Here is a 57,671-nt window from a genome sequence, read left to right as displayed (position 1 = left end):
ATCAGCACCGACCCGGCCAGCGGGTCGTGCTCTGCCTGGGAGATCAGATCGGCGGCCACGTAGCGCGGCTGAGCGGTCTCATCGGCGATCACGGCGATCTCGGTGGTGCCGGCCTCGGCATCGACGCCCACGACCGAGCGCAGCTGGCGCTTGGCGGTCGCCACGAACAGGTTGCCCGGCCCGGTGATCGTGTGCACGGGCTCCAGGACGTCACGGCGGTCCTCGCCCTCGTCGACCACGCCGTGGGCCATGGCGGCCAGGGCCTGGGCCCCGCCGATCGCCCAGACCTCGTCCACGCCGAGCAGCCCGGCGGCGGCCAGGATCGTGGGATGCGGCAGGCCGCCGAACTCGGCCTGCGGCGGCGTGCACAGCACGACCGACTCGACGCCGGCGGCCTGCGCGGGCACGACGTTCATCACGACCGACGAGGGGTAGACGGCCAGACCGCCCGGCACGTAGAGGCCCACGCGCTGCACCGGGGTCCATCGGTGGACCAGGCGGGCTCCGGGAGCGACCTCGATCTCGGCATCGGCCGGGCGCTGAGCGGCGGCGAAGGCGCGGCAGCGCTCGATGGCCGATTCGAGACCCGCGCGCACGGCCGGATCGAGCTCGCGCACGGCCTGCTGGATCTGCTCGGGATCCACCTTGAGGCGGTCCTGGGCGACCCCGTCGAAGCGCTGGGCGTAGTCCCGCAGGGCCTGCGCGCCGCGCTCGCGAACGTCCGCGATGATCGCCCGGACGGTGTCGTCGGCGTCCTGACGGGCGCCGTCGGTCTGCCGGGGCACGACGGCGCGCAGCTGCGCCCAGGCCAAGTCCTGGCCGCGCAGATCGATCGTGCGCAGGACGGGACCGGCCCCGTTCCCGGCGCGGTCCTGGGACGAGGCCGCAGCAGCGGGGTCGGCGGAGGGCACGGGGTTCTCAGGATTCGCGTTCACGGCACCCATTCTAGGCCCCGGGCGATGACGGCCCCGGGAGCACCGGCCCCCTCTGCGACGGGCTCAGCCCTCCAGGCAGGCGGGGCCCAGCAGGACCTTCAGATCGCCGAAGAACGCCGGTCCGGCCTCGACCCGGTACTGCGGCGGCAGCTGCCAGACCTGCGTGGCCCGCTGGGTCCCAACCCGAAGCCGGACCTCCGAATCGCCGCGGTGGCTGCGCAGCACCGAGGCGAGCTCCCCGACGGTCTGCTCGTTGAGCCGGCGCTCCGGCACCGTGATCGTGACCGGACCGGCGTGGCCCTCCGGGTGGATCTCCGGCAGGGTCAGCTCCATGGCGGACATGGACACGGAGCCGTCGTCGCGCTTCTGCACGCGGCCCTTGATCGAGCAGATCAGGTCCTCGGCCAGCACTCCCGCGATGGGGGCGTAGACCTTGCCGAAGAACATGATCTCGACGGAGCCGGATCGGTCCTCGAGCTCGATCCGGGCATAGGCGTTGCCCGAGGACTTGGCGATCCGGCGCTGAACCGAGGTGATCATGCCGGCGACCGTGACGATCGCCCCGTCCGGCTTGCCGCCGTCCTCGGAGAGCACCTGCTGCACCGAGGTGTCCGAGTGCTCGGCCAGCGCCTGGTCCAGCCCGCGCAGGGGGTGATCCGAGACGTAGAGCCCGAGCATCTCGCGCTCGAAGGAGAGCATGTCCTTGCGCTCCCACTCCGGCAGGTCAGGGACCTCGACCTGCAGCCCCTCGCCCTCCGACTCGGCGGTGTCCCCGCCCATGGCGAAGATGTCGAAGGTGAACTCGCCCTTGGCCTCGTTCTTCTTCTGGGACACGACGTCGTCGATGGCCTGCTCGTGGACGTCCACGAGCGCCCGGCGGGTGTGCCCGAGCTGATCGAAGGCCCCCGACTTCACGAGCGACTCGATCGTTCGCTTATTGCACACCACGAGCTCGACCTTGGAGAGGAAGTCGTTGAAGGACGTGAAGGCCCCCTCCGACGTGCGAGCGCGCACGATCGCCTCCACCACGTTGGCGCCCACGTTACGCACCGCGGCCATGCCGAAGCGGATGTCCTCCCCCACGGGCGTGAAGTTCACGACGGACTCGTTGACGTCCGGTGGCAGCACGGTGATGCCCATGCGGCGGCACTCGTTGAGGTAGAGCGCGAGCTTGTCCTTGTCATCGCCCACCGACGTCAGCAGCGCGGCCATGTACTCGGCCGGGTAGTGCGCCTTGAGGTAGGCCGTCCAGTAGGAGACCAGTCCGTAGGCGGCGGTGTGCGCCTTGTTGAACGCGTAGTCGGAGAACGACTCGAGGACGTGCCACAGGGTGTCGGCGGCCTCCCGGGAGTACCCGTTCTTCTCCATGCCGCCGAAGAAGAAGTCCTTCTGCTTGTCCAGCTCGGACTTCTTCTTCTTGCCCATGGCCCGGCGCAGCAGATCCGCCTGGCCCAGGGTGTAGTCGGCGACCTTCTGCGCCACGGCCATGACCTGCTCCTGATACACGATCAGGCCGTAGGTCAGGTCCAGGATCTCGGCCAGCGGCTCCTCGAGCTCCGGGTGGATCGGGGTGATCTCCTGCTGGCCCGTCTTGCGCAGGGCGTAGTTGATGTGCGAGTTCACGCCCATGGGGCCGGGGCGGTAGAGCGCCAGCACAGCGGAGATGTCCTCGTACTGGTCCGGGCGCATCATCTTCAGCAGCTGGCGCATGGGGCCGCCGTCGAGCTGGAAGACGCCCAGCGTGTCGCCGCGGGCCAGGAGGTCGTAGGAGGCCTTGTCGTCGAGAGCCAGCCCCTCGAGGTCCAGGACGAAGCCGTCGCGGTTGTGGGTGATGTTCTCCAGGGCGTCGGAGATGATCGTGAGGTTTCGCAGCCCCAGGAAGTCCATCTTGATCAGCCCGAGCCCCTCGCACGTGGGGTAGTCGAACTGGGTGATGATCTGCCCGTCCTGCTCGCGGCGCATGAGCGGGATGATGTCGATCAGCGGGTCCGAGGACATGATCACGCCGGCGGCGTGCACGCCCCACTGGCGCTTGAGCCCCTCGAGGCCCTGGGCCGTCTCGAAGACCTTCTGCGACTCGGGGTCCTCCTGCAGGACCTCTCGCAGCTCGGCGGCCTCCTCGTAGCGCTTGGCATCCTCGTTGTAGACATCCGCCAGGGAGATGCCCTTGCCCATGATGTCCGGCGGCATGGCCTTGGTGAGCTTCTCGCCCATGGAGAACGGGTAGCCCAGCACGCGCGAGGAGTCCTTCAGCGCCTGCTTGGCCTTGATGGTGCCGTAGGTGACGATCATGGCCACGCGCTCGTCGCCGTACTTCTCGGTGACGTAGCGGATGACCTCCGGGCGGCGACGATCATCGAAGTCGATGTCGAAGTCCGGCATGGAGACGCGCTCGGGGTTCAGGAAGCGCTCGAAGATCAGCCCGTGCTCCAGGGGGTTCAGCTCCGTGATGCGCATGGCGTAGGCGACCATGGAGCCTGCGCCGGAGCCGCGCCCCGGACCCACGCGGATCCCCTGGGCCTTGGCCCAGGTGATGAAGTCGGCCACCACCAGGAAGTACCCGGGGAAGCCCATCTGCAGAATGATCCCCTTCTCGTACTCGGCCTGATCCCGCACCTCCGAGGGGACGCCGTCCGGGAAGCGGAACTCCAGGCCGCGGTCGACCTCCTTGGCGAACCAGGACTCCTCCGACTCGCCCTCCGGGACCGGGAAGACGGGCATGAACTTGCCGACGGTCTCGTCGAACTCGACGTGGCAGCGCTCGGCGATCTCCAGCGTGTTGTCGCAGGCCTCCGGGTAGTCCCGGAACAGATCCCGCATCTCCGCGGCCGACTTGAGGTAGAACTCGTCGGCATCGAACTTGAAGCGCTTGGGATCGGCCAGCGTGGAGCCGGACTGCACGCACAGCAGGGCGGCGTGCGCCTTGGCGTCCTCGGCATTCGTGTAGTGGAGGTCGTTCGTAGCGACCAGGGGCAGCTGGAGGTCCTTGGCCAGCTTCATGAGGTCCTGGTGGACGTCCTTCTCGATCCCCAGGCCGTGATCCATGATCTCGCAGTAGAAGTTCTCGGGGCCGAAGATGTCCCGGAACTCGGCGGCGGCGTCGATCGCCTCCTTGTACTGACCCAGCCGCAGACGGGTCTGGATCTCCCCGGACGGGCAACCGGTCGTGGCGATCAGGCCCTTGCCGTAGCGGTTGAGCAGATCCCGGTCCATGCGGGGCTTGTAGAGCTGGCCCTCCAGGGAGGCGTAGCTCGAGGCCCGGAACAGGTTCTGCATGCCCTCGGTGGTCTCGGCCAGCAGGGTCATGTGGGTGTAGGAGCCGGCGCCGGAGACGTCGTTGCGGCCGCCGTCGGCGAACTTCACGCGCGTGCGATCGGCGCGTGCCGTGCCGGGGGTCAGGTACGCCTCCACGCCGATGATCGGCTTGATCCCGGCCTTGTTGGCCCGCGACCAGAAGTCGTAGGCGCCGAAGACGAAGCCGTGGTCGGTCGTGGCCAGCGAGTCCATCCCCTGGGCGTGGCAGGCCTCGAACAGATCGTCGAGTCGAGCGGCGCCGTCGAGCATGGAGTACTCGGTGTGCACGTGCAGATGCGTGAATCCCTTGCCCTGAGTCATCGCGAGGATCCTATCCGCAGCCTCCGACGCGACAGGGGCCGACACCGCTGCCGCTGATCACGGACCCCTCGTGCGGCGCCGCCCCGGACGACGACAGCCCCGCCGAGGCAGGAGGCCAGCAGGCCTCAGCGCGGTCCGCCGTCGCGCAGGGTCTCCAGCGCCCAGCTCAGATCCGCGGGAGGCTCGGACGTGAACGTGACCCGCTCCCCCGTCCCCGGGTGCTCGAAGCCCAGACGCTGCGCGTGCAGCCACTGGCGGGTCAGGCCCAGGCCCGCCGACAGGGCGGGATCGGCGCCGTAGGTGAGGTCCCCGGCGCAGGGGTGCTTCAGGGCGCTGAAGTGCACGCGGATCTGGTGCGTGCGCCCCGTCTCCAGGTGGACCTCCAGCAGCGTGGCGCGCCCGAAGGACTCCAGCGTCTCGTAGTGGGTCACGGAATCGCGCCCACCCTCGATCACCGCGAAGCGCCACTCGTAGTCGGGGTGCCGGGCGATCGGCGCCTCGATCGTGCCCCTCATGGGATCGGGCATGCCCTGCACGACCGTGTGGTAGATCTTCTCGACCGTGCGCTCCTTGAACGCCCGCTTCAGCGCCGCGTACGCCCGCTCGGAGCGGGCTACGACCATGAGACCTGAGGTCCCCACGTCCAGGCGATGGACGATGCCCTGGCGCTCTGCCGCCCCGGAGGTGCTCACGGTGATCCCGGCGCCGGCCAGGGCGCTGAGCACTGTGGGGCCGGACCATCCCGGCGACGGATGCGCGGCGACGCCTGCGGGCTTGTCGATCACCACGATGTCGTCGTCCGCGTGGATCACGGAGAAGCCGTCGACGGTCTCCGGCACGATCACCGACAGGTCGATCTCCTCGGGCATGAGGACGTGCACCGCAGCTCCCTGAGCAAGCTTGCGGGACTTGGCGATCGGCGCGCCGTCGACCTCCACCTCCTGGGCCTCGAAGAGCCTGCCGGTCGCGGTGCGCGACAGCCCGCTGAGCTGGGACACGATCGCATCGGCCCTGGCGCCGGCCAGCTCCGCCGGGACCTGCAGCTCACGCGACTCGCGCTTCGGGGACTGGGACGCCGCGCTCATCGGGTAGCCCCCTCACTGGAGGCATCGCCGGCGGAGGAGTCGTGGTCGACGACGCGATCCTGAGCCGAGTCGGTGCGGGGGGCTTCGGCGGATCCCGTGCCCTCGGTCCCGGGGCGATCGCGCCCGGAGCGGGTGCCGTCGGGCTCGCGGCCGAAGAGGATCAGCGTCGCCGTCAGGATGACGCCCACGACCACTCCGGAATCGGCGACGTTGAACACCGCGAAGCCCTGGACGTGGATGAAGTCGACCACGTGCCCGTTGGGGAACCCAGGCCAGCGCAGCAGCCGGTCCGTGAGGTTGCCGGTCGCCCCGCCGAGCACCAGGCCCAGGCTCAGTGCCCAGGCCAGCGATCGCACCCGCGGCAGATAGACCAGGATGCCGACCGAGACGATCGCCATGATCGCTGTGAACACCCAGGTGAAGCCTTCCCCCATGGAGAAGGCCGCACCGGGATTGAGGATGTAGTGCCACTGCAGGAGGCCGTCGATCACCGGGATCTGCTGGCCCAGCGTCATGGTCCGCTCCACGAGAGCCTTGGTCCCCTGATCCAGCCCGTAGACCACGACGGCGCACAGCAGCGCGAGGATCAGCACAGCCCCCCGGCCCCGTCTCCGTGCGGCGGCGCTGCGGGTCTGCTGCTCAGGGGCGGGTGAGGACATGTGGCTGTGCACCGGGCTCTCTCGCGGGAGGCGGATCGAGGGCGGTCCTGTGCGGACCGGACGGGGTCGAGGAAGAGCAGACGCCGCGCACCGACCCGGTGACGGGGAAGGCGCGCGGCGTCAGCTCGGATCAGCGGGCGTCCGAGGAGGACTCGGGAGCCAGCGACGGAGCGGTCTTGATCTCCTCGAGCTGCCCGCCGATGAACTCGGCCAGACGCTCGCGGTAGGACGACTCGAAGCCGCGCAGGTCCGAGACCTTGACCTCGAGATCGCGGCGCTCCTCCTCCAGGGAGGAGAGGACCTGGGACTTGGTGGTCTCGGCCTCCGAGACGAGGTCGTCGGCGCGGGTGCGGCCCTCGTCGATCAGACGATCGCGCTCGGCGCGACCCTCGCTGACGTACTGGTCGTGCAGCTTCTGGGCCATGGCGAGCACGCCGGCCGCGCTCTCGGCCGAGGCGACGTAGGAATCCTCAGCGGGCTGGGCAGGAGCCGGGGCCTCCCCGGCCGGGGCCGCAGCGTCGCCGGGGGCCTCGGGCTGCCCGGCGACCGGAGCGCTGACGGGCTCGACGGTCTCCTGCTCCTGCGCGGAGTCCTGAGCCGAGACGGCGCTCGAGGTCTCAGCCTCCGATGCGGCCGTCGAGGCGTCCGCACCTTCCAGGCGATCGCGCAGCTCGGCGTTCTCCTGATTCAGCCGACGAAGCTCGACGACGATCTCGTCCAGGAAGTCATCGACCTCGTCCTGGTCGTAGCCCTCGCGGAACTTGGTCGGCTGGAAACGCTTGTTGATGACGTCTTCCGGGGTCAGAGCCATGGAATATGCCTCTCCTCATAGCAATGGGGTCGAGTTCCGCCGCACGATCCGGGGAACCCGCTTTCGGACAACGAGATCCGCGGGTCCGGTACCTGCTAGCCCTGCAGGAGATGCCTCCGCGCGACGTGCCCCGACACTGGGGGCCTTCGACGGATCAGACTACATGCTCGGCAGGGCCCGGAGACTGGTGGACCCGTCCACGGTTGTGATTGTGGCCCAACTGTCAGCTGAGCCCGAGCTGCGGCCCATCTGAGCGCACTCGAGCGGCGAGGCGAACCGGATGATCTCAGGCCGACACCAGCAGGGAGATGCAGACGCTCTCGAGGATGACCAGCCCGAAGATGAGGATCATCGACGACAGATCCAGGGCGATCCCGCCGAGGCGCAGCGGCGGGATCAGCCGCCGCAACGGGTTCAGGATCGGATCCGTCACGGCGTAGATGCTCGAGGCCAGCACCAGGGAAGCCCCCTGGGGGCGCCATCCGCGCGCGAAGGACTGGATCATGTCCACGGCGAACCTGCCGAGCACGACCAGGATCAGGACATGCACCAGCAGGTAGAGGATCGCGAAGACGACCGTCATGGCGCTCAGGCCTCTGCGGCGTCGAGGTCCTCGTCAGGGCCGACCGAGGAGTCGACGACCTCGACGTAGGACGGGGTGAGCAGGAACACCGTGGTGGTCACGCGCTCGATCGATCCGTGGAGGGCGTAGACCAGCCCGGCGGCGAAGTCCACGAGGCGCTTGGCCTCGGCCTCGGCCAGATCGCTCAGGTCCATGATGACGGGAGTGCCGTCGCGGAAGGACTCGCCCACCGACTTCGCGTCGTTGTAGGAGCGCGGGTGGACGGTGGTGATGGTGCGCATGTCGTCTGCATCCTCTCGGGATGTCGAGGGGGCACGCTTGATCGGCGTGACGGGGGCTCGGTACTCGGAGTCTCGGCGGGGCTCGCGCGCGGGCCGGGTGCGCGACTGCTCGGCACCGCGGCGCTGCGACGCGGACTCGCCGTCGCGGGGACCGCGATCGGCGGGCTCGCCGCGACCATCGGATCCGCGGTCCTCGGACGCGCGGCGGGGGCCGTCGTCCAGGGAGGGGCGGTCCTCGCGCGGCTGCGCCGGGGCGGAACGGCGCTCGGGCCGCTGCGGGGCGGGCGATCGGTCGTAGTCCTCGTCGTGGCCCTCGGGCTCGGCCAGGCCCAGACGGATCATGGCTCGGCGCATCGACTGGCTCACGCGCGACCCTCCTCGCTCTGATCTGCACCGCGGTGCAGATGATGGTCTTCGACTCCGACCGTCCCGGCGGTCCGCATCGGCAGGGCGCGGTTCGCGTCCTGCGAGGGGCTCGGCCCGATGCCGCCGAACCCGGAAGGATCAGCGGCAGGGAGGTCGACCGCCAGGCTACCCGACTCCCCTGCAGCGCCATGTCAGACGTGCCGGTCGGATGCCCTGAGTGCGACCCAGGACACGGCCAGCGCCGCCCAGCGCGGCGAGGCTGCGTTCAGCCTTGCTCAGGACACGGGGACGACGATGCCGGCGATCCGGCCGCTGGAGGGATCGCGGCGATGGGAGGACAGTCCCTCGTTCTCGAGCGTGCAGCGCGGGCTGTCCTCAGCCACGACCTCGACCTGCACTCCGAGCTGCTCCAGCTGGCGCGCAGCAGCGCCGGGCAGGTCGAGCCCCGGGGTGCCCCAGCGGGTCGTCGTGCGGATGCCGGGAAGGCTCTGCTCCGACTCCTCGGCCATCTGCTCGGGCACCTCATAGCACTGCGCGCACACGCACGGGCCGATCTGCGCGCTGATGCGCTGGGCCCCGCGCGCGCGCAGAGCCTCGACGACCGCCGGAAGGACGCCGTCGAGCAGCCCGCGCCGACCCGCATGGGCGACGGCGGTCAACGGCGCGGCGCCGGCGCGCTCGGGCTCGCCGACCAGCACCACGGGCACGCAGTCGGCGACCATGACGGCGAGCGGGCGTCCTGCGGTGGAGACGGCGGCGTCGCCGGTGCAGACCTCCCCCGGGGCCGCCGCATCGGCATCGACCACGTGGGTGCCGTGCACCTGATCCAGATAGAGCACGGAGGAGGGATCCACGCCGAGATCGATGGCCGCGCGGTCACGACGAGCGCGCACCGCCTGGGGGTCGTCGGGGACATGAAGGCCCAGATTGCCGAGGTCTCTGTCGGTGAACACGGTGCGGACGCCGAGGCGCTGAGACGAATGCCAGTACATGGGCCCGACCCTAGTCGCACGCACCTGACGACACGGTGGACACCGAGCGGCCGCTTCGTCACAGCAGCGAGAGCTCGACCCCGCTGCACCCATGCCGCTCGACGGCAGAGGGAACACCAGCACGCCACTCGACGGGCGGCGGCATCTGCCGGAGAGGTTCGGCGGCTATTTCGCGGAGCCCAAGTGCCACAAGTGGCCGAGCCCCGCCCCCAGGCGGGCTCTCGGGGACTTCAGCGGGCCACGGCGACTCTGCTGACCGTGCGACGGCTTGGGCCGGGACGAGACGAGGGCGGCGCCCCGACCGACCGGTCGGGGCGCCGCCCTCGTGCTCACGACATCGCGGGATCCGCGATGTCAGGACCTCACTTGAGGAAGTCCGGGAAGTCCAGCGAGTCCTTGCGGCCCGAGGACTTGGGAGCGCCGCTCTCCGGCGGGAGGTCGACGTCGAAGCCGGCGTCGTCCGGGACGTCGTCGTTCGACGGGGCAGAAGACGCCGGGCTGGAGCCCCACGAGCCCGACTGCGAGCCGCCGAAGCCCGAGCTCTGACCGCCGCGCTGAGCGGAGGAGCTGGAGGCGGTGGACGGAGCGCCGGCACCTGCGCCGAAGGCGGCGCGGGTCGAGGCGGCCTGCTGCGCGGCCGGCGAGTTCGCGTTGGCGTTGGTCTCCTGCGACAGGGAGTCGAAGCCCGCCGCGATCACGGTGACGCGCGCGCTGTCGCCCAGGGCGTCGTCGATGACCGCGCCGAAGATGATGTTGGCCTCCGGGTGGGCGACCTCCTGGACCAGGCGAGCGGCCTCGTTGATCTCGAACAGGCCGAGGTCCGAGCCGCCCTGGATGGACAGCAATACGCCATGGGCGCCGTCGATCGAGGCCTCGAGCAGCGGCGAGGCGATCGCCAGCTCCGCGGCCTTGACCGCACGGTCCTCGCCCTGCGCCGAGCCGATGCCCATGAGCGCGGAGCCCGCGCCCTGCATGACGGACTTGACGTCCGCGAAGTCGAGGTTGATCAGACCCGGGGTGGTGATCAGGTCGGTGATGCCCTGCACGCCCGACAGCAGCACCTGGTCCGCGGACTTGAACGCATCCAGCATGGACACGTTGCGGTCCGAGATGGACAGCAGGCGGTCGTTCGGGATGACGATGAGCGTGTCGACCTCGTCGCGCATGGTCTCGATGCCGTTCTCGGCCTGGTTCGAGCGGCGACGGCCCTCGAAGGTGAACGGTCGGGTCACGACGCCGATGGTCAGCGCGCCCAGCGAGCGGGCGATGCGCGCGACGACCGGAGCGCCGCCGGTGCCCGTGCCTCCGCCCTCGCCTGCGGTCACGAAGACCATGTCGGCCCCCTTCAGGACCTCCTCGATCTCCTCGTGGTGGTCCTCGGCGGCCTGACGGCCGACATCCGGGTTGGCGCCGGCGCCGAGGCCGCGGGTCAGCTCACGGCCGACATCGAGCTTGACGTCGGCATCCGACATCAGCAGCGCCTGGGCATCCGTGTTGATCGCGATGAACTCCACACCGCGGAGTCCCTCCTCGATCATGCGGTTGACGGCGTTGACGCCGCCGCCGCCGATGCCGACGACCTTGATGACGGCCAGATAGTTCTGGGGCGTGGTGTCCATGATCACCCTGTCTTGATTCGGGGCCGCCGACCTGTATCGACGGTGGGGTCCGCGCTGACCCCTCAGTCTCAACCTTCGATCCAAGGTCGAGATATATGCCTGAGGGCTCATGCTCTGATTTCCGAGTCAGCCTAACAACCGAGGAGGCGTCGCCACGAGTTCGCGGCGCGTGTTGTGCGCATTGAGTCCCCTGATTCGGGGGCACCCCTTCAACACTCACCTGAGGGTCGAAGGAAATCGCTTCGGACGACTACTCCAGCACCGGATGACGGGGAGCGGAGACGTCGTAGACCTCGACCTGGCCGGTGGCCTCCGAGGCGTCCACGAGCGCGGCCAGGACCTCGGCCTTCAGGGCGCTGTCGGTGTCATCGCCCCAGCGCACCGTGACCCCGTCCTGCAGCTCCAGCATCACGACCCCGCCCGATTCGGCGCGGGCCGTCTGGACCTGCTCGAGCAGCGACGAGGGCAGCGAGGCCAGCACCGAGCTGACCGTGTCCCAGTCCTCGCTGTCCAGCACGTCGGTGCCGCCGGCGATCACCGGGACGTGGATCTGCTCGCTGTCGGTGACCTGCTCGAGCTGCGTGCCCTCGCGGTCCACGAGCTGCCAGCCGTCGCCGTCCTCGACCGCAGCGACCGGGATCCGCTCCTGGACCTCGACGCGCAGGGTCCCGCTGCCGCTGGCGCTGGTGTCCACCGAGGCGACTGCCGGGAACTGCGTGAGCAGGGACTCGACCTCCTCGGAGGAGATGCGGGTCATGGACTTGCCCTCCAGCGGCTGCAGCGCCTCCTCGGCGGCCCCCTGGTCGGTCAGGGAGAGGCCCTCGACCTGCAGGGAGCGCACCGAGAACAGCGGGGAGAAGAACACGCCCCACACGATCAGGACCACGATCAGCACGGCCACCGCCAGACGCACCAGGCGGCGCAGCGCCGGGGACAGCCGACGACTGTCATCGCCGTCCTGCCCGTCGCGCGCCGAGCCCCTGGATCCCGAGCCGGACGAGCCCAGCTGCAGCGTGCGCCGCCAGTCGCTGAATCGCCCGCCTCCTGTGGGCACGGGCTCGAACTCGGACTCGCGCTGCTCGTCGAGCGCTGCGACCTTGTCCCGGCTGTTGACGCGCACGCGCGGGGTCTCGGCACCGGCGGACGACGGGGACTCAGCGCCGCCGGCGGTCTCGACCGGCTCCTGCTCGCGTCCGCGCTGCGTGGAGGAGGAGCCGGATGTGCCGCCGAAGCGCGGCTGGCGGGGTCGGGGTCCGCCCGCCATCAGGCCGAGGCCCCGGCCTGCCCGGAGTCCTCCAGTGCGCTGAGCAGGCGGGGGCCGAACGCGGTGACGTCCCCGGCGCCGACCGTGAGCACCAGATCTCCCTCCCGTGCCTGGGCCGCGATCTGAGCGATCGCCTCCTGGGGATCGAAGGCGCTGCGCACCGAGTCCCCGGCGGCATCGGCGATCAGATCCGAGGAGACGCCCTCGACCGGGTCCTCGCGCGCTGCGTAGATCGGCAGGACCCAGGCGTCGTCGGCGATCTCGAGGGCCTGGGCGAACTCGCCCGCGAAGGCCTGCGTGCGGGAGAAGAGGTGGGGCTGGAAGAGCACCAGGACGCGGTCCTCCCCCGCCACGCGCCGTGCGGCCGTCAGCGCGGCGCGCACCTCGGTGGGGTGATGGGCGTAATCGTCGATGACCCGCACGCCGCGGGCCTCTCCCTTGAGCTCGAATCGGCGGTCGGAGCCGTGGAAACCGGCCAGGCCCCGCAGGGCGTCCTCGGCGGGGACCCCGGCGATCTGGGTGACGGCGAAGGCCGCTGCCGCGTTGAGCACGTTGTGCTCGCCGGGGACCTCCAGGCGCATGCGGTGGCTGCGGAGGTCGGCGCCCTCCCCCAGGCTCAGCTCGGCGGTGGCGCCGATGCCCTCGGTGCGGATATCGCTCACGCGGATCTGCGCTGCGGCATCGGTGCCGTAGGTGACCACGCTGCCGCCGCGGCGGCGCACGGCCTCGGCCAGCCGGCGCGAACCGGAATCGTCCTGGCATGCCACCAGGGTGCCGCCGGGGCGGAGGGTGTCCGCGAAGTCCTCGAAGGCCTGGAAGAAGGCCTCCTCGGAGCCGTAGTGATCCAAGTGGTCGGGCTCGATGTTCGTGACCACGGCGATCGTGGGCGCGTAGGAGAGGAACGAGCCGTCGGACTCGTCGGCCTCGGCCACGAACCAGCGGCCGCGGCCCAGGTGGGCGTTGGTGCCCAGATCGGCCACGTGCGCGCCGATGGCCCACGACGGCTCCTGCCCTGACTCCTGCAGCGCCACTGCCGCCATGGACGACGTGGTGGTCTTGCCGTGCGTGCCGGCGACCGCGACCACCTGGGAGCCGTGCATGGCCACCCCGAGGGCCTGGGAGCGGTGCAGCACGCGCAGCCCGGCCTCCCGAGCCGCGGCCAGCTCGGGGTTGGTCTCGCGGATCGCGGTCGAGACGACGACGGTCCGGGCGTCGGCGATGTTCTCGGCCGCCTGACCGATGCTGATGCGGGCCCCGCGCTCGCGCAGCGCGGCGAGCCCGCGGGACTCCTGGGCATCCGATCCGGAGACGCTCACCCCGTGGGCCAGCAGCAGGCGGGCGACGGCGGACATGCCGGCGCCCCCGATGCCGATCAGGTGGGTGGGCCCCAGCCCGGCGGGATCGGTGTCCACGCCCATGGACTCGTTCGGGGACCCGGTTCCGGGATCAGTGCTCACGTCGTGCCTCCTGCAGGATCAGTTCAGCCATGGTCGCGTCCGCATCGCGCACGCCTGCCCCTCGTGCCGCACGGGTCATCTCGGCCAGGCCCTCGGGGGCCGTGAGCAGAGGCAGCACGTTCGCGCGGTACCACTCGGAGGTGAAGTCGGAGTCCTCGACGAGCCGGGCGGCGCCGGCCTCCACGAGGGAGCGGGCGTTGAGCGCCTGCTCGCCGTTGCCGATCGGCAGCGGCACGAAGATCGCGGGCAGTCCGACGGCGGCCACCTCGGAGACGGTCGCGGCCCCGGCGCGGGCGATCAGCAGATCGGCGGCGGCGTAGACGTCCTCCATGCCGTCGACGTACTCCACCTGCCGATAGCCCTCGGCCTCAAGCGGACGCAGGTCCGGGGTGAGCACGGGCTTGTCGCGGCCGGTGATGTGCAGCAGCTGGTAGCCCTGCTCGGCGATCCCCGGCACGATCCCCTGGATCGTGCGGTTGATGGCCACCGCCCCGGAGGAGCCGCCGGTCACGATCACGGTGGTGCGCTCCGGGTCCAGGCCGAGGCGCTGCCGGGCCCCTCGCTGGGCGGCCGCGCGGTCGAGCTGCGAGATCTCCCGGCGCATGGGCATCCCCACCGTGCGGGCGCCCTTCAGCGGCGTGTTCGGGAAGGCGGTGGCCACGACGGCGGCGAAGCGGGCTCCGACGCGATTGGCCAGCCCGGGGCGGGCGTTGGCCTCATGGATCACGACAGGGACGCCGCGACGGCGGGCCGCCAGGTACATGGGGGTGCAGACGTAGCCGCCCACGCCCACCACCACGTCGGCGCGGCTCTCGTCGATGATCCGCCCGGCCTGGCCGATCGCCCCGCGCAGGCGCACGGGCAGCTTGAGCAGATCGACGGAGGGTCGTCGGGGCAGCGGAACGCGGTCGATGGTCTCCAGCGGCAGACCGGCGGCCGGGACCAGGCGGGTCTCCATGCCCGAGGCGGTGCCGACCGCGGTGACCTGCGCTGCGGGCTCGGCGCGGCGCACCGCCGCTGCGATCGCCAGCAACGGCGAGACATGCCCCGCGGTGCCTCCGCCGGCCAGCACCACGTTCACGGGGCGCTGGGACTCGGTCGGGTGGGCGTCGTGGTCGCTCATGCGGCTGCTCCTGCGGTGTACGGGACGTGCGTTCGGGTGTCTGGGGGCTCACGAGTCGCCGCGGCTGCGGAGGACCCTTCCGCGGCGGATGTCGTGGACCTCGGCGATGGGCTCGCGCTCATCGTCCATGAGGTCGTCGTAGCGACCCTCGTGGTCGTAGGCATCGTACGCATCGTCGCCCGGCAGCGGCCGTCGGGCGGCGACGGGGCGCGAGCGCGGCTGCGGGATCGCCTCGACCATCCCGACCGAGGGCTGCCTGGCGAAGGACATCACGACGCCCACAGCGGACAGGCACATCAGCAGCGACGAGCCGCCGTAGCTGATGAACGGCAGCGGCACACCGATCACCGGCAGCACACCGGTGACCATGCCGATGTTCACGAAGGCCTGCCCGATCAGCCAGGCCAGGACGCCGCCGGTCACGATGCGCTCGAAGCCCGAGGTGGAGCGCATCAGGATCCGGGCCATGGCCACGGCCATCACGGCGAACAGCACCAGGATGGTGACGGTGCCGAGCAGTCCGAGCTCCTCGCCGATGATCGCGAAGATGAAGTCGTTGTGGGCCTCGGGGACGTAGTTGTACTTGGAGCGCGACTGCCCCAGCCCGACTCCCCACCAGCCTCCGGTGGCCAGCGCGGAGAGCCCGTGCATGGCCTGGTAGCAGCCCGCGGATGGGTCGCAGTCACCGGTCAGCCAGGAGGTCACGCGCTCCATGCGGTGGGGCGCGGAGATCACGAAGAGCACCGACACCGCGGCACCGGCGGCGAAGGCCGTGAGGATCCAGCGGATGGGCATGCCTGCGAAGAACACGGCGGCCAGGTAGATCAGCAGGAAGATGCCGGCCGTGCCCATGTCGCGGCCGTACATCACGAACAGCACCGGCACGACGACGGCCACGGCCGAGGGCCACAGCGCGTCCTTGAGCGTGCGGATGCGCCCCGCCACGCGGCCGAGCCACACGCCCAGGGCCAGGATGCAGGTCAGCTTGGCGATCTCCGAGGGCTGCAGCGTGAAGCCGCCGACCGACAGCCAGTTCCGGTTGCCGCCGACCTCGACGCCGAACGGCACCACGAGCGCCAGGATGACCGCCGAGACCCAGAACGCCAGGATCGCCAGCCGCCGCATGACCCGGGCCGGGACGCGCGAGAGCGCGAACATGGCGATCAGCCCCAGCGCGCCGAAGATCAGCTGGCGCACGAACAGGCCGTAGGCCGACTGCTCGGCGGAGATCGACTCGACCGCAGAGGAGGAGAGCACCATCATGGCGCCGATCGCGAAGAGCAGCACCGCGCACACGGCCAGCGCGTAGTACGACTGCAGCAGCGGGCCGCTGCGGACCCGGTGCTCGACCCCGCGCAGCGGGCCCGACCGCTCGTCGATCCGGTCCCGCAGCCGGGTGGCCACGGCTGCGGTCCGCGGGCTCACGACAGGCGCTCCACGAGATCGGCCACGCTGCGCGCGAACGCGTCCCCGCGGTGGGCGTAGTCCCGGAACTGGTCCATGGAGGCCGCGGCCGGGGCCATCAGCACGGTGTCCCCGTCCACGGCCACGCGGTGGGCGGCTTCGACGGCGGCGCGCATGACGGCCTCGCCGTCGGAGGCGTCCTCGAGGCCGTCGGCGGCGCGCAGGATCGGCACGTCCGGAGCAGAAGCGGCCAGAGCGGCCTCCAGCCGGTCGTTGTCGGTGCCGATCAGCACCACCGCCCGCAGGCGGCGCGCGTGGGCGGCGACCAGGGCGGAGCTGTCCGTGCCCTTGGCCAGGCCGCCGGCGATCCACACGACCGGGTCGAAGGCCGACAGCGAGGCGGCGGCGGCGTGCGGGTTGGTGGCCTTGGAGTCATCGACCCACACCACCCCGAAGGTCTTGGCCACGGGCTGGATGCGGTGCCCGCCCGGCTCCCATGCGGCGAGACCCTGGGCGATGTCCTCGCCGGAGACGCCTGCGGCTCGGGCCAGGGCGGCGGCCGCCAGCGCATTGGTCACGCCGTGCGGGGTCGGCACGGGCTTGATGGACTCCACCAGCCCGACCTCCAGCGCCTGGTTGCGGCGGTCGTCCAGGAAGGCCCGGTCCACGAGCAGGTCCTCGACCACGCCCAGCATGGAGACGTCCGGGTTGCCCGCGGTGAAGCCGATGGCCCGGCAGCCCTCGACGACGTCCGCCTCCTCGACCATCTGCCGGGTGCGGGGATCGCTGACGTTGTACACAGCGGCGACCTGGCAGTTCTCGTAGATCCGCGACTTGTCCGCCACGTAGTTCTCGAAGCCGCCGTGCCAGTCCACGTGGTCCTCGGCCACGTTGAGGCACACCGCGGCCAGCGGGGATACCGAGTGCGCCCAGTGCAGCTGGAAGCTCGACAGTTCGACGGCCAGGACGTCGTAGTCCACCGGATCGCGCAGGGCGTCGAGGATCGGGGTGCCCACGTTGCCCACGGCCAGGGCCTTGAGCCCGCCGGCCTGGAGCATGGCCTCGGCCATCTGCACGGTGGTGGTCTTGCCGTTGGTGCCGGTGATGCACACCCACGCAGCGGTGGGGCGCCCCGCGCGCTCGCGGATGCGCCAGGCCAGCTCGACGTCGCCCCAGATCTGGATGCCGCGCGCGACGGCCTCGGACAGGACGGGGTCATCGGGGCGGAAGCCCGGAGAGGTCACCACGAGCTGCGGGTCCTGGCCGTCGACCTGCGGCAGCCCGGCCACGGCCTGGGCGCCCAGCAGGACGTCGGCGGAGCCCACGATGCCCAGCGTCTCGGCCTTCTGCCGGTTGGCCTCCGAGTCCCGGCCGTCGATCACGACCACGCGGGCGCCGAGCTCGATCAGCGTGTCCGCGGCGGCGAAGCCCGAGATGCCGATGCCCAGCACGACCACGCGCAGGTCCGCCCAGTCGGCGTCCCAGCTGGTCAGCGACGCCAGCCGGGGATCGTCCAGGATGGGGTTGTCATTGCTGGCATGGATCACAGGAACGCGCCTCCGTTGGAGATGAGCCACTCGCCGTAGAACACCGCGAGCGCGACGGCCGTGAAGAGCCCGGCGATGATCCAGAAGCGCACGACGATCGTGACCTCCTGCCATCCCTTGAGCTCGAAGTGGTGCTGCAGGGGCGCCATCTTGAAGATGCGCTTGCCGCCGGAGAGCTTGAACCAGCCGACCTGGAGGATCACCGAGACGGTGATGAGCACGAACAGCCCGGCGATCAGCACGAGCAGCAGCTCGGTGCGGGTGAGGATGGCGAACGCCGCCAGGGCGCCGCCCAGGCCCAGCGAGCCGGTGTCGCCCATGAAGATCTTGGCGGGGGAGGTGTTCCACCACAGGAAGCCGATCAGCGCGCCCACCAGCGCCGCCGCCAGGACGGTGAGGTCCGAGGGGTCGCGCACGGTGTAGCACAGCCCGGGCCCGCCCTCGCCGCACAGGTGGTCGGACTGCCACAGGGTGATCAGGAGATAGCCGGAGAACACGAGGATCGACGCCCCCGTGGCCAGCCCGTCCAGCCCGTCGGTGAGGTTGACGGCGTTGGTGGTGGCGGTCGCGATGAGGTTGACCCACACGACGTAGAGGATCAGGCCCAGGAGCACGAGGACGATGGTCCGCTCGGAGGTCAGGGCCTCGACGAGCCCGCCTCCCAGCTGCCCGAGGCCCAGGTCGAGCCCGGTGTCGCGGGTGAGCGAGACCTCGGTGGAGCCGGGTGTGCGGCCCCTGGCATCGGGCAGCATCAGCGTGAGCAGCGCGAAGACCGTGCCGATCGTGCCCTGCAGGGCGATCTTCCCGCCCGGGCTCAGGCCCAGGTTCTGCTTCTTGGTGATCTTCTTGGCGTCGTCGATCCCGCCGACGAAGCCCATGCCGAGCATGAGGAACGCGGCCAGCAGCCCGGAGGCGGTGGGACCGGTCCACTCCCCCGTGACCAGGCCCACGACAGCGTGCGAGACCAGGTAGGCGATCACGGCCGAGCCCAGGATGGCCACGCCGCCCATGGTGGGCGTGCCGCGCTTGGTCTGGTGGCTCGAGGGCCCGTCCTCGCGGATGAACTGGCCGTAACCGCGGCTGGCCAGGAAGCGGATGAACAGCGGGGTGCCCAGGATCGAGAGGATCAGGCCCAGTGCAGCGGCGACGATGATCTGGATCATGCTCGACCTCCCTGGCCCGCAGCGGCGACCCGATCGCCGAGCGTCTTGAGCCCCGCGGAGTTCGAGGACTTGAACAGGACGATGTCTCCGGCGCGCAGGTTCTCGGCCAGGAAGGCCTCAGCGGCCTCCAGGTCCTCGACCCAGGCGGCCTCCTCGCCCCAGGAGCCCTCGAGCAGAGCCGTGACGTAGGTGGGGCGGGCCAGCGGACCCACGGCCAGCAGCCGGGAGATGTTGTAGCGCACCACGAGCGAGCCCAGGCGGTTGTGCTCCTCGACCGAGGAGTCCCCGAGCTCGTACATCTCGCCGAGCACGGCCCAGGTGCGGCGATGCCGCGGGGAGTCCTGCGGCCCGCCCATGCGCGCCAGCGTCTGCAGCGCCCCGGCCATGGACTGCGGATTGGCGTTGTAGGCGTCGTTGAGGATCGTCACGCCGTCGGGGCGCTCGGTGCGCTCCATGCGCCAGCGGCTGCCCGGGCCGAGGCCCTGCAGGACATCGGCGATCGTCTCGGACGGGACGCCGGCCATGAAGGCGGCCGAGGCCGCGGCCAGGATGTTGGAGACGTGGTGCTCGCCGATCAGCCCGGAGACCACCCGGTGCACGGTCCCGCCCGGAAAGTGCAGGTCCAGGGACGGGTGGCCGTCGTCGTCGGTGGAGATCCGGTCTGCCCACACGCGGGCGGCCGGGACCTCCGGGAGCGTGCTGGTCTCCCCCGTGCCGAAGAACACGACGGGCGCCTGCGTGCGCGTGTGCATCCGGCGCACGCGGTCGTCGTCGTCGTTGAGGATCGCCACGCCGTCGGCGGACAGCGACTCGACCATCTCCCCCTTGGCGATCGCGATGTTCTCCACGCCGCCGAACTCGCCTGCGTGCGCGGAGCCCACGCACAGCACGGTGCCGACGTCCGGGGAGACCATGCGGCACAGGTACGAGATGTTGCCGATGTGGGTGGCGCCCATCTCGACGACCAGGTACTCGGTGGTCGCATCCGTGCGGAACACGGTCAGCGGCACGCCGACCTCGCCGTTGTAGGAGCCCTGCGGGGCCACGGTGGGGCCCATCTCGGAGAAGATCGCGCGCAGCAGGTCCTTGGTGGTCGTCTTGCCGACCGAGCCGGTGACCGCCACGACCTTGAGGCCGTTGTCCTGGCGCAGCTGCCGCACGACCCAGCTGGCCAGCGTGCCCATGGCCTCCACGACGTCCGGCACGCGCACCGAGGGGTGCACGGAGCCGTCGTCGGCTGCGACCTCGCGCTCCACGAGCGCCAGCGGGGAGCCGGCGGCGAAGGCCGCGGCCACGAAGCGGTGGCCGTCCGTGACCTCACCGGGCTTGGCGACGAAGAGGGTCGCCTCCCCCGCCTCCCGAGAATCGGTCGTCACGTGCTCGATGACGGGGCCGTCCTGCTGCGGATCCAGCCCCAGCAGCTCGCCTCCGACGATCTCGGCGATGCGCCTGGCATTGAGAGGGATCACGAGCGCCCCCACCGTCCTTCCTGCGTGTCGTGGAGCGCGTCGCGCAGCTCCTGCCGATCATCCAGGGGATGGTCGACTCCTGCGATCTCCTGCGTGGTCTCGTGGCCTCGTCCGGCGACCAGGATCGAATCGCGCGGACCGGCCATGGCGGCCGCCGTGCGGATGGCCGTGGCCCTCGGGTGGATCTCCTCGATCTCGGTGGCCCGCGCCGCGCCCTCGTCGCGGGCCTGGCGGGCTCCGGCGATGACCTCGGCCCGGATTCCGGCGGGGTCCTCGTCGTGCGGGTCGTCGTCGGTGACGATCACCACGTCCGCACCCTGTGCAGCGATCCGGCCCATGAGTGGGCGCTTGGTGGTGTCGCGCTGCCCGGTGGCGCCGAAGACCACGATCACGCGGCCGTCGCCCTCGGGCGGATCGACCGCCTCCAGGGCGCGGGTCAGGGCGTCCGGGTTGTGCGCGAAGTCCACGACGGCGGTCGGCTCGCTGGCGATCAGCTGCATGCGCCCGGGGACATCGGTGGTCAGCGGGTCCTGATCGTCCAGCACGTCCTGCAGCACCTGCAGCGGCACGCCGGAGGCCAGCACCATGACGACGGCCAGTGCGGCGTTGGCCACGTTGAACTCTCCGGGCAGCCCGGTCGAGACGCGCAGCCGACGGCCGTCGCGGTGCACCAGCTCGAAGCGGTGCCCCACCCCGCGCCGGGCCAGCGAGCGCAGCGTCCAGTCGGCTCCGTGGCGCTGCGGGCCGGAGTCGCGATCCTCGACGATCCCGCCGCGCAGGGCGATGACCTCGACCTTCTCGGCGCCGAGCTCCTCGCGGGCTCGGCGGGCCATGCGCAGGCCCCACTCGTCCTGGTCATCGGCCACGACGATCACGGCGCGGTCGGCGCGCCGGGCGGTGAACAGCTGGGCCTTGACCTCGAAGTAGGCCTCCATGGACCCGTGCAGGTCCAGGTGGTCCTGAGTCAGGTTGGTGAAGCCGGTGACGTCGTAGTGCACGCCGTCCACGCGGTGGAACTCGAGCGCGTGGGAGGAGACCTCCATGGAGGCTCCGGTCATGCCGGCTTCGCGCATCACGGCCAGCAGGGCGTGCACGGACGGCGCCTCGGGCGTGGTCAGCAGCGACGGGATGCGCTGATCGCCGGCCAGGATCTCGATCGTGCCGATCAGCCCAGTGGTGCGGCCCAGGGCCTTCTGGATCGAGTTGAGGAAGTACGTGGTGGTGGTCTTGCCGTTGGTGCCGGTCACGCCGAACAGCGGCATGCGGGCGCGCTCGTCCTCGCTGCCGCCGTAGAGAGAGGCGGAGATCTGCCCCATGTGCTCGCGCGGCACGGCCGCCACTATCACCGGGACGCTGAGTGGGCCCTGGTCGAGCATGAGCTGCAGTCCAGCCTGGTCGGTGAGCACAGCGGCCGCACCGGAGCCGATCGCGGCAGCGGCGAAGCCCGCGCCGTGGAACCGAGCACCGGGAAGGGCCGCGTAGAGGTCGCCCGGCTGCACGGATCGGGAGTCGATGCTGATGCCGCGCACGGAAGCCGGCTCCTGCGCACCGCGGTGCGCCTCCGGGAGCTCCAGTCGCGCGCCGATCAGCTGCGCCAGCTCGGCGGCCGGCAGCGAGGCAGCGCTGCGGGGCCGCAGACGGGCCGCGTCGAGACCGGGCTCGGGCAGGTTCTGCATGTCATCCTTCCTCGGATCGGCCGGTGGGAGCCGGCCGTTCCCTCGATGCGGGCCACGTTCGGGACCCATCGGTCGCGGAGGCAGCGCTTCCCCTGCCCGCCGAGGACGCCCGACCTCGAGGACGGCGGGGAAGAGCCGTATTCCGGACGTGGCGAGTCTAGTCCGGCAACCGAAGCAGCAGGACGAGATCGACCGCGCGGCGTCCACTCAGGCGATGCCGGTCGGCGTGTCCGGCAGCTTCTCGTTGCGGTCCTCGTCCTTCCCGTAGAACTTGGGCAGACCGACCGCGCCGCCGGTCGAGGGCTGCACGCCGTAGTGGCGCAGCACCTGGCCCATGATCTGCGAGAAGGCCGCCGACGCCCCGATCGCGGCGACGGCGCCCTGCGGCTTGTGGACGGTGGCGGCCACGACGAACTGCGGGTCCTCCATGGGACCGATGCCCGCGAACGAGGTCGTGTAGCCGTCGTAGCCGCCGTCGGCGCTGGCGGCCTCGGCCGTGCCGGACTTGCCGCCCACGCGGTAGCCGTCGGTGGCCGCATCCGGAGCTCCGCCGACGGTGATCACGGACTCCATCATCTCGCGCAGCTGCTCGGCGGTCTGCGCGGAGAAGATCTGACGGCCCTCCGGGCGCTCGATCTCGGTGCGGGTGCCGTCGGGGTCGATGATCGCCTGGAGGAGGCGCGGCTCGATCTGCAGGCCGTCGTTGCCGACCGCCTGGAAGATCGTGGCGGTGCGCAGCGGCGACTGGGAGACTCCCTGCCCGAACAGCACCGTGTACTGCTGCCGGATGTCCCAGTCCTCCCACGCGGGGAGCAGCCCCGGGGACTCACCGGGCAGCTCGATGCCCGTGAGCTCGCCCACGCCGAACTTCTTCATCCAGTCGTAGCGGCCCTGCCGATCCAGGCGCGAGCCCACCAGCACGGTTCCGGTGTTCATGGAGTCGGCGATGACGCCCGCGAAGGTGCGGTCCTCGTCCTCGTGCTCGAAGGCGTCGGTGATCGTCTGCCCGTCGATCTCCAGCTCCGAGGGCACGGCGACCTCGGAGAGCTTGTCGGCGTTGCCCGTGTCGATCGCAGCGGCCGCCGTCAGGATCTTCTGGGTCGAGCCGGGCTCCACAGCCGAGGCCACGCTGCGCGGCTGGAAGTCGCCCTCGTCCTCGGTGCGCCCGGTGTCGTTGGGATCGACCATCGACGAATCCGCGAGCGCCAGCACCGCGCCGTCGGAGATCCGCATCACGATCGCCGTGCCCCACTCGGCGCTGAGCTCCTCCACGCGGCGGGCGATGGCCTGCTGGGCGTAGAACTGGACGTCGCGGTCCAGGGACAGCTCGATCGACGAGCCGTCCTGCGCGGCCGTCTCGTCCTGGGGCGCCACCGGGATGCGGACGCCGTCGGCGCCGATCTCGAAGCTGCGCTCGCCGTCGATGCCCCGCAGGTGCTCGTCCTGGGTCAGCTCGATGCCGCCGAGGGCCTCGCCCTCTCCCCCGACGAACCCGACGACGGAACCGGCCAGGGAGCCGTTGGGGTAGCTGCGCTGGGACACGGGCTCGCCCGTCACGTAGCCCACGCGCAGGTCCTCGATGCGGCTCCACTGCTCGGGGGTCGCGTCCCGGAACAGGTACTCGAAGTTCTTGCGCTCCCCCACCGGGACGTCCGCGTCCCCCTGCAGCTTGTCCTTGACCTCCTGATCCGGCATCCCCAGGATGTCGGCCAGGCTGCGGATCGCCTCCAGGACGGTGAGCTCCTCGGTCGAGCCGTCCGGGTTCTGCACGACCAGGTCCTGCACGATCGTCTGATCCACCGCGATGTCGTAGCGCTGGATGCTGCGCGCGAGCACGGCGCCCGTGCGATCGAGGATCTCGCCGCGCCGGGCCGGGATGACCTGGACGCGCAGACGACTGGCCTCGGCGCTGGCCGCCTGCCCGCGCAGATCCAGTCCCTGGACCCACACGAGGCGCAGCGCCAGCAGCACCAGGGCCAGCAGGCCGATCAGCAGGCCCACGAACTCGCGACGGCCCATGCCGCCTGCGCTGCCGCTGTCATCGCGCGTGCTGCCGCTCACTGATCTGCTCCTTCCTGTGCCGTGCCGCCCTGGGCGGTCCCGTCCTGCGCTGCGTCGTCGGCCGAGCTGTCGCCGCGCTGCTGCGGTGCGGGGATCGTGCCGCCGTGCAGCTCGACGTCCGCCTCCGCCTTGCGAGCACTGTCGAGCTGGTCCTCCGCCTCGGACTCCGAGGAGGGCAGCGCATCGCGACGGGCGCGCTCCTCCTTCTGGGCCTGCTCGGCGGCCGAGGATCCCACCTGGATGGGCACCGGGATGGCCGTGTCGACCTCGTCGTCATCAGCCTTCGGAGCAGGCACGGCCTCCCCCGTCACCTCGCCGGTGCTCAGGTCGACCACGCCCTGCTCGGTCGGTGCGGGCACCAGGCCCTCCTCCTGGGCGCTGCGGGCCAGGTTCTGCGGAGCCTGATGGAACTCGAGGTCCTGGGTCAGCGACTCGTTCTCGAGCTCGAGGGCCTGCTCCTGGTTGCGCAGCTCGACCAGCCGGTACTGCCCGTCGGTGATCCGCACGGTCATCAGCAGGATCACCGCGAAGGTCCCGAGCACCGCCAGCACCGCCGCAGCGACCGGGAGCAGCCGCGACCACATGGCCCGACGGGACGCGCGCTGGCGGTCTGAGACCCTGGGACGACGACGCGGCAGGCGCAGCCGCCCGCCCCGTGCCGTCCTGCCCGCTGATGTGCTCATGAGTGCTTTCCGTGCCTGCTGTCCGATCTGATCCGCTCCGCGGCGCGCAGCCGCGCGGAGGCCGCTCGCGGGTTCGCCTCGATCTCTTCGGCCGTGGGCGTGTGCGTGCCGCGCGTGATCATGCGGAAGGTCGGCTTGTGCTCCTCCAGCTCGACCGGGAGGCCCTTGGGCGCCGAGGAGCGCGAGCGTCCGGCGAGCTCCTGCTTGACCATCTTGTCCTCGAGCGAGTGGTAGCTCATGGCAGCGACTCGCCCTCCGAGCCTGAGAGCATCCAGGGCGTTCGGCACAGCGCGGCTCAGGACCTCGAGCTCCTGGTTGACCTCGATGCGCAGCGCCTGGAAGGTCTGCTTGGCCGGGTGGCCCTTCTTGTGCAGGGCCGCCGCTGGCTTGGCGGCCCGGACGATCTCCACGAGCTCCCCGGTGGTCGTCAGCTCCCGCTGCTCGCGCGCCTGCACGATCCCGCGGGCGACGCGCTGGGCGAAGCGCTCCTCGCCCCAGTCGCGCAGGATCCGCCGCAGGTCCTGCTCCGAGTACTCCATGACGATGTCCCGGGCCGTGAGCTCGGCCGTGGAGTCCATGCGCATGTCCAGCGGAGCGTCATAGGAGTAGGCGAAGCCGCGCTCGCGCTCATCGAGCTGCATGGAGGAGACGCCGAGGTCGAAGAGGATGCCGTCGGCGGCCTCGAAGCCGGCCTGGGCGAGGGCGGGCTCGATCTGGTCGTAGGTGGTGTGGACCGGGAAGAAGCGATCGGCCCATGGCTCCAGGCGCCGCCCGGCCAGGCCCAGGGCCTGGGGGTCGCGGTCGATGCCCACCAGGCGGACGTCCGGGAAGCGGCGCAGGATGGCTTCGCTGTGCCCGCCCATGCCGAGCGTGGCGTCGATGACGACGGGGGCGGGGCCCTCCAGGGCGGGGGCTAGCAGGTCCAGGCAGGCTTCGAGCAGGACGGGGACGTGCCGGTCGCCGGCGGGGCGCTCGAGATCGTCCATGGCTCGTCCTCCTGGTGCTCGGCGATGCGCGCGGGGCGCGCCTCGTCCGGGTGCTCGTGCTGGCATCCCGACGACCGCCCACCCTATCGGGCGCAGCGGCAGGCCCCGACGCGGCGGGGCCGGGGACGGCCATGACCCGCGCCACCACGGTGCGCCCGATCGGCGCACCGTGCGATCGGGCCCGCAACGACGACGAGCACCGCATCTGGCGCTCCAGGGCGAGAACCCCAACCGCTGACCATCCCTCGAATCCGGCCTGGCTCAGGGGAAGGTGAGTCAGGACGGTGATGGCAGTGCGGGTGGAGATCCCATCCGGGAGATCCCGATGCAGTGCTCGTGGCGCCGCGTCTGCGGTCCGCCTCTCGGCGGTCCAGGTCTTCTCAGAAGAGCCCGGGGATGACCTCCTCCTCGGTGTTCGAGAAGGTCGCCTCCTGCTCCTCCAGGTACTGCTGCCATGCCGCGGCGTCCCAGATCTCGGCCCGGGAGCCCGCGCCGACGACGGCGAGCTCTCGATCCAGACCCGCGTACTGACGCAGCGGCACAGGGACGGTCACGCGACCCTGCTTGTCCGGCACCTCATCCGAGGCACCCGAGAGGAACACGCGGATGTAGTCGCGAGCCTGCTTGGAGGACAGCGGGGCCGCCCTCATCTGCTCGTGCACCCTCTCGAACTCAGCCGCGCTGAAGACGTAGAGGCACCGCTCCTGGCCTCTGGTGAGGACCAGTCCGTCCGCCAGCTCCTCACGGAACTTGGCCGGAAGGATCAGCCGCCCCTTCTCGTCCAAGCGGGGGGAGTGCGTTCCGAGGAACATGCCCACCGCCGTTCGGATCCGGAGACTTCTGATTCGCTCTCGTGACCCCCACTTTACTCCACCTTCCTCCACCGTCAATCACGGTCGGTGGTTCCAGGCGCGTTCCGAGGCGATTCCGAAGAGATCCTGCCCACAGGATCAGCCGCGTTCGCCCTTGTCATTGCGGGGTGGAGGCGACCTGGGAGGCGAAGTGGCGCGATGGGGAGGGGATTTCTCTGACCGCTGCCGCAGCCTTCGCCCTTCGAGTGGTCACGCGACAGGCCCACGGACCGCCGCCGCGCTGATCGGGCACGGAGATCCCCATGATCACGGGGATCAGCCCGCTTCTCAGCGCCGCCTCGAGGCAGCCGGCGTTGACCGTGGAGGGAAGTGGTGCGTCCTCAGGCAGAGGAGTGGGGAGCGAAGTGGAGGCCGCCCGCAGTCCTCGCTCTTGCTCGCGAGGAGTCGCCGGTGCGAACCATCGACGCGCGAAGACCGGCGCACGAGACTCCTCGCGGGCGGGAGCGGAGCAAGGCGGCACCCGGGCATGACGAAGGCCCCCGTCCTGACGGAGCGGGGGCCTCGTTGACGTCGGTGCGGTGGGATCAGCTGCCGTTGCGGCGCTCGTCCCAGCGGTTCTCGAGATTGCGCATGAAGCTGGACTGCGGCTTCTTGGCAGCGGCCGCCTTGGCCTTGGCACCGCCACGGGAAGAGCTCGACTCCCCCGCCTCCTTGGCGCCCGAGGAGCGGGTGGAGGCCCAGTAGACGCCGAACGACATGATCAGGAAGCCGAGGACGCCCACCAGGATCGAGTCCAGGGCCACACCTCCGACCACGATGCCCAGGCCGACCACGCCGATCACGGCTCCGAGCACGACCGCGCGCGTGGAGAACGTGGGCTTCACGGGTCGTGAGTCCATCTGGCTCACGAACCTCGGATCCTCCGCATTGAGCTGCTGCTCCAGCTGAGCCAGCAGCTGCTGCTCGCGCTCCGAAAGGGCCACGACGTCCCTCCTGGGGGGTCTGCTTCAAAGTTCAGGGACACGTGCCGCGTCCCTGCGGTTGCTCCAGTCTACCCGCAAGGCCCCTTGCGGAGCACCCGGTCGTCACATGACGATCCGCCGCTCATCTGCGCGGCTGCGACCGGGCCCGCCCGGCGCCTCCCGGCGCAGGATCATCGCGGTGGCCGGCGCGCAGCTCGCTGCGCCCCACCGTGCCACGCGGAGGCCTCAGCATGGAGGCCGGCCCCAGGATGGCGCCGCCGAATCGCTCGCGCGCCCGGTCCATGGCCGACTCGGCGGCGGCCCACTCCTCCTCGCGGCCGTCGATGCTCAGCTGCATGGCGGAATCGGCGTCCTCGAGGGACTCGGCGCGCACTCCGATCAGGCGCACGGCGCTGGGCAGCGGCAGCTCCGCCGTCAGCAGCTCCTCGGCATGCGTGTAGAGGTCGTGCCCGGAGGTGAAGGGATGGCTCACCGTCCGCGAGCGAGAGATGGTGGTGAAGTCCTCCCACCGCAGCTTCAGTCCCACCCGCCGGGCCCGCAGCCTGTGGCGGCGCAGTCGCGCGGCGGTGCGATGGGACAGCCCGAGCAGCTCGCGGCGCAGGGCGTCGATGTCGCTGACGTCGGTCTGGAAGGTCTGCTCCGCCCCCAGGCTCTTCTCCTCGCGCTCCGGAGTCACCGGGCGGGGATCCACGCCGTGGGCCAGCGCATGCAGGTGCGCACCCGCAGCCGGGCCGACGACGCGGGCCAGCTGCTGCGGCGTGCGCTGTGCGATCTCCCCCACGGTGCGGATCCCCGAGCGCTGCAGCGTCTCCTCCGTGCGCCTGCCGACGCCCCACAGCGCCCCGACGGGCAGCTCCGCCATGAACGCCACGGTGTCCTCGGCGCGCACGAGCAGCAGTCCGTCCGGCTTGGAGCGGGTGGAGGCGATCTTGGCGACGGTCTTGGTGGCGCCGATGCCCACCGAGGCGGTCAGCCCCGTCTCCCGATGGATGCGGGCGCGCAGCTGCCGAGCGATGTGCACCGGCGAGCCCAGCCTGCGGATGGCTCCGGAGACGTCCAGGAAGGCCTCGTCCACACTGATCTGCTCCACCAGGTGCGTGAGGTCGTGGAACATGGCCATCACCTGCTCGGAGTAGCGCGGGTAGTCCGCATACGACGGATCCAGCAGGATCCCCTGCGGGCACATGGCTCGGGCGCGGGAGACCGGCATGCCGGAGCGCACCCCGAAGGCGCGCGCCTCGTAGGAGGCGGACAGGACCACCGAGCGCCCGGAATCCCGGGCCACGATCACCGGCTTGCCCACCAGATCCGGGCGCTCCAGCAGCCCGACGGCCACGAAGAACATGTCGAGATCGACGTGCATGATGGCCGCGCTTCGCCACTGCTCGAGCTGCTCGCCGCTCATGCTCATCCCCTCTCCTGAAGAAGCCGCTGCGAATGATCGCGGACCGTGTGCTGGTCCGCCGTCCGGAAGGCCGCGGGCTACCCTGACCGGAGGCGCTGTCCCACCGGCCGCGCCGCGAGAACCGCCACCGTCAGGAGCCCCTTGACCGACCCCAGCTTCGCACCCGACTCCGACAGCTCGAGCCCCGAGCTCTCACGCGTGGCGGCCGCCGAGTCCGAGGCCTTCCGCTACGACGTCGACGCCGTCCTGAAGTCCTGGTTCCAGGACCAGCGCACCGTGGCCGACGGCATCTCCGAGGCAGCCGGTCCCATGGTCGAAGCCATCGCCGGGCTGTCCACGGGCGGCAAGCGCACCCGCGCCCAGCTGCTCTACTGGAGCTGGCGAGCAGCCGGCGGAGACGCGGACTCCCGCATCCCGCGCCTGGCAGGAGCCGGGATCGAGCTCTTCCAGACGGCCGCTCTGATCCACGACGACATCATCGACCGCTCGGCGACCCGTCGCGGCATGCGCTCGATCCACGTCCTGTTCGCCGATCGCCACCGCGACAGCGGCTGGAGCCAGGACAGCGCGCACTTCGGCACCTCTGCCGCCATCCTGGCAGGCGATCTGGCCCTGACCTGGTCGGAGCAGATCTTCGGCGAGGCCGTCGCACTGGCCGGGCACCCCGCCGGCGCTGCCGCGGACTTCACGCGCATGCGCACCGAGGTGATGCTCGGGCAGTACCTGGACATCCACGCGGAGGTCGCCGCGCAGACCCTTCCGCCGGACAAGGCCATCGAGCGCGCCTTCGAGGTGCTGCGCTACAAGTCGGCCAAGTACTCGGCGGAGCACCCGGCGGCCCTGGGGGCCCTGCTGGCGGCGGCGCCGTCGTCGTTCGTGGAGGCGTGCCGCGGATTCGCCCTGCCGCTGGGCGAGGCCTTCCAGATCCGGGACGACGTCCTGGGCGTGTTCGGCGATCCGGTCACCACGGGCAAGCCGGCCGGCGACGATCTGCGCGAGGGAAAGCGCACCGTGCTGATCGGGCAGCATCTGCGCGACGCCGAGCCGCAGGACGCGCAGCTCGTGGCCCGGGCCCTGGGCGATCAGTCGCTCGACGGCGCTCAGATCGAGGACCTGCGGGAAGCCCTGCGCCGCAGCGGCGCCCTCCAGCGCACCGAGCAGATCGTGGACGAGCTGTCGCAGCGCACCGAGCAGGCTCTGGCGCAGATGCGGATCGAGGACCTGCCGCGGGCCGGTCTGCAGCAGATGGCCGACGCCCTGGTCCGCCGCTCCCGCTGACCGGGAGGCCGCCCGGGGCCGAAGCCGCCGCTTCCGGACGCAGCCGAGCCTGGCAGACGAGCGCCCGCCCCCGATCGGGGGCGGGCGCTCGTGCGCGTCACGGCGCCGCCGTCACCAGTCCAGGGTCTGCGCCCGACGACGGATCTCGGCCTTGCGCCCGGCGCGCAGGAAGTCGATGGGCCGACCCGGCAGGGACTCGTCCTCGGTGAACAGCCAGGTCACGGCCTCCAGGTCGGTGTAGAGGTTGTCCCGCAGCACGGTCATGGTCCCGCGCAGCGCATCGATCGGCCGGCCGTCCATGAGGAACTCCGCCGGGATGCGGCGGACGCCGTCGCGGGGGTCGCGGAAGGCCACGAGCGTGCCGTCCTCGGCCATGGAGTGCACGCGGGTCACGATCATCCCAGTGGATTCGGCCACGTCCGGGAACGTGGTCCACTCGCCGACCAGGGCGTCGAGGGCCTCGAACTGCTCGAGGGTGGGCTGCGCGGGATTCATCTCAGACTTCTTCACGGATCCAGGGTGCCACGAACCGCCGTGATGCGCCGCCACCGATGCCCCGGCGCAGGCACCGGGTACCCTGCAGGCAGCAGCGCTTCAGCACTTCCCCCTGATCAGCGCATCTCCCAGCCCGAGGTCTTCGCCAGCATGCAGCACACCCCTCAGGATCCCCGCCCCCAGGACTCGGATCCGGCCCCCAGCGGCTCGCGCGCCCGCCGCTCCGCCGCGGCACTGGCCGCGCTGGCCGTGTTCGGCGCCTCCGGGACGCCCGCGGCCCACGCGGTGGGCCAGCCGGAGGGCTCGGCCCCGGATGAGCGCCCCGAGGCCGTCGACGGCCCCGCGCGCACCGTCCAGCCCGGCGACAGCATCTGGTCGGTGGCCACGGCCAACGGCCTGTCGGTCGAGGACCTCATGGAGTGGAACGGGCTGTCCGGCGATGCCTCGCTGGCCCCGGGCGACACCCTGCGCCTGTCGGCTCCGGCGAAGGAGGCCTCCTCCGCCAAGGCCGATGACTCCCCCAAGTCCGGTGACGAAGCCACCCGCGTCCAGGACCCCGCCGCCCCGGCAGCCGCCGCAGAGACCGCGCCGCGCAGCACCGAGCACCGCGTAGCCGCGGGTGAGAGCCTGTGGGCGATCTCGCAGCGCCACGACATCACGGTCCAGGCCCTGATCGAGGCCAACGACCTGGACGTCGCCGCCCCGCTGCGCGAGGGCGAGACGCTGCAGATCCCCGCAGCCGAGGCGGCACCTGCCGCGCAGGACGACCCGGCCCAGGTCGCAGCCCCCGCCGAAGCCGCCGAGGCCCCGCGGATCCGCGACGACTTCCCCGGCTACGACTACGACGACGAGACCCTGGCCTCCGCGCAGAGCCATCTCGATCAGCTCTACGAGCGCCGGTCGCCCTCGGCCGAGGAGATGCAGCGTCTGGTGCGCACCACCGCTCAGGAGATGGGCGTGGATCCGGCTCTGGCCCTGGCCCATGCCGAGCAGGAGTCGGGCTTCGTGCACCGCAGCGTGTCACCGGCCGATGCCGTGGGCACCATGCAGGTGCTGCCGTCGTCGGGCGAGTGGGCCTCCGCCCTGGTGGGGCGCGATCTCGACCTGCTGGACCCCCAGGACAATGTCACGGCGGGCGTGGCCATCATCCGCGCGAACCAGCGCTCGACGGAGGATCTCGACCGCGGGATCGCGTCGTACTACCAGGGCGCCTACGGCGTCGAGGAGTACGGGATGTACGACGACACGAAGACCTACGTCCACCAGGTGAAGGCCCGGATCCCGGCCTGGACGCACCTGCGCTGAGCCCGCCCGGACACAGGTTCCGAGGGCGTCACGATCGCAACCACGCCCGTCGTCATCCAGCCGCAGTCCAGTCCGCTCCCCTACTGTGGGGCTCGTGCACAAGCCCGTGGATGATCATCTGACCGGCTCGGTCCTGGAAGGCCGGTACACCGTCGGACCGCGCCTGGCGCGCGGCGGCACCGGCGGTGTGTATCGCGCTGTCGATCAGCGACTGGAGCGCACCGTCGCCGTCAAGATCCTGCACGCGCACCTGACGGAGGACCCCTCGTTCGTCGAGCGCTTCGCCCGGGAGGCCCGTGCGGCCGCTCGCCTGTCGCACCCGAACGTGGTCGCGGTGCTGGATCAGGGCCGCACCGATGACGGCCATGTCTTCCTGGTCATGGAGTACGTGGAGGGCGGGACCCTGCGCGACGTCCTGCGCCGCAAGGAGTTCCTGCGCCCTGGCGAGGCGCTGACCATCCTCTCCTCGGTGGCCGCCGGGCTCTCGGCGGCGCATCAGGCTGGGCTGATCCACCGCGACATCAAGCCCGAGAACGTGCTCATGCGCCCGGACGGCACGGTGAAGGTCGCCGACTTCGGCCTCTCCCGCGCCGCCGATCAGCACACCACCTCCGGGGCCGTGCTCGGCACGGTTGCCTATGCCTCCCCCGAGCTGGTCACCGAGCGGCGTCTCGACGCCCGCTCCGATCTGTACTCGCTGGGCATCATGGCCTGGGAGATGCTCACCGGCCGCCGCCCCTTCGACGGCAGCCCGTGGACGATCGCCCGCGCCCATGCCCAGAAGACCGTCCCCTCCCTGCTCGAAGCGGTCCCCGGGATCGATCCCCAGCTCGCCCAGGCCGTGGCCGGCTGGACCGCCAAGGACCCGCAGAAGCGCCCGTCGGACGGCGCCGAGCTGCTGGCCTCGATCGGCGAGCTGCGTCGCGAGCTGAGCCTCGATGCCCTGGACCACCTCCCGGAGGGCTGGGAGCAGGGACCGGGTCCGGCCGCGCCGCGGCCCGAGGATCCGGGGGCCACGACCCTGCCCAGCACCGCCCCGGCCACTGGGCCGATCGATCTGGAGGCCGTGGACGAGCTGCGCCGAGGAGGCTCGAGCGCAGCCCCGGTCTCCGATCAGCAGGACGGCACGGCGGAGGCCTCCCCCGACGGCTCCGCTCACGCCCCCGAGAACGCCGACGGCGAGATCCCACCGACCACGCAGGTGCTGCGCGTTCCGCTGGGCGCCGAGAGCGGGCGGGGCCCGGAGTCGGAGGATCCCGTCGACGAGGCCCCCACCGAGGCCCTGCCAGGACCGGGCTCCGGCGCGGAGGGTCCCGATGCGCCCACGGACGCCATGCCGCGCTTCCCCGAGGCATCATCGGACTCCGCGTCCGCCGGATCCGCCCCGACCGAGGCGCTGCCCCGCTGGCAGGGGGCCTCCGCCGACCAGGATGACGATCAGCGCACCTCGGTGCTGCCGCCCATGCGCAGCGGCGCCGGTGCAGCGGGTGCCGCCGGCGTCGCAGGGACAGCCGTCGCAGGCGCCGCGGCAGCTGCCGCGGCGCCCCGCACCGGCTCGACCGCCGTGGGTGCCGCAGGGGCTGGGACGGCGCTAGGTGCTTCGGTGGATCCGAACCTGCAGCGCAGGGGCCCCAGCGTGGACCGGCTGGCCGCCTTCGACGAGCCTTCGGACTCGGACGGCGTCACGGCCGAGCAGGAGACCGAGCCGCGTCGCGGTCGGCTGCACGAGTCGGCGCCGGTGGACCCGTCCAAGCCCACGGTGCGGCTGCAGCAGACCCATCCGCTGAAGGCGGCCGTCGCCGTGGCCCTCGCCGCGCTGCTCGTGGCGCTGGCCGGCTTCCTGGGGTGGCTGCTGGGCTCCGGCAGCTTCCGCACCGCAGTGGTCCCGGAAGTCGTGGGCACCACCCAGCCGCTGGCCGTGGACGCGGTGGAGACCGAGGGCTTCTCCAACGTCACGGTGCACGAGGAGCCCAGCACGGAGGTCCCGGCGGGCAGCGTCATCGAGTCCTCGCCCGCCGCGGGCACGGAGACCCGAGTGGGCGAGCAGATCGTGCTGACGGTCTCCACCGGGCCCGAGCAGGTGGAGATCCCCGCGGTCGAGGGCATGTCGCAGTCCGATGCCGAATCGCAGCTGAGCTCCGCCGGCCTCGACGTCGGCACCGTCTCCGAGCAGTTCGACGACTCGGAAGAGGGCAGCGTCGTCTCCGCATCGCCCTCCCCCGGCGCCAGGGTCGAGGAGGGCAGCACCGTGGACCTGGTCGTCTCCGCCGGCGCCGAGCCCGAGGAAGTGCCACGCGTGGTCGGCAGCAATGCCGATGACGCCCGCGAGCAGCTCGAGGACCTCGGCTTCACGGTCGAGATCGAGGAGGTCGCCGGTGCGAACCTCAACCGCGTCGTCACCCAGAGCCAGGACGGCACGACGATCACACTGCGCGTCATCTGAACCGGCAGTGCCTCAGCGCACGGACGAAGGGCCCGGCTCCTGCAGGAGCCGGGCCCTTCGTCGTCAGCGGATCAGCGGATCAGCTCTGCTCTCCGGAGAGGTAGCTGGAGACCAGGAACGCGACCTCGAGGGACTGCATGTGGTTCAGGCGCGGATCGCACAGCGACTCGTAGCGATCGGCGAAGTGCGCCTCCTCGATCGCGTCCGCCCCGCCCAGGCACTCGGCGACGTCGTCGCCGGTCATCTCCACGTGGATTCCGCCGGGGTGCGAGCCGATGGCGCGGTGCACCTCGAAGAAGCCGTTGATCTCGTCGATGACGTCGTCGAAGTTGCGGGTCTTGAACCCCGACGGCGTGGAGACCGTGTTGCCGTGCATGGGGTCGGTGACCCACACGACCTTGGCCCCGGAGTCCTGGACCGCCTGCACGACCGGGGGCAGCGCCTCGCGGATGCTCTTGGCGCCCATGCGGGTGATGAACGTCAGGCGGCCGGGCTCGCGGTTCGGGTCGAGCTTGTCGATCAGGCGCAGCGCGTCCTCGCCGGTGGTCTTGGGCCCGAGCTTCACGCCGATGGGGTTCTGCAGGCGCGAGAGCAGGTCCACGTGGGCGTCGTCGATCCCGCGGGTGCGCTCCCCGATCCACAGGAAGTGCCCCGACGTGCCGTAGGGCCGGTGGGTGCGGGAGTCGATGCGAGTCAGGGCGCGCTCGTAGTCGAGCAACAGCGCCTCGTGGCCGGTGAACAGCTCGGTGGTGGACAGGGCGTCGAAGTCGGCGCCGCAGGCCGCCATGAACTTCACGGCGCGGTCGATCTCCTTGGCGAGCTTCTCGTAGCGGGCGTGGGCCGGGTTGGAGGCGAAGCCCATGTTCCACGAGTGGACGTGGCGCAGATCGGCGAAGCCGCCGCCGGTGAACGCCCGGATCAGGTTCAGCGTGGACGCGGAGGTGTGGTAGCCGCGAAGCATCCGCTCGGGGTTGTGGGCGCGCGACTCGGCGGTGAAGTCGAATCCGTTGACCATCTCGCCGCGGAAGCTCGGCAGAGTGACGTCGCCGCGGGTCTCGTCGTTCGAGGAGCGCGGCTTGGAGAACTGACCCGCCATGCGCCCCATCTTCACGACGGGCATGGAGGCGCCGTAGGTGAGCACGGCGGCCATCTGCAGCAGCGTCTTCACCCGCGCGGAGATGCGGTCGGCGGTGGCGCCCTCGAAGGTCTCGGCGCAGTCGCCGCCCTGCAGCAGGAAGGCTCGGCCCTCGGCCACCTCGGCCAGGCGGCGCTTGAGGGTGTCGACCTCGCCGGCGAAGACCAGGGGCGGCACGGTGTTCAGCTCGCCCATGACGCGCTCGAACTCGGGGTGCTGAGCCCAGTCCGGCTGCTGGTCGGCGCTGAGGCTGCGCCAGTCGTCCAGGCCCTGATAGTCCTTCGTGCTCGGCTTGGGGCCGGGCATGAAGGGGGTGGGCTGGTCGGCGGACAGCGGCTGGGTCACGGTGATCGTCCCTCGTCTAGATCAGGTCGGCGGCGGCCCGGGCTTGCGCGGGTGCGGCAAGGACAGCCGGACAGGCTCCGGCAGCGTGGCTTCCGGGCACCGCACCGACTGCGGCCACCGCAGGCAACGCTATCGCAGGGCGGGAGATTCCCTGTGATCGGGGTCCTCGGCTCAGGAGGCCCCGCGCTCGAGGTCGCGGCGGGCGTCGGCGGCGTAGACGTCCACGTACTCCTGGTGGGACAGCTCCTGGATCGCCTGGATGATGCGGTCGGAGATCTCCCGGGCGGCCACGCGGTCGCCGGTGCGGCCCTTGTACTCGGAGAAGTCCAGCGGCTCGCCGAAGATCGTCTTCACGCGCTTGCCCTTCTGCCGCCACGGAGCGGGGAAGGGCGTGCCCAGGGGCTGGACGACGTCCGTGTTGATCATGGCGATCGGGATGACCGGTGCGCCGGACTCCATGACCAGGCGGGCCACACCGATCTTGGCGCGGTACAGGCGGCCGTCGTGGGAGCGCGTGCCCTCCGGGTAGATGCCGAGCAACTCGCCCTCGGCCAGCTTGCGACCGCCGGCCGACAGGGAGGCAGCGGACTTGCGCCCGCCGGAGCGGTCCATGGGGATCTGGTTGATCGCGCGGAAGAACGCGGCGATCGCCCGACCCTTGAGCGTGCGACCCGTGAAGTAGTCGGACTTCGCCAGGAAGAAGATCTGCCGCTTCACCGCGATCGGCATGAAGATGTGATCTGCGGCGGAGAGGTGGTTGCTCGCCAGGATCGCCGCCCCTTGGTCCGGGACGTGGTGGGCGCCTTCGACCTCCGGCCGGAAGGCGGCGTTGACCAGCGGGGTCACGATCCAGTCCTTCAGGAACATGTAGACCATGGCGTATTGCTCTCCTCGTGGCCCGGTTCGCGGGCATCGTGGCTGGATCTGGTACGGCCCGTGCGCGGTGCTCGACGGACCCCTGCAGCGGCGGTGAGCCCCGCCGCGCAGTGATTGTCGCATGAAGGACAGCCGTGCGAGCGGTCGGCGCGCACCCCATGGGGATCGGGCGCGCAGACAGTGAGAGGATGACGCCATGACCCCGCCCGAGCGAGATCCGGACAGCGTCGCCCGCGCCTGGGAGGACCTCGTCCGCCGGCTCCAGGAAGACGACGCCCCCGCCGACAGCGCGGCTGCCGAGGCAGCCCCGGCCCACGGCGCGCCCGTTGAGGAGGTCCGCAGCCACGAGGCTCCGATCGAGCTCGAGGACCGGGCCCGCGGACCCCGCGACTTCGAGCTGGCTCCGGAGACGGACGAGCCGGAGCTCCTCGACGACGACTGGCAGCCGCAGGACCCCGGGCCGGTGACGGCGGGCATGCGCCCGGGCACGATCATGGCCTGGGCCGTGCTGCTCGGCGTCGCCGCAGCGCTGCTGGTCCTGGGGTTCCTGCTCGACGGCCTCCCCTGGTGGCTGTGGGTCCCCGGTCTGGCGCTGATCCTCGGCAGCCTGGTCTCGCTGTTCCAGGCCCTGCCCGAGGATCGCAGCGACGACGACGACGGCGCCCAGGTCTGATCCGCGGCACCTGACTCCCCCATCGACGAGATCGCAAACGCGCACGAGCCCAGGAGGATGACCTTGACCATCGAAGCCGAGCCCGCCGTCGTGGCCGGGCTGCAGGCCCAGCGGATCACGGACCTGCTCGTCCAGCGCGCGGACTCCCCGCAGGACCCGGTGCTCTACGAGCGCCTCCACGCGCACGGATCCGTCGAGGTGACCGCGAGCGCCTTCCGCGACGAGGTCCGGGCCGTGGCCAAGGGACTGGTGGCGGCGGGGATCGAGCCCGGCGATCGCGTCGGCATCCTCTCGCGCACCCGCTACGAGTGGACACTGGTCGACTTCGCGATCTGGTGGGCCGGTGCGGTGCCGGTCCCGGTCTACGACTCGTCGTCGCCGGATCAGATCGCGTGGAACCTGGGCGATTCGCAGGCCCGCGCAGTCTTCGTGGAGGATGAGCGGCTCGAGGCCGCTGTCCGACAGGCCGCGGACGATCTGGCGGCGGGCAGCCTCCACGGCTTCGACGACGCTCCCGAGCTGGGCTCGACGCTGAGCGCCGCCGAGCGGATCTGGCGCCTGGACGGCACCGGCGAGGACCTCTCGCGGCTGATCGGTCTGGGAGGCGCCGTCGAGGACGACGAGCTCGAGCGGCGACGCACCAGTCGCGGGCTCGACGACACCGCCACGATCATCTACACCTCCGGCACCACCGGCCCGCCCAAGGGCTGCGAGCTCACGCACCGCAGCTTCGTGTTCCTGTGCGAGAACCTGCGTCCGTTCCTGCCCGAGGTCGTCCGCCCCGGCTCCCGCACCGTGCTGTTCCTGCCGCTGGCCCACGTGTTCGCCCGCATGGTCCAGGTGATCTCGGTCCACGGCGGCGTCACCCTGAGCCACACCCCGGATGTGAAGTCGCTGATGAGCGACCTGCAGCGCGTGCAGCCCACGTTCCTGCTGGCCGTGCCGCGGGTGTTCGAGAAGATCATGACCAGCGCTCGGCTCAAGGCCGAGGGCGGAGGGAGGCTGCGCGCCGGGATCTTCCAGCGCGCCGTCGAGGACGCGGAGGCCTTCTCCCGTCAGCGTCAGGACGGCCGCGTCTCCCCCGCGCTGAAGCTGCGCCACCGGCTCTGGGACCGCCTGGTCTACGCGCCGGTGCGCGATGCCATGGGCGGGCGCGTGCGCTGGGCGATCTCCGGCGGAGCGGCCCTGGGCGAGGAGCTCGCCCACACCCTGGCCGGCATGGGGATCTTCGTGGTCGAGGGCTACGGCCTGACCGAGACCACCGCCCCGGTGGCCGCGAACACTCCGCGCACCGCCGCGCTGGGCACCGTCGGGCGGCCCCTGCCCGGGCATGAGATGCGCCTGGGCGAGGACGGCGAGATCGAGGTCCGCGGGCCCCATGTGCTCGCCCGCTACCACGGCCGCCCCGACCTCACCGAGAAGGCGCTGCACGAGGGCTGGTTCGCCACCGGAGACCTCGGAGCCTTCGACGAGCGCGGCATGCTGCGGATCACCGGGCGCAAGAAGGAGATCCTGGTGACGGCCGCCGGCAAGAACGTGATCCCCGATGTCCTCGAAGGCCCCATCCGCACCGCGGCGATCGTCAGCCAGTGCATGGTCATCGGCGACGGCCGGCGGTTCATCGCCGCTCTGATCACCCTGGACGCGGAGCTGCTGCCGCAGTGCCTGCGCGCGCTAGGCCTGGACCCGTCCATGACTGCCGCGCAGGCCTCCGAGCATCCCGCGGTGATCGAGCACGTGCAGGAGATCGTGGACTTCGCCAACCGCCGCGTCTCCCGGGCCGAGGGGATCAGCGCGTTCCAGATCCTGCCCGTCGACTTCACACCGGCTTCGGGGCACCTCACGCCCTCGCTGAAGCTGCGCCGCGCGGTGATCCTGCAGGACTTCGCCGAGCAGATCGAGGAGATCTACTCCCGGCCCGCTCCGGCCCCTCGCCAGGAGATGACGCGCGAGCGCGCCGCCCAGCTGCGCGAGGAGCTGCGCGGTCTGCGAGAGCGCGTCCGGGAGTCGTCGGAGGCCTCCCTCGAGCGGCTGCGCGAGCTGCGGCTCGGCTCCCAGGAGGTCGAGGACGACGGCGCTGACCAGCGCCGTGGGGAGGGTCCGCAGGGCGGCTAGGCTGGGCCGATGCCCTCGCCCGCCGGACCCTTCCTCAGCCCAGAGCGTCTTCGGCGGGCCCGTCTGGGCGCGGCCCTGCTGTTCCTGGTGAACGGGGCGGTCTTCGCCAATCTCCTGCCGCGCCTGCCGCAGATCAAGGACGCCTTCGAGCTGTCGAACTCGGTCTACGGCTTCGTGGTGATCGCCTTCCCGCTGGGGTCGCTGCTCGCAGGCACGGCACCTGCTCCCATCATGCGGCGATGGGGCTCGGGGCGCACTGCGGTCATGGGCTCCGTGGCCATCGCACTCATGATCCTGCTCGCCGGCGTCTCCGGAGGAATCGGCGGCGGCCTGCTGGTGCTGCTGGCCTACATCGTGCCCCTGATGCTCGCAGGCATGCTCGATGCCATCACCGACACCGCTCAGAATGCGCAGGCCCTGGACGTCCAGCGCGCCATGGGCCGCTCGATCCTCAATTCCATGCACGCCCTGTGGAGTCTCGGCTCCGTGATCGGCGGGCTGATGGGCACGGCTGCCCTGGCGCTGCAGGTGCCCCTGGCCATGCATCTGACGATCAGCGGCATCCTCTTCTCCGCCGTGGCGGTCTTCGCCGGGACCCGGGTGCTCACCATGGAGGAGGTCGCCCGGGTGCGACCTATCGCCGAGTCGTCCGCGCAGCAGGACGCCTTGTCGGCGGACGGCCCCGAGCCGGCCCAGGACCTGCCCGGGCTGTCCGAGCAGGACGCGCCGGGGGTGGCGGCTGCCGCACACGAGCCGTCGTCGGGGGCGGCCTCGGCTGCGACGGCGTCGCCGGGCAGCGCCGGGCCCGCCCGCCGCGCGGTGCTGATGCTGCTGCTGATCTCGGTCGTGTCGATCACCGGCGTGATGGTCGAGGACCTGGGGCAGAACTGGTCGGCCCTGTACCTGAGCCAGGTCCTGGAGGCCTCGGCCACGATGGCAGGGCTGGGCCTGGTGGCGCTGATGTGCGCCCAGTTCATCGGCCGCCTGCTGGGCGATCGCATGGTCGATCGGCTGGGGCACGTGACCATGGCGCGCCTGGGGGCAGTGGGGATCGCGGCCGGCCTGGGCCTGGTCGTCGCCGCTCCGGCACCGGCTGCTGCCGTGGCCGGGTTCTTCCTGGCCGGACTGGGCTCGGCCACGCTGGTGCCCTCTGCCTACCACGCCGCCGATCTGGTCCCCGGCCTGCGCCCTGGAACCGGTCTGGCGGTCGTGAGCTGGCTGATGCGCGGGGCGTTCCTGTCGCTGTCGCCGTTCGTGGGCGTCGTGTCGGATGCGCTCGGCCTGCGACTGGCCTTCCTGGTGATCCCGGTGGCGGCGGTGCTCGCCGTGCTCGCGGCGGGCCACCTCCGCCAGCCCGCCCGCACCTGACACGTCCGACCCCGCCGAATCGACGCTTCGATGCCGCACGAGGCCCCGAAGCGCGCACGCAGGCGTCGACTCGGCCTGCCCCCGCTGGGGACCGGGACGCGCTGGGAACCGGACTGCCCAACGTAAGGGATGGGCGGTGGCCCCCTCCCGCAGACATCAAGCGAAGCAGTCAAGGGAGGGGGCCACCGCCCATCCAGTCCAGCAGCTCAGTGCTCGAGCGCCACAGCCTCGTCGACGTCGACATCCAGCCCGAGCAGCGCGTTCTCCACGACCTCCGCCAGAGCCGGGTGGATCCAGTACTGGCCGCGGGCCATCGAGGAGACGTCGAGGCCGAAGCTCATGGCCTGGATCAGCGGCTGGATCAGCGACGACGAGGACTCCCCGATCATGTGCGCGCCCAGCAGCTGGCCGGTGGACCGGTCGGCGATCAGCTTGCACAGCCCATAGCGGTCCTCCATGGCCCAGCCGTAGGCCACGTCGCCGAACTCCTGGGCCTTCACGGCGATCTCGGTGCCGTTCTCGTCCGCCCAGGCCCGCGCCTGGCCCTCGGTCATGCCCACGGAGGCGATCTGCGGATGCGTGAACACCGCAGACGGCACGAAGCGGTGGTCGCTGCGCAGCAGGGACTCCGGGTGCAGGAGGTTGTGGGCGACCACCCGGGCCTCGTGATTGGCCACGTGCTTGAGCTGCCAGGGGCTGCAGATATCGCCCAGCGCCCAGACGCCCTCGACCGCCTCGCCCGTGGGCGACAGGACCCGCTGGAATTCGTCGACCTGCAGCAGATGCGTGCGCTCGTCGACCCCCAAGCCACCGGCGGCCGGGTCGAGCAGGTCGGTCGCGGGGCGTCGGCCAGTGGCCAGCAGGACGATGTCCGCGACGTCCTCGCGCACCTCGCCCGCCGGTGCGGAGCCGTCGCCGCTGGCGATCGAGCGGACGGTGACGGTGCCGTCGCCGTTGTCGACGATGGCCTCGATGCCCTGGTGCAGGGCCAGGTCCCACTGCTCGGAGGCCGCGGCGGTGAAGCGCTCGACGATCTCGGCGTCATGGGCGCGCAGCAGCCTCCCGGAGCGGTTGAGCTGCACGACCGAGGAGCCCAGTCCGTGGAAGATGTGCGCGAACTCCGCGGCGATGAACCCGCCGCCGACCACTACCACGCGCTGCGGCAGGTCGTCGATGCGCATCACGGTGTCCGAGGTGTGCACCTGCGGAAGGTCCTCGCCGGGCACCCCCGGGGTGGTGATGTGCGAGCCGGAGGCGATCACGATCTGATTCGCCGTGAGCTGCTCGCCCGAGGCCGTCATCAGCGTCTTGGGGCCGGTGAAGCGGACCATCTCCTGGAACACGGTGACGTTCTCCAGCGACTGCCGGTAGGCCAGCCCGCCCTCGGAGATCGCGTCGATCCGCCCGAAGATGCGGTCCCGGATCTCGCGCCAGCGCACGTCCTGGATCGAGACGGAGACGCCAAGCCGGTCCAGCTCGCGCGACGACTCTGAGATCTCCGCTGGGTAGACGTACATCTTGGTGGGGATGCAGCCCACGTTGATGCAGGTTCCGCCGAAGATCCCGCCGTCGATGAGCGCGACGTCCAGACCTTCGTAGGCCTCCGAGAGGATCGTGTTGCCCGAGCCCGAGCCGATGATGATGATGTCGAAGCGTCGCATGGCCCCCACTGTATCGGCGCGGCGGCGCGCTGCCGCCCTGCCGGTCCGGCGGCCCTCGCTGGGTACCATGAGGGCGCCCGCCTGTTCCCCCACATGGAGCATCCCCAGAGGCGGAGGCACCGACGTCGGAGGATCCCACTGTGCAGATCGTGAGCATCTCGAGCCTCAAGGGCGGGGTCGGCAAGTCCTCCGTGGCCCTCGGCCTGGCCTCGGCGGCCATGGACGACGGCCATCGCGCCCTCGTGGTCGATCTCGATCCGCACGCTGATGCCACCACCGGCCTCGGCGCCGTCGCCAGCAGCTCTGCGGACGCGGGCTCGGTGCTCAACGGCCGCGTGGCCCGCTCCGGGGCCCGTGCCGCCGCCGTGCCCTCGGCGTGGATCGAGCGCGAGCACGCGGCCGCCCGGGACACCGGCAGGACCTCCTCGGCCCGCCTGGATGTGCTGCCGGGCTCGTCGAGCTCCTCGCGCCTGGACCGCTCGACCTTCCGCGGCAAGGACCTGGATCGGCTCTCCCGCTCCCTCGAGGGGCTGGACACGGACTACGACCTGGTGCTGGTGGACTGCCCGCCGAACCTCAACGCGCTGACCCGGCTGGCCTGGGCCGCCTCGGACAAGGTGCTCACCGTCGCGGAGCCGTCGCTGTTCTCCGTGGCCGGCGCGCAGCGCACCATGACGGCGATCGGTCAGTTCGAGACCAGCTCCAAGCGCGCCGTGCCCTCGGCCTCCGTGCTGGTCAACAAGGTGGCCGAGGACGATCCCGAGCATCAGCATCGCGTGGCAGAGCTGCAGGAGCTGTTCGGCGCGCTGCTGGTCTCCCAGGTCATCCCCGATCGCCCCGTGTGGCATCGCGCGCAGGGCGCTGCCTGGCCGATCCACCGCTGGCCGGGCGCCGATGCCGCGGACATGGCAGCGCGCTTCACCTCGATCCTGAGGGGCCTGCTGGACTGAGCCGTCTGGTTCAGCGCCGCCGAGCCGGGGGCGCTCCATGAGCCGGAAGTGACGAAGAGACCGCTCGAGGAATCGACGGTCGAGAAACGGCTGCCCGATGCGGACGGTCGGAGTCAGATCGGGCCGTCGGCTGGGCGGACGGGCCGGATCAGCCGCTGGAGCCCGGGATCAGCTGACATTCTGCTGGCGGCGCGCACGCCGGGCGGAGAGCTCGTCGCCGGGGAACTCCCCGGCCTCGGCATCTCCGTTGGCCGGGGGCATTCCGGCCAGGGAGCCCTCGACCTCGCGCCAGACGCGGCCCACGGCGATCCCGAAGACGCCCTGCCCACCCTGGACAAGATCGATGACCTCCTCCTGGGAGGTGCACTCGTAGACCGAGGCGCCGTCGCTCATGAGCGTCAGGCGGGCCAGATCCTCCACGCCGCGCTCGTGCAGCGCGTGGACAGCCGAGCGGATCTGCTGCAGCGAGACGCCGGTGTCCAGCAGGCGCTTGACGATCTTGAGCACGACGATGTCGCGGAAGCTGTAGAGGCGCTGCGTGCCGGAGCCCTTGGCGCTGCGCACCGTGGGCTCTACGAGCTCGGTGCGCGCCCAGTAGTCGAGCTGACGGTAGGTGATGCCGGCGATCTTGCAGGCGGTGGCGCCGCGATAGCCGACGGTGTCGTCGAGGGCCTGGCGCTCGTCGTCGAAGAGCACGCCCTGGGTGCCGCCGGTCAGGGACGTGAAGATCGGCAGGATGGGGTCCTCGGAGAGGAGATCGTCCGGGAAACCGGCGGAGAGGTGCTCGACGTGGTCGGTGTCCTTCACGCGCGTCCTCCCTTCCTGTGCTGCCGATGACGTCCCGCGGCAGATGCCGGAGGCGGAAGCGGGCCCGACGGACTCGCTCCCGGAAGTCTACCCGTCAGCCCTGGAAATCCTCGGGATCCACCGTGTCCAGGAAGTCGCGGAAGCGCCGGACCTGCCGGTCGGCCTCCTCGGGGCCCGCAGCATCGCCGTCACCGGGCGCCGCTTCCCCGGGTGCGCGCAGCTCGCCGTCGCCCGTCATGATCAGCCCGGCCTGCTCCAGCACCGACGACGCGCACACCACCGGGCACTCGACGCGCACCGCCAGCGCGATGGCATCCGAGGCCCGGGAGTCCACCACGGTGCCGTCGTCGAAGACCAGCGCGGCGTGGAAGACCGTGTCCTCGACCATGTGCACGCGCACCCGCTCGAGGCTGCGGCCGAAGGAGGCGGCGACCGACAGCAGCAGGTCGTGAGTCAGCGGGCGGGGCGGCTCGATGCCCTGCACGGCGAACACGATCGAGGTGGCCTCGGAGCTGCCCACCCAGATCGGCAGGAAGCGGCTGCCGCTGGATTCGCGCAGCACCACGACGGGCTGTGCTGAGGGCAGATCCATGCGCACACCGTCGATCTCCATGAGGTGGTCCTCCTGGGCCATAGCGGTCCTTTCCGAATCATTCGCGGCCGGCTGCGGTGCCGCCTCAGCCCTGCGACGGCTCCTCGGGGGCGATCCCCCGCTGCAGCTGCTCGAGGCGGCTGGATACGAGCGCGGCGTGCATCGACAGGCACAGCCCGGCGATCTCCTCGGCGCGCTGGGCGGCTCGGCGCGCCGACTCCTGGGTGCGCCGGGTCGCCTCGGTGGCCACGGCCTGCTCCACGAGCCCGGTCTCCCGGTCGGCGGCCTGCCTGAGGGTGCGCAGGTGCCGCGGCTCCACGCCGAAGGCCTGCAGCTCGCGGGCGGCGGCCGCCACGGCGATGTCGTGGCTGTCGAAGTGGCCCTCGCCGTCGCGGATCAGCCCGAAGTTCAGCAGCTCCCGCACCAGCGCCACGCCGGCACCGGAGCGCCGGCACAGCTCGCGCATGGTCAGGGAGTGCTCGCTGCGGCGGCTGAGCAGGGGCCCGGACGACGGCACATCCGTCTGCTGCTGCTCCGAGCTCTCGGCAGGCTCACGGTCCTTCGAGGCGACCGGTGCGGCAGGCTCCTGGAAGTCCAGCAGCCGCCCGGCGTCGGCGAGCTCGCGGATGACCTTCAGCGGCATGTAGTGCTCGCGCTGCAGTCGCAGCACCGCCTGCAGGCGCTCGAGGTCCTGGGCGCTGTACTTGCGATAGCCCGAGGCGGTGCGCTCGGGGTGCACGAGCCCCTGATCCTCGAGGAAGCGGATCTTGGAGGCAGTGATACCGGGGAAGTCCGGCTCGAGCGCCCGCAGCAGCGGGCCGATGCTGACGCGGCGGACGGGCCGGTCGGCGGCGGGCTGATCGCTCACGGGCGTCCTCCCTTCAACGGATGCGACTGACTGCGTCGAGGACCACGCGCGCGGCAGGCTCCTGGCGCGGCCAGCGGCTCAGGCGCCCTGACCGGCGGTGCGAGCGGAGCTGTAGTAGACGAAGGTGAACTTGCCGATGCGGACCTCGTCGCCGCTGTTCAGGCGCACCGAGTCCACGCGGTCGCCGTTGACGTAGGTCCCGTTGAGCGAGCCCTGGTCGACGAGCTCGAAGCCGTTCTCCCGGCGCAGGAAGCCGGCGTGCTTGCGCGAGACGGTGACGTCGTCCAGGAAGACGTCCGAGCTGGGGTGGCGGCCGGCGGAGACCTCATCGGTGTCCAGCAGGAAGCGGGAGGCGCGGGCGCCGTTCTCCACCGTCTCCACCAGGATCGCGGTGCGGGGAGGCAGGGCCTCGACGGCGGCGCGCTCCTCGGCGGTCAGGCGGCGGTTGGCCTCCCGCGACAGGACCTCCGTGACGACCTGGATGGTGGTGGTCTCGGGGCCAGCGGAGGGGGCGGTGCCCTCGGACGGCGTGCTCATGGCTTCCGTGCTCCTTGGTAGAAGTCGTGCTCGCGGGCCGTCAGGCCGACGAGAGGCGGTCGGCCCGTGAGCCGTACGCCGGACGCATGCTCATCAGCCCCCGGCGCATGACGCAGATGCGGATGATCACAGACAGTCTAGTCATGCCCGAGGCATGCGCTGATCATCACTGGGGATGATCGTGAACGCATCCCACACGGGATGCAGGAGGCTGTCGCCGACGGGTGCCTTCATGCGCATCTCCTCGCCATCGCGCACGGCCACGAAGAGACGGGCCAGGACGTCGACGGGCAGCTGGAGCCGCACCCCGTGGGCCTGGGCGTGTCCCAGCGCCTCCTCGGCCGCTCCCAGCAGACGCTCGTACTGGTCCTCGACGACCCGGCGCATCTGCTCGCTGCGACGGGAGGCCAGGTGCATCTCGAGCCGGAACAGGTGCCAGTCGGAGCCGTTGGAGACCCCTGCGATCGCGTCGAAGACCTCTCGCAGGATCGTGCCGATGGCCATGCCCGATTCGAGCTGCTCGACCACGCGGTGCGAGAGCAGCTCGACCAGGCCGTCGACGTGGTCCACGTAGATGGCTGCGGCCAGCTCCTCCTTGGACTCGAAGTTGCTGTAGAAGGCACCGCGGGTGAAGCCCGCCGCCGAGCAGATCTGCGCCACACTGGCTCCACCGATCCCGCGCTCCACGAATACCCTGGGTGTAGCCTCGATCAGGCGGCGTCGAGTCTGCGTCCGCGATCGCTTGGCGACCTCCGTGGCGGCATCCGCCCATGCGTCGTGCATCTCACGTCCCTTCGAGTTCCCGTCGAGTCCTGTCAGTGCAGTGCTCGAGTGTACCGTGGATACCAGACATTCAATACATCAGTGTATTGAGAATACCCGAAACGTCAAGCCAGGAGCACGAATTGGCACCTTCTCCCAAGCCAGACACGACTCGGCCGATCGTGCGAGCGCTGCCGCGGACCGTCCGCTGGGTGCTGCCGCCGCTGGCCGTCATGGCCATCGGCTTCCTGGGCGTCCTGCTCTACATGGGCGGGCTCGGCTCGCCCCAGCAGAACCTGCACGAGTTCCCGATCGCCGTGGTCAACGAGGACGAGGGCGCGCAGATGCCCGGGCCCGACGGCAAGCAGACCGACGTGCAGATGGGCCAGGAGATCGCCGACGCGATCGTGGCTCAGGGCGATGACAGCGACGAGGTGGACTTCCGTCTGCTCTCCCGCGAGGACGCCGAGGACGCCCTGCACCGCGGCGATGCTTACGGCGCGATCGTCGTGCCCTCGGACTTCAGCCAGCGCTCGACCGCGCTGATCAGCGCCTCGCTGGGCGGCGACGGCGACGGCCAGCAGCCGGTGATCGACATCGTCACCTCCCCTCAGGCCGGGTCCATGACCTCCCGGCTGGCCACTGGCGTGATGGATCCGGCCGTCTCGTCGGCGTCCTCGAACCTGGGCGAGCAGCTGCTGCCGAGCGCGCAGAGCCAGATCCAGCAGCTCGAGAAGGCCGACGGCCCGACCCCGAGCCTCACCACGGTCGCCGAGGGCACGCTCAGCGATCCCATCGTCGAGAACCAGACGGTCTGGGAGGAGCTTCCCGACGGCGTCGCCCTGGGCATGGGTCCCTTCTACTGGGCCATCGTGGCGCTGGTCGTGGGCCTGTCCGGCTCCGTGGCGGTGTCCACCCTCGTGGATGGGCTCAACGGCGTGACCCCCTGGGAGATGGGCCCCTCGCTGAAGTTCTACCCCCCCACCGGCATGTCCCGGCTGGCGACCTTCGCGCTCAAGCTCGGCATCGTGATCATCGGCGCCGCCGGGGCGTCGGGCCTGATGATGCTGGCCGGGGCAATGGTGGATGTCCCCATGCCCAACGGCGGCACGCTGTTCCTGGTGACCTGGCTGGGCATCGTGACCTTCGGCGCGGCGACCCTGTCGCTGATCACCGTGATGGGCAGCGCCGGGATGCTCGTGGCCATGTTCTACCTGGTCTTCATGGGCCTGCCCTCGGCCGGGGCCGTCTCCCCGCCCGAGGCGCTGCCCGGGTTCTTCTACGGGCTGTCCCAGTGGGAGCCGCTGCACTACCTGTGGCTGTGCACCCGCGACGTCTTCTTCTTCGACGCCAAGGCGGATGCCGGTCTCGGCACCGGTGTGCTCGGACTGCTGGGCGTTCTCGCCGCGTTCCTCGTGCTGGCCGTGATCGTCAGCCCGCTGTGGGATCGGATCTCCGGTCGCCGCGGGCTCATCCACGGCAAGGGCAAGCACGCCGCGGTCTGAGCCGCAGGCACCCCCGGCGGGTTCGCCGGACCGTAGGATCTCGGCGGGCGCGCAGCAGCGCGCCCGCCGTCTTCCGTCTCTCGAGCCGAGGAGCCCCATGAGCGATCCGAGCGCCGACCCTCCGGGAGCCGCGCCCGACGAGCACGGGCTCGTGCGCGGCCACGACGGGCTGCTGCGCCCCGAGTGGGCGGCGGCCGGCCCGCTGCTGCAGCAGTACTACGACACCGAGTGGGGCATGCCGATCCGCGACGAGCAGGGACTGTTCGAGCGGCTGAGCCTCGAGGCCTTCCAGTCCGGGCTGTCCTGGGCCACGATCCTGCGCAAGCGCCCGGCCTTCCGCAAGGCCTTCGCCGGCTTCGACCCGGAGGCCGTGGCCGGATTCGGCGACGACGACGAGGCCCGCCTGATGGCCGATGCCGGCATCGTGCGCAATCGGGCCAAGATCCGGGCCACGATCACGAACGCTCAGGCCACGATCGCGCTGCGGGACGAGGGCGGGCTGGCGCAGCTGATCTGGTCCTTCCAGCCGGAGACCACACCGCAGCCGCGGACCATGGCCGAGGTTCCCACCCAGTCGCCGGAGTCGAAGGCGATGTCGAAGGCGCTGAAGAAGGAGGGCTTCGTGTTCGTGGGGCCCACCACCATGTACGCGCTGATGTCGGCGATCGGGATGGTCGACCTGCACCTGATGGGCTCCCACCGCCGGGGCGCCTCGGGGATGTGGCCGGCCTGAGCACGCTCGACGGCGGACAGAGGCCGACCGGCCCGTCATGGCTCTGGGGCCGATGCAGGGTCGGCCGCCGTCGTCAGTCCTGCACGTATTCCGCCAGGTGCTGCCCGGTCAGCGTGGAGGCGTCCTCGACGAGCTGGCGCGGGGTCCCCTGGAAGACCACGCGCCCGCCCTCGGTGCCCGCGCCCAGGCCCAGGTCGATGATCCAGTCCGCGTGGGCCATGACCGCCTGGTGGTGCTCCACGGCGATCACGGTGCGTCCGCCGTCCACGAGGCGATCGAGCATCTCCAGCATGGCGGCTACGTCGGCCAGGTGCAGGCCGGTGGTCGGCTCGTCGAGCACGATCACCCCGCCCTTCTCCCCCAGGTGCGCCGCCAGCTTGAGGCGCTGACGCTCGCCGCCGGACAGCGTGGTCAGCGGCTGGCCGATCCGCAGGTAGCCCAGGCCCACGTCCTGCAGCCGGGCGAGGATCTTCTGCGCGGCCGGGATCCTGGCCTCTGCGCCGGCGAAGAACTCCGCAGCCTCAGCCACCGACATGGACAGCACCTGGGCGATGTCCTTGCCGCCGAAGGTGTGCTCGAGCACGGAGGCGTCGTAGCGGCGCCCCTCGCACAGCTCGCACGGGCTGGAGACCGAGGCCATGACGGACAGATCGGTCTCGATCACCCCGGCGCCGCCGCACTGCGGGCAGGCGCCCTCCGAGTTCGCGGAGAACAGCGCGGGCTTGACGCCGTTGGCCTTGGCGAAGGCCTTGCGGATGGGCTCGAGCAGACCCGTGTAGGTGGCCGGGGACGAGCGCCGCGATCCCCGGATCGGGGCCTGGTCGATGCTCACCACGCCGTGGGCCTGCGCGGCATCGGCCGGCAGCGAGCCGTGGACCAGCGAGGACTTGCCCGACCCGACCACGCCCGTGATGACGGTGAGCACGCCCAGGGGGATGTCGACGTCGACGTCCTGGAGGTTGTGGGCATCCGCCCCGCGGATCTCGAGCGCGCCGCTCGCCCGACGGACGTCGTCCTTGAGGCGGGCGCGGTACTCCACGTGGCGCCCGGTCAGGGTCTCGGAGGCGCGCAGCTCGTCGAAGCCGCCCTGGAAGGTGATCCGCCCGCCGTCGGAGCCCGCCCCGGGGCCGAGGTCCACGATGTGGTCGGCGATGCGCATGACCTCGGGCTTGTGCTCGACGACCAGCACGGTGTTGCCCTTGTCGCGCAGGCTCAGCAGCAGGCGGTTCATGCGCTCGATGTCGTGCGGGTGCAGGCCGGTGGTGGGCTCTTCGAAGACGTAGGTGACATCCGAGAGCGCCGAGCCCAGGTGGCGGATCATCTTGGTGCGCTGGGACTCGCCGCCCGAGAGCGTGCCGGTGGCTCGGTCCAGGGAGAGGTAGCCCAGGCCGATGTCGATGAACGAGTCCAGGATCTGCTGAAGCGGCTCCAGCAGCGGACCGGCCGAGGTCAGGTCGCGGGTGCGGACCCACTCGGCGAGCTCCGTGATCTGCATCCGGCACAGATCGGCAATGGACTTGCCGTCGATCAGCGACGACAGCGCCGCCTGGGACAGCCGGGTGCCGCCGCACTGCGGGCAGGTCGAGAAGGCGACGGCCCGGTCCACGAACTCCCGGATGTGGGGCTGCATGGACTCGCGGTCCTTGGAGAGCATGGAGGTGCGGATCTTGGGGATCAGGCCCTCGTACGTCGTGTTGATGCCCCGGAACTTGATGCGCTCGGGCTCGTGGTGCAGGAAGTCGTGCAGCTCCTGCTCGGTGTAGTCGCCGATCTTCTTGGCCGGATCCAGGAACCCGGATTCGGCGTAGTAGCGCACGGACCAGCCGCCGGCCTTGTAGCCGGGGACCGTGATGGCGCCCTCGTCCTCGAGCGACTTGGTCGGGTCGTAGAGCTCATGCGGATCCAGGTCCGAGACCATGCCGCGGCCCTCGCACTCGGGGCACATCCCGCCGGTGCGCGTGAAGGAGCTCAGCTGCTTCTCCTGCCTGCCCTTGGCCACGGTGATGGAGCCCTTGGCCGTGACCGACGGCGTGTTGAACGAGAACGCCGGGGGCGGACCGATGTGCGGGTCCCCCAGCCGGGAGAACAGGATGCGCAGCACCGCGTGGGCGTCGGTGGCGGTGCCGACCGTGGAGCGCGGGTTCGAGCCCATGCGCTCCTGGTCCACGATGATCGCGGCGGTCAGGCCCTCCAGCAGATCGACGTCCGGGCGCGCCATGGACGGCATGAACCCCTGCACGAACGAGCTGTAGGTCTCGTTGATCAGCCGCTGCGACTCCAAGGCGACGGTCGAGAACACGAGCGAGGACTTCCCCGAGCCCGACACTCCGGTGAAGACCGTGAGCCGGCGCTTGGGGATCTCGATCGAGATGTCCTGCAGGTTGTTCTGCCGCGCGCCGAGCACGCGGATGACCTCATGGGCTCGCTCGGCGGTGCTGTCCTGGCCGCTGCCGGCGGCGTCACGGGGGGCTGGATCGCTCATGAGGCACCAGAGTACGGAAGGCCCCCGACGATGCGGCTGGGCACGCCACGGCGCCGCTCGACGCACGAGGGGCGCCACCGCGGCACCCGTCGGAGACGACGCGGGCGGCGTGGCCCTCGCTGGCCGAGACGCCGAGCTCGTGCCTAGCCTGGAGGGATGCGCACCCTCGATGATCTCCGCCGTGAGCTCGCCCGGATGGACGGGCGCGGCTACCCCGCCTACCGCGACCTGCAGGGTGCCTGGGACCTGGGCCCGGCAGTGCTGCACGTGGATCATGTGCAGTCCGACCCGTATGCGCCGCCGTCGAAGATCCGCCTGGTGCTCGATCGCGCGGCGACCGCGGTGCCAGCCGAGCTGGTGCGCGAGCACTCCCAGCGCGTGGCCGCGGGCGATCACCTCACGCGGCTGCTCTGCGACGCGCTGCGACGAGTCGGCCCGAGCGGTCGCGACAAGGCCGCCGGCTCCCTGCGGATGATGGTCCCGGGCCAGCAGGTCCTAGAGCGCACGGCCGTGCTCGTCGATCGCGAGCGCGTGGAGCTGCGGCTGGAGGCCGCCCTGCCGGCCGGCGGGCGACGGATCCGCGGCCGCGCCGCAACCGCGCTGCTGGCCGAGGCCCTGCCCGAGGCGGTGGAGCGCTCGCTGCTGCCCGGCGCCCTGGACGTCGAGGCGCTGCGCAAGCATGTGGAGCTGGTGCTGGATCAGCTGGATCTTCAGTCGCAGCTGCGCGAGCGCGGGCTGATCGCCTTCGTGGGCGAGGGCTCGATCCTGCCGCGGGCCTCCGGGGACTCCGACCTTCCGCTGCGCCGCGGCGCACAGCCCCTGCAGTGCCCCGAGACCCTGCGCACGAGCTTCGAGCTGCCCAGCGGCCGCACGGTGACCGGCATGGGGATCCCGGAGGGCATCACGGTCATCGTGGGCGGCGGCTACCACGGCAAGTCCACGCTGCTGCGCGCCCTGGAGCGCGGGATCCATCCGCATATCGCCGGCGATGGACGCGAGTGGGTGCTCACCCGTCCCGACGCCGTGTCCATCCGCGCCGAGGACGGACGCAGCGTGGCCGGCACGGACATCTCCCCGTTCATCGGGGGGCTTCCGCAGGGCACCGACACCTCCGCGTTCGTCACCGCCAATGCCAGCGGCTCGACCTCCCAGGCCGCCGGTCTGGTCGAGGCGCTCGAGGCACGCAGCCCCGCCCTGCTGATCGACGAGGACACCTCGGCCACGAACTTCATGATCCGCGACGCCCGCATGCGCGCCCTGGTCCCGGCCGATGCCGAGCCGATCACGCCCTTCATGGACCGTATCGGCCCGCTGCGCCGCCAGCTCGGCGTCTCGACCGTGCTGGTCGCTGGAGGCTCGAGCGCGTTCTTCGAGGCCGCCGATCACGTGATCGCCATGGAGTCCTACCAGCCGCGCGATGCCACCGCCCAGGTGCGACAGCTGATCGCCGAGCAGCCTGCCGCCCTGGAGGAGGGCGACGACGAGCTGTTCCCCCACGGTGTGGACCGCGTGCTGCCTGCCGGAGCCCTGGGCGCCCCGCGCCGCGACGGCGGCTCCGTGCGCGGCCGGCGCGAACGGGGATCGAGCGGGGACGGCGAGCGCCCCAAGCCGTCGCGGGCCCGGGGACTGCACACGATCCAGCGAGGCCACGAGGACGTCGACCTCTCGGCGCTGGCCCAGCTCATGGAGCCGGGCCAGACCCAGGCGATCGCCCTGGCGCTGGACGCTGCGGCCGGGCACCTGGACGGGACGACGACAGCTGCCGCGGCGATCGATCGGGTTCTCGAGACGATCGACCGCGACGGCCTGGACGCCCTGTCCCCGCGGCGCGGGCACCCAGGCGACATGGCCATGCCGCGTCGCGCGGAGATCCTGGCGGCGCTGAGCCGCTGCCGGAGCCTGGCCGAGCGCTCGAGCTGAAGCTCAGAAGGAGGCTTCCTGGGCGTGCGGGGGCACCTGCGTGGCGTCGACCCACCGGGCGCACACGACCGATGGCCCCACCAGGATCGCGGTCTCCGGATCGGCATCGCCTCCGGGGTGGGCCTGAGCGAGCGCCTGACCGGCCTGCCCGGCCTCCGGGCCGGTCAGGACCTGAGCCTCAGCATGGGCCTGGATCTCATGACCCTGGCCGTCCACCGCCACGAGCGAGACCTTGGGGTTCGACTGCAGGTTGAGAGCTTTGCGCGATTCCTTCGACGTCCAGAACACGATCAGACCGGACGGCGTGACGACCGTGTTGACCCACGCGGACCCGGGGAAGCCGCCGTCGACCGGGGCGGATCCCCGGTGCTGTCACGCTAGAAGAGGGAGGCCACCGGCTCGACGAGTTCCGGCGAGTTGTTCCGCACGCTGCCCACGGCCTGGCCCACCGGCCTCAGCTCCCACGTGGCCGCCACGGTCTCGTGCTGGGCCACAACGCGCTCGATGAGGGCCTGGGCTCCGTCCTTGTCCTCCGCGGAGGGGTCGAGCCAGGCATCGAGGGCATCGCGATCCATGGCCACCGGGATGCGGTCGTGGATCGCGGCGAGCTCGGCCAGGGTCTCGTCGTCGCTGTCCGGATCCGGGGACTCGGCGGTGAGGATCGAGCACGAGAGGATCCACTGGCCCTGCGGGTCCTGCCACCACTCGTAGAGCCCGGCGAACCAGATGTTCTCGGACTCGCTGGGCGGGTGGATGAAGTACGGCTGCTTGGCCGGAGCGTCCTTGGTGCCCTTGGCGGGCTTGCCGTCGGGTCCGAGCCGCTTGCGCCACTCGTAGTACCCGTTGGCTGGGATCGCGCAGCGCCGCTTCTTCACGGCCGCGCGGAACGAGGGCTTCTCGGCGGCGGTCTCCGAGCGCGCGTTGAACATGCGGGCGCCCACGGAGATCTCCTTGGCCCACGACGGCACCAGGCCCCAGCGGGCCACGTGCAGCTCGCGCAGCACCTGGCCGTCGTCGAGCCGCTCCAGGACGATGGGCACTTCGGTGGTGGGCGCGACGTTCCAGTTGGCCCGCAGCTCGTCGAGGTCCTCGCCCTGGAAGGGCTCGCCGGGGGCGGCATCGACATCAGCCATCAGGTCCCCGGCGGCCCGGGCGATCACATAGCGTCCGCACATCAGAAGGCCTGCTCTCTCAGTGATCCGTAGCCCATGTGCCGGGCGTACATGCCGTAGACCTTGCGCACCGCGGCCTCGACCTCCGAGACGCGGGTGCCGGGGCGGAGGTCGTCGACGGCCCCGCAGGTGCCGGGATCCCACTGCAGGCCGAGGTCGCGGTAGACGTCCGTGAGCACGGAGCGCAGCGGCTCGGACTGCTCCACGACGATCACCGTGGAGAAGTACCAGGCATCGGAGACGACGCGCTGGGCGGCACCGGCGAGCTTGATCTGCGCCTGCGCCCGATCGACGGTGCGCCCCGTGCCGTGGACGCTGTGCTCCCCGGGGCAGTACTCCCCCGGCAGCTCGCCGACATCCGCATGGACCTCGAGCTCCTCGAGGGCCGCCACGATCATGTCGCCGAAGAGCTCGAAGCGGTCCTGGATCCCGGCCTTGGGATCCTCCGAGGGCTCGATGTGGTCGATGATCAGACAGCCGCGGTGGTAAGCGGCCGCCCGCCCGCCGACCTTGCGCACGAGCGGGGTGAAGGCGCTGCACCGAGCGGAGCGCTCCGCTGCGCCGAAGCCGGCCAGCAGCTCGTCACGGCGCCCGAAGGCCACCGTGGGCCGGGGCTGGTAGAGCCGCAGCACGGGCTCGCGGCTGGCCCGCACTGCGCGCAGCATCCGCTCGCCGGCGGTGTAGTCCAGCTCGGGCCCCAGGGAATCGCGCTGTCGGATCAGCTTCATGCCTCGTCCTCCGGTCGATTCGACGCTGCGTCGGCCGGTGCGCCGGAGACCAGCTCGTGGTGATGGGCCCGGTACCAGGCATCGAGCTCGCGCGCGGAGATCTGCACCCGCTCGAGCCATTCGAGGGCCTGGGAGTCGGCGTCGTCGGAGACGTGCTTGGCCATGCGCAGGGTCACGCCCAGCTCGCGGCAGGCCGTGGCCACCGCGAAGCCCTCCATGTCCACCAGGTGGGCCCGTTCGGCCAGGGCATCGCGCACCGGCCCGCCGGCCACGAGCGAGTCGCCGGTGGCCAGCACGGAGCCGTCGCCGGTCTGCCCCAGCTCGGGCAGGCGGATCAGGTCATCGGGATCGGAGCCCATGGCGCGCATGAGGTCGGCGTCGACATCCCGGTTGAGGATCTCGGAGGGCTCGCAGACCCCCGACAGCCCGGGCCGCAGGCCACCGCAGCTGCCCAGGTTCACCACCCTGAGCCCACGGCGCTCGGCCGGCGACGGAGCCCGTTCGAGCACCGCACGGGCCGTGACCGCGGCGGCTCGGGACATGCCGATCCCGGTCAGGACGACGTCGGCCTCCGGTGGCAGCTGCGCGGTCTCCGCCGGATGCGCCGCGATGACGAGCACTCGATTCACGCGCCCCACTCTAATGGGGCGCCCCCGCCCGGCGGCGCAGGCGTCGTGGTGCTCAGCGCGCCCCGGGCTCGTCGTCGTCCTGCGCGCGCTCCTCCCAGTACGTCCGTCCCAGATCGGCCACCAGACGACGCCGCGAGTCCGGGAACCCGGCGTGCTCACCCGGCCTCAGGGCCCGTCCGCGCCGCGTCGCCTCCCGGTGGCGCCTGCCTCGGCCGCTCAGCGCCGAGGCCGCCCCGTGCGGGTCCGACGATGTGCCGCTGCCCCAGTGGCGCCCCGCCAGGGATCCGATGAGCACGCTCAGACCGCCGCCGATCACGAGGGCGCTCACCGCTGTGCCCCACGGTGTGATCGTCCCGACCACGAGGAGGCTGCCGACGACACCCGCGGCCCAGCCGATGGTCAGCAGACCGAAGCCGACGTCGAACTCCGTCAGCCAGCGCGGCTGGTCGACGTCCACGAGCGGGGCCAGTGCCGTGGCCAGCATGATGTGTCCGACGGAGGCGCCGGTGAGCATCTGCGGCAGGAAGATCAGCGTGCCGAGCGCGGCCATGGGCGGCACCATGGTCCGCACGACCGGGCCGTGGCTGTCCACCAGGTTTCCCAGACAGGCCACGGCGGCTCCCGCCCAGAAGCACGTTCCGAGTGTGAGGACCGAGTTCACGGTCGCGGCGTCGGAGAGGAACTCCACCCCGGAGAGCACCGCCATGAACGTGGTCGGAGCCGAGACCTGGGTGGTGCCGGTGGCCAGCGCCACGACCATCCACACCGTCAGCGCGGCGAAGGCGATCACCCACGCCCACTGCCGCAGCAGCAGGGGCGCCAGCAGCAGGTCGATCACCGCTATGCATACCGGATAGACCGCGATCATGGCCACGAGAAGCCGGGGCACCGGCAGGGGGCCGTCGCTGAGCAGCTCGGCGACCACCAGGACGCCCGCGATCGGGATCAGCGTGATGAAGTACGTGCCGATGCGTCCCGCCAGGATCCGGGGCCCGACGCGCGGCGGCTGGCTGAGGACGGTGTGGGCGACCAGCATGCCGCTGATCGTCATGGCCGCCTGCAGGCAGATCGTGGCGAAGAGGTAGCTGCGCTCATCGGCCTCGGAGCGCCAGGGAATCCAGGCCTCCGGGGCCCCGCCGGCTGCCAGCGAGGTGCTTGCCATGCACAGCCCGAGCAGGGCCAGCAGGGAGAGCACGTTGCGCGCGCCGAACAGGTTCCGTCGGCGCCGCTCCCCCATCTCCATGACCAGGGGATCCGCATACTCCGAGGTCTCGGTGCGACTTCCGCTCATGCGCAGATCTCCTTCGGGGGCT

47 protein-coding genes and 1 pseudogene (1 of these 48 only partly in view) are annotated in these 57,671 nt (G+C 71.2%); 10 read left to right on the top strand and 38 right to left on the bottom strand.

Translation table 11 applies throughout. From position 1 onward, the window contains the following. From hisD to dinB, 23 genes are all read right to left on the bottom strand, one after another. Positions 1-944, bottom strand: the 5' portion of a protein-coding gene (gene hisD / locus FFS25_RS06595; RefSeq protein WP_100244702.1) for a histidinol dehydrogenase. Its footprint begins 511 nt before the window's first position; 944 of the gene's 1,455 nt are visible here — the first part of the coding sequence; its start codon is at positions 942-944; its stop codon lies off the left edge, out of view. 54 nt (positions 945-998) lie between these two features. Then, positions 999-4,550, bottom strand: a complete 3,552-nt coding sequence (gene dnaE, locus FFS25_RS06590) for a DNA polymerase III subunit alpha (RefSeq protein WP_006214845.1) — start codon at positions 4,548-4,550, stop codon at positions 999-1,001. A 125-nt stretch (positions 4,551-4,675) separates the two neighbouring features. Then, positions 4,676-5,635, bottom strand: coding sequence for an RluA family pseudouridine synthase (locus tag FFS25_RS06585; protein ID WP_137802313.1), 960 nt, complete (start codon positions 5,633-5,635; stop codon positions 4,676-4,678). Then, positions 5,632-6,294 (bottom strand): signal peptidase II, encoded by a 663-nt coding sequence (gene lspA, locus FFS25_RS06580; protein ID WP_235586832.1) that lies wholly within the window; start codon positions 6,292-6,294, stop codon positions 5,632-5,634. The genes FFS25_RS06585 and lspA overlap by 4 nt, the downstream gene beginning before the upstream one ends. 130 nt (positions 6,295-6,424) lie before the next feature. Then, a complete protein-coding gene (locus tag FFS25_RS06575) occupies positions 6,425-7,105 on the bottom strand; it encodes a DivIVA domain-containing protein (RefSeq protein WP_137802312.1) in 681 nt (226 codons plus the stop codon). A 286-nt stretch (positions 7,106-7,391) separates the two neighbouring features. Further along, positions 7,392-7,688 (bottom strand): YggT family protein, encoded by a 297-nt coding sequence (locus tag FFS25_RS06570; RefSeq protein ID WP_006214841.1) that lies wholly within the window; start codon positions 7,686-7,688, stop codon positions 7,392-7,394. Between the two features lie 5 nt (positions 7,689-7,693). Then, positions 7,694-8,335, bottom strand: a complete 642-nt coding sequence (locus FFS25_RS06565; protein ID WP_249933802.1) for a cell division protein SepF — start codon at positions 8,333-8,335, stop codon at positions 7,694-7,696. Positions 8,336-8,610: 275 nt separating this feature from the next. Next, positions 8,611-9,327 (bottom strand): purine nucleoside phosphorylase YfiH/LACC1 family protein, encoded by a 717-nt coding sequence (locus FFS25_RS06560; RefSeq protein ID WP_006214839.1) that lies wholly within the window; start codon positions 9,325-9,327, stop codon positions 8,611-8,613. A 362-nt stretch (positions 9,328-9,689) separates the two neighbouring features. Then, positions 9,690-10,946 (bottom strand): cell division protein FtsZ, encoded by a 1,257-nt coding sequence (gene ftsZ / locus FFS25_RS06555; protein WP_024290293.1) that lies wholly within the window; start codon positions 10,944-10,946, stop codon positions 9,690-9,692. A 250-nt stretch (positions 10,947-11,196) separates the two neighbouring features. Continuing rightward, complete coding sequence (locus FFS25_RS06550; RefSeq protein ID WP_137802311.1) at positions 11,197-12,210, bottom strand: cell division protein FtsQ/DivIB; 1,014 nt, start codon at positions 12,208-12,210, stop codon at positions 11,197-11,199. Continuing rightward, the gene (gene murC, locus FFS25_RS06545; RefSeq protein WP_006214835.1) at positions 12,210-13,667 is read right to left on the bottom strand and encodes a UDP-N-acetylmuramate--L-alanine ligase; all 1,458 of its coding nucleotides are present in this window, start codon (positions 13,665-13,667) and stop codon (positions 12,210-12,212) included. Before murC ends, FFS25_RS06550 begins: the two co-directional genes overlap by 1 nt. Next, complete coding sequence (gene murG, locus FFS25_RS06540) at positions 13,657-14,790, bottom strand: undecaprenyldiphospho-muramoylpentapeptide beta-N-acetylglucosaminyltransferase (protein ID WP_137802310.1); 1,134 nt, start codon at positions 14,788-14,790, stop codon at positions 13,657-13,659. The genes murC and murG overlap by 11 nt, the downstream gene beginning before the upstream one ends. Positions 14,791-14,838: 48 nt before the next feature. After that, positions 14,839-16,215, bottom strand: a complete 1,377-nt coding sequence (gene ftsW, locus FFS25_RS06535) for a putative lipid II flippase FtsW (protein WP_137802309.1) — start codon at positions 16,213-16,215, stop codon at positions 14,839-14,841. Beyond that, entirely contained in the window at positions 16,212-17,741 is a 1,530-nt protein-coding gene (gene murD, locus FFS25_RS06530; protein WP_171004119.1) for a UDP-N-acetylmuramoyl-L-alanine--D-glutamate ligase, read from the bottom strand. Before murD ends, ftsW begins: the two co-directional genes overlap by 4 nt. Then, positions 17,738-18,904 carry a phospho-N-acetylmuramoyl-pentapeptide-transferase gene (mraY, locus tag FFS25_RS06525; protein WP_137802308.1) on the bottom strand — a complete coding sequence of 389 codons (1,167 nt, stop codon included), beginning with the start codon at positions 18,902-18,904 and terminating at the stop codon, positions 17,738-17,740. Before mraY ends, murD begins: the two co-directional genes overlap by 4 nt. Next, positions 18,901-20,373, bottom strand: a complete 1,473-nt coding sequence (locus FFS25_RS06520) for a UDP-N-acetylmuramoyl-tripeptide--D-alanyl-D-alanine ligase (protein ID WP_040560983.1) — start codon at positions 20,371-20,373, stop codon at positions 18,901-18,903. The genes mraY and FFS25_RS06520 overlap by 4 nt, the downstream gene beginning before the upstream one ends. Then, positions 20,370-22,049, bottom strand: coding sequence for a UDP-N-acetylmuramoyl-L-alanyl-D-glutamate--2,6-diaminopimelate ligase (locus FFS25_RS06515; RefSeq protein WP_137802307.1), 1,680 nt, complete (start codon positions 22,047-22,049; stop codon positions 20,370-20,372). The genes FFS25_RS06520 and FFS25_RS06515 overlap by 4 nt, the downstream gene beginning before the upstream one ends. Positions 22,050-22,256: 207 nt before the next feature. Next, positions 22,257-24,110: a peptidoglycan D,D-transpeptidase FtsI family protein gene (locus tag FFS25_RS06510; protein ID WP_053447511.1), complete on the bottom strand. Its 1,854-nt coding sequence runs from the start codon at positions 24,108-24,110 to the stop codon at positions 22,257-22,259. Further along, positions 24,107-24,793, bottom strand: a complete 687-nt coding sequence (gene ftsL / locus FFS25_RS06505; protein WP_137802306.1) for a cell division protein FtsL — start codon at positions 24,791-24,793, stop codon at positions 24,107-24,109. Before ftsL ends, FFS25_RS06510 begins: the two co-directional genes overlap by 4 nt. Continuing rightward, entirely contained in the window at positions 24,790-25,779 is a 990-nt protein-coding gene (gene rsmH / locus FFS25_RS06500) for a 16S rRNA (cytosine(1402)-N(4))-methyltransferase RsmH (protein WP_137802305.1), read from the bottom strand. Before rsmH ends, ftsL begins: the two co-directional genes overlap by 4 nt. A gap of 380 nt (positions 25,780-26,159) precedes the next feature. Further along, positions 26,160-26,591, bottom strand: coding sequence for a division/cell wall cluster transcriptional repressor MraZ (gene mraZ / locus FFS25_RS06495; protein ID WP_058872260.1), 432 nt, complete (start codon positions 26,589-26,591; stop codon positions 26,160-26,162). Between the two features lie 584 nt (positions 26,592-27,175). After that, positions 27,176-27,574, bottom strand: coding sequence for an SCO2097 family morphological protein (locus FFS25_RS06490; protein ID WP_058872184.1), 399 nt, complete (start codon positions 27,572-27,574; stop codon positions 27,176-27,178). A 121-nt stretch (positions 27,575-27,695) separates the two neighbouring features. Next, positions 27,696-28,985, bottom strand: a complete 1,290-nt coding sequence (gene dinB / locus FFS25_RS06485) for a DNA polymerase IV (RefSeq protein ID WP_058872183.1) — start codon at positions 28,983-28,985, stop codon at positions 27,696-27,698. A gap of 135 nt (positions 28,986-29,120) precedes the next feature. Between dinB and FFS25_RS06480 the strand changes: the two genes are divergently transcribed. Next, positions 29,121-30,257 carry a polyprenyl synthetase family protein gene (locus FFS25_RS06480; protein WP_058872182.1) on the top strand — a complete coding sequence of 379 codons (1,137 nt, stop codon included), beginning with the start codon at positions 29,121-29,123 and terminating at the stop codon, positions 30,255-30,257. Between the two features lie 111 nt (positions 30,258-30,368). Here the strand turns inward: FFS25_RS06480 and FFS25_RS06475 are convergent, their stop codons facing one another. Beyond that, a complete protein-coding gene (locus FFS25_RS06475; protein ID WP_058872181.1) occupies positions 30,369-30,752 on the bottom strand; it encodes an Rv2175c family DNA-binding protein in 384 nt (127 codons plus the stop codon). Between the two features lie 150 nt (positions 30,753-30,902). Between FFS25_RS06475 and FFS25_RS06470 the strand changes: the two genes are divergently transcribed. Further along, on the top strand, positions 30,903-32,057 hold the full coding sequence (locus FFS25_RS06470; RefSeq protein ID WP_058872180.1) for a lytic transglycosylase: 1,155 nt from the start codon (positions 30,903-30,905) through the stop codon (positions 32,055-32,057). A gap of 94 nt (positions 32,058-32,151) precedes the next feature. Further along, positions 32,152-34,500 (top strand): protein kinase domain-containing protein, encoded by a 2,349-nt coding sequence (locus FFS25_RS06465; protein ID WP_161937539.1) that lies wholly within the window; start codon positions 32,152-32,154, stop codon positions 34,498-34,500. 79 nt (positions 34,501-34,579) lie between these two features. Here FFS25_RS06465 and FFS25_RS06460 read toward each other — a convergent pair whose 3' ends face one another. After that, entirely contained in the window at positions 34,580-35,941 is a 1,362-nt protein-coding gene (locus tag FFS25_RS06460) for a class II 3-deoxy-7-phosphoheptulonate synthase (protein ID WP_058872259.1), read from the bottom strand. Positions 35,942-36,151: 210 nt separating this feature from the next. Beyond that, the gene (locus tag FFS25_RS06455) at positions 36,152-36,856 is read right to left on the bottom strand and encodes a lysophospholipid acyltransferase family protein (RefSeq protein WP_058872178.1); all 705 of its coding nucleotides are present in this window, start codon (positions 36,854-36,856) and stop codon (positions 36,152-36,154) included. Between the two features lie 196 nt (positions 36,857-37,052). Between FFS25_RS06455 and FFS25_RS06450 the strand changes: the two genes are divergently transcribed. The 3 genes from FFS25_RS06450 to FFS25_RS06440 are packed head-to-tail and all read left to right on the top strand — an operon-like array spanning position 37,053 to position 41,012. Beyond that, positions 37,053-37,529: a hypothetical protein gene (locus FFS25_RS06450; RefSeq protein WP_058872177.1), complete on the top strand. Its 477-nt coding sequence runs from the start codon at positions 37,053-37,055 to the stop codon at positions 37,527-37,529. A 57-nt stretch (positions 37,530-37,586) separates the two neighbouring features. Further along, positions 37,587-39,644, top strand: a complete 2,058-nt coding sequence (locus FFS25_RS06445) for an AMP-dependent synthetase/ligase (RefSeq protein WP_058872176.1) — start codon at positions 37,587-37,589, stop codon at positions 39,642-39,644. Positions 39,645-39,653: 9 nt separating this feature from the next. Next, on the top strand, positions 39,654-41,012 hold the full coding sequence (locus FFS25_RS06440; RefSeq protein WP_058872175.1) for an MFS transporter: 1,359 nt from the start codon (positions 39,654-39,656) through the stop codon (positions 41,010-41,012). Between the two features lie 206 nt (positions 41,013-41,218). On the opposite strand, the gene FFS25_RS06435 is transcribed toward FFS25_RS06440, so the two are convergent. Further along, positions 41,219-42,673 (bottom strand): mycothione reductase, encoded by a 1,455-nt coding sequence (locus FFS25_RS06435; protein ID WP_058872174.1) that lies wholly within the window; start codon positions 42,671-42,673, stop codon positions 41,219-41,221. Positions 42,674-42,813: 140 nt separating this feature from the next. Here FFS25_RS06435 and FFS25_RS06430 point away from each other — a divergent pair, with 140 nt between their 5' ends. Further along, a complete protein-coding gene (locus FFS25_RS06430) occupies positions 42,814-43,623 on the top strand; it encodes a ParA family protein (RefSeq protein WP_058872173.1) in 810 nt (269 codons plus the stop codon). 168 nt (positions 43,624-43,791) lie between these two features. Here FFS25_RS06430 and FFS25_RS06425 read toward each other — a convergent pair whose 3' ends face one another. From FFS25_RS06425 to FFS25_RS06405, 5 genes are all read right to left on the bottom strand, one after another. After that, positions 43,792-44,361, bottom strand: coding sequence for a MerR family transcriptional regulator (locus FFS25_RS06425; RefSeq protein ID WP_171004121.1), 570 nt, complete (start codon positions 44,359-44,361; stop codon positions 43,792-43,794). Positions 44,362-44,524: 163 nt separating this feature from the next. Next, positions 44,525-45,064 carry a bifunctional nuclease family protein gene (locus tag FFS25_RS06420; RefSeq protein ID WP_058872172.1) on the bottom strand — a complete coding sequence of 180 codons (540 nt, stop codon included), beginning with the start codon at positions 45,062-45,064 and terminating at the stop codon, positions 44,525-44,527. Between the two features lie 43 nt (positions 45,065-45,107). Beyond that, positions 45,108-45,890: a transcriptional regulator FtsR gene (gene ftsR, locus FFS25_RS06415; protein WP_058872171.1), complete on the bottom strand. Its 783-nt coding sequence runs from the start codon at positions 45,888-45,890 to the stop codon at positions 45,108-45,110. Positions 45,891-45,968: 78 nt separating this feature from the next. Then, a complete protein-coding gene (locus FFS25_RS06410) occupies positions 45,969-46,427 on the bottom strand; it encodes an FHA domain-containing protein (protein ID WP_058872170.1) in 459 nt (152 codons plus the stop codon). 141 nt (positions 46,428-46,568) lie between these two features. Beyond that, positions 46,569-47,210, bottom strand: a complete 642-nt coding sequence (locus tag FFS25_RS06405; protein WP_082677053.1) for a TetR/AcrR family transcriptional regulator — start codon at positions 47,208-47,210, stop codon at positions 46,569-46,571. Between the two features lie 122 nt (positions 47,211-47,332). On the opposite strand from FFS25_RS06405, the gene FFS25_RS06400 reads away from it, so the two are divergent. Both FFS25_RS06400 and FFS25_RS06395 read left to right on the top strand, forming a co-directional pair. Continuing rightward, on the top strand, positions 47,333-48,694 hold the full coding sequence (locus FFS25_RS06400; RefSeq protein ID WP_171004118.1) for a YhgE/Pip domain-containing protein: 1,362 nt from the start codon (positions 47,333-47,335) through the stop codon (positions 48,692-48,694). A 97-nt stretch (positions 48,695-48,791) separates the two neighbouring features. Beyond that, on the top strand, positions 48,792-49,427 hold the full coding sequence (locus FFS25_RS06395; RefSeq protein ID WP_137802302.1) for a DNA-3-methyladenine glycosylase I: 636 nt from the start codon (positions 48,792-48,794) through the stop codon (positions 49,425-49,427). A gap of 73 nt (positions 49,428-49,500) precedes the next feature. Here the strand turns inward: FFS25_RS06395 and FFS25_RS06390 are convergent, their stop codons facing one another. After that, on the bottom strand, positions 49,501-51,909 hold the full coding sequence (locus FFS25_RS06390; RefSeq protein ID WP_137802301.1) for an ATP-binding cassette domain-containing protein: 2,409 nt from the start codon (positions 51,907-51,909) through the stop codon (positions 49,501-49,503). A gap of 156 nt (positions 51,910-52,065) precedes the next feature. Here FFS25_RS06390 and FFS25_RS06385 point away from each other — a divergent pair, with 156 nt between their 5' ends. Further along, the gene (locus FFS25_RS06385; RefSeq protein ID WP_137802300.1) at positions 52,066-53,829 is read left to right on the top strand and encodes an ABC-ATPase domain-containing protein; all 1,764 of its coding nucleotides are present in this window, start codon (positions 52,066-52,068) and stop codon (positions 53,827-53,829) included. Between the two features lie 3 nt (positions 53,830-53,832). Here the strand turns inward: FFS25_RS06385 and FFS25_RS06380 are convergent. The 5 genes and pseudogenes from FFS25_RS06380 to FFS25_RS06360 form a co-directional block, all read right to left on the bottom strand. Beyond that, a pseudogene (locus FFS25_RS06380) lies at positions 53,833-54,162 on the bottom strand (pyridoxamine 5'-phosphate oxidase family protein); the annotation flags it as partial. A gap of 44 nt (positions 54,163-54,206) precedes the next feature. Further along, positions 54,207-55,004 (bottom strand): SOS response-associated peptidase, encoded by a 798-nt coding sequence (locus tag FFS25_RS06375; RefSeq protein ID WP_171004117.1) that lies wholly within the window; start codon positions 55,002-55,004, stop codon positions 54,207-54,209. Then, entirely contained in the window at positions 55,004-55,729 is a 726-nt protein-coding gene (locus FFS25_RS06370) for a lipoate--protein ligase family protein (protein ID WP_137802298.1), read from the bottom strand. The genes FFS25_RS06375 and FFS25_RS06370 overlap by 1 nt, the downstream gene beginning before the upstream one ends. Further along, on the bottom strand, positions 55,726-56,358 hold the full coding sequence (locus tag FFS25_RS06365; protein ID WP_249933801.1) for a nucleosidase: 633 nt from the start codon (positions 56,356-56,358) through the stop codon (positions 55,726-55,728). The genes FFS25_RS06370 and FFS25_RS06365 overlap by 4 nt, the downstream gene beginning before the upstream one ends. Positions 56,359-56,410: 52 nt before the next feature. Continuing rightward, positions 56,411-57,649 carry a hypothetical protein gene (locus FFS25_RS06360; RefSeq protein WP_137802297.1) on the bottom strand — a complete coding sequence of 413 codons (1,239 nt, stop codon included), beginning with the start codon at positions 57,647-57,649 and terminating at the stop codon, positions 56,411-56,413. Between the last annotated feature and the right edge of the window lie 22 nt (positions 57,650-57,671).

The organism is Kocuria sp. 2SI (assembly GCF_005502825.1).
Lineage (GTDB): Bacteria > Actinomycetota > Actinomycetes > Actinomycetales > Micrococcaceae > Kocuria > Kocuria palustris.
This window is presented reverse-complemented; position numbering and strand designations above follow the sequence as displayed.

What these genes read in the sequence shown, in the direction of transcription:
- FFS25_RS06390 (WP_137802301.1), bottom strand. Translation starts at nt 51,909, where the DNA reads ATGAGCGATCCAGCCCCCCGTGACGCCGCCGGCAGCGGCCAGGACAGC.
- FFS25_RS06370 (WP_137802298.1), bottom strand. Translation starts at nt 55,729, where the DNA reads ATGAAGCTGATCCGACAGCGCGATTCCCTGGGGCCCGAGCTGGACTAC.
- FFS25_RS06560 (WP_006214839.1), bottom strand. Translation starts at nt 9,327, where the DNA reads ATGTACTGGCATTCGTCTCAGCGCCTCGGCGTCCGCACCGTGTTCACC.
- FFS25_RS06575 (WP_137802312.1), bottom strand. Translation starts at nt 7,105, where the DNA reads ATGGCTCTGACCCCGGAAGACGTCATCAACAAGCGTTTCCAGCCGACC.
- FFS25_RS06475 (WP_058872181.1), bottom strand. Translation starts at nt 30,752, where the DNA reads ATGAATCCCGCGCAGCCCACCCTCGAGCAGTTCGAGGCCCTCGACGCC.
- FFS25_RS06440 (WP_058872175.1), top strand. Translation starts at nt 39,654, where the DNA reads ATGCCCTCGCCCGCCGGACCCTTCCTCAGCCCAGAGCGTCTTCGGCGG.
- FFS25_RS06470 (WP_058872180.1), top strand. Translation starts at nt 30,903, where the DNA reads ATGCAGCACACCCCTCAGGATCCCCGCCCCCAGGACTCGGATCCGGCC.
- FFS25_RS06455 (WP_058872178.1), bottom strand. Translation starts at nt 36,856, where the DNA reads ATGGTCTACATGTTCCTGAAGGACTGGATCGTGACCCCGCTGGTCAAC.
- FFS25_RS06435 (WP_058872174.1), bottom strand. Translation starts at nt 42,673, where the DNA reads ATGCGACGCTTCGACATCATCATCATCGGCTCGGGCTCGGGCAACACG.
- FFS25_RS06460 (WP_058872259.1), bottom strand. Translation starts at nt 35,941, where the DNA reads ATGCCCGGCCCCAAGCCGAGCACGAAGGACTATCAGGGCCTGGACGAC.
- rsmH (WP_137802305.1), bottom strand. Translation starts at nt 25,779, where the DNA reads ATGGACGATCTCGAGCGCCCCGCCGGCGACCGGCACGTCCCCGTCCTG.
- mraZ (WP_058872260.1), bottom strand. Translation starts at nt 26,591, where the DNA reads ATGTTCCTCGGAACGCACTCCCCCCGCTTGGACGAGAAGGGGCGGCTG.
- FFS25_RS06375 (WP_171004117.1), bottom strand. Translation starts at nt 55,004, where the DNA reads ATGTGCGGACGCTATGTGATCGCCCGGGCCGCCGGGGACCTGATGGCT.
- FFS25_RS06445 (WP_058872176.1), top strand. Translation starts at nt 37,587, where the DNA reads ATGACCTTGACCATCGAAGCCGAGCCCGCCGTCGTGGCCGGGCTGCAG.
- lspA (WP_235586832.1), bottom strand. Translation starts at nt 6,294, where the DNA reads ATGTCCTCACCCGCCCCTGAGCAGCAGACCCGCAGCGCCGCCGCACGG.
- FFS25_RS06515 (WP_137802307.1), bottom strand. Translation starts at nt 22,049, where the DNA reads ATGCAGAACCTGCCCGAGCCCGGTCTCGACGCGGCCCGTCTGCGGCCC.
- dinB (WP_058872183.1), bottom strand. Translation starts at nt 28,985, where the DNA reads ATGAGCATGAGCGGCGAGCAGCTCGAGCAGTGGCGAAGCGCGGCCATC.
- mraY (WP_137802308.1), bottom strand. Translation starts at nt 18,904, where the DNA reads ATGATCCAGATCATCGTCGCCGCTGCACTGGGCCTGATCCTCTCGATC.
- FFS25_RS06570 (WP_006214841.1), bottom strand. Translation starts at nt 7,688, where the DNA reads ATGACGGTCGTCTTCGCGATCCTCTACCTGCTGGTGCATGTCCTGATC.
- FFS25_RS06385 (WP_137802300.1), top strand. Translation starts at nt 52,066, where the DNA reads ATGCGCACCCTCGATGATCTCCGCCGTGAGCTCGCCCGGATGGACGGG.
- FFS25_RS06585 (WP_137802313.1), bottom strand. Translation starts at nt 5,635, where the DNA reads ATGAGCGCGGCGTCCCAGTCCCCGAAGCGCGAGTCGCGTGAGCTGCAG.
- ftsL (WP_137802306.1), bottom strand. Translation starts at nt 24,793, where the DNA reads ATGAGCACATCAGCGGGCAGGACGGCACGGGGCGGGCGGCTGCGCCTG.
- FFS25_RS06395 (WP_137802302.1), top strand. Translation starts at nt 48,792, where the DNA reads ATGAGCGATCCGAGCGCCGACCCTCCGGGAGCCGCGCCCGACGAGCAC.
- FFS25_RS06410 (WP_058872170.1), bottom strand. Translation starts at nt 46,427, where the DNA reads ATGAGCACGCCGTCCGAGGGCACCGCCCCCTCCGCTGGCCCCGAGACC.
- murG (WP_137802310.1), bottom strand. Translation starts at nt 14,790, where the DNA reads ATGAGCGACCACGACGCCCACCCGACCGAGTCCCAGCGCCCCGTGAAC.
- FFS25_RS06405 (WP_082677053.1), bottom strand. Translation starts at nt 47,210, where the DNA reads ATGCACGACGCATGGGCGGATGCCGCCACGGAGGTCGCCAAGCGATCG.
- ftsZ (WP_024290293.1), bottom strand. Translation starts at nt 10,946, where the DNA reads ATGGACACCACGCCCCAGAACTATCTGGCCGTCATCAAGGTCGTCGGC.
- FFS25_RS06420 (WP_058872172.1), bottom strand. Translation starts at nt 45,064, where the DNA reads ATGGCCCAGGAGGACCACCTCATGGAGATCGACGGTGTGCGCATGGAT.
- dnaE (WP_006214845.1), bottom strand. Translation starts at nt 4,550, where the DNA reads ATGACTCAGGGCAAGGGATTCACGCATCTGCACGTGCACACCGAGTAC.
- FFS25_RS06360 (WP_137802297.1), bottom strand. Translation starts at nt 57,649, where the DNA reads ATGAGCGGAAGTCGCACCGAGACCTCGGAGTATGCGGATCCCCTGGTC.
- FFS25_RS06550 (WP_137802311.1), bottom strand. Translation starts at nt 12,210, where the DNA reads ATGGCGGGCGGACCCCGACCCCGCCAGCCGCGCTTCGGCGGCACATCC.
- FFS25_RS06450 (WP_058872177.1), top strand. Translation starts at nt 37,053, where the DNA reads ATGACCCCGCCCGAGCGAGATCCGGACAGCGTCGCCCGCGCCTGGGAG.